Below are 57,671 nucleotides of genomic sequence, written 5' to 3' on the forward strand. Positions count from 1 at the left end.
AGAGACTCGAACACACCGCTTTTCATTTCTTATTACGGAGAAATGAAACAGTGTGTCGTTTCAATTTTCAGCTTGATCCAGATTTTTAAAGAGCAAAACTTCGCAGTGAACCTTTTCAGGTACACTCTGAAGTTTTCTTGTGTTTTTGCAGTAAAGATGGTGGAGCTATGCGGGATCGAACCGCAGACCTCCTGCGTGCAAGGCAGGCGCTCTCCCAGCTGAGCTATAGCCCCATCGTAGTTATCTCATTCACCTTAATTCCTGCTGAGACAAGGCGTGGAACGGCGAAGCATACTGAAGTATGCGAGTCGTTTCACAACGCGGTATCAGAAAGAATTTGGTAGGCCTGAGTGGACTTGAACCACCGACCTCACCCTTATCAGGGGTGCGCTCTAACCACCTGAGCTACAAGCCTGCAGAGATTTTCTTACTGCTAATTTTCATCAGACAATCTGTGTGAGCACTACAAAGAACGTTTCTTTAAGGTAAGGAGGTGATCCAACCGCAGGTTCCCCTACGGTTACCTTGTTACGACTTCACCCCAGTCATGAATCACAAAGTGGTAAGCGCCCTCCCGAAGGTTAAGCTACCTACTTCTTTTGCAACCCACTCCCATGGTGTGACGGGCGGTGTGTACAAGGCCCGGGAACGTATTCACCGTGGCATTCTGATCCACGATTACTAGCGATTCCGACTTCATGGAGTCGAGTTGCAGACTCCAATCCGGACTACGACATACTTTATGAGGTCCGCTTGCTCTCGCGAGGTCGCTTCTCTTTGTATATGCCATTGTAGCACGTGTGTAGCCCTACTCGTAAGGGCCATGATGACTTGACGTCATCCCCACCTTCCTCCAGTTTATCACTGGCAGTCTCCTTTGAGTTCCCGGCCGGACCGCTGGCAACAAAGGATAAGGGTTGCGCTCGTTGCGGGACTTAACCCAACATTTCACAACACGAGCTGACGACAGCCATGCAGCACCTGTCTCAGAGTTCCCGAAGGCACCAAAGCATCTCTGCTAAGTTCTCTGGATGTCAAGAGTAGGTAAGGTTCTTCGCGTTGCATCGAATTAAACCACATGCTCCACCGCTTGTGCGGGCCCCCGTCAATTCATTTGAGTTTTAACCTTGCGGCCGTACTCCCCAGGCGGTCGACTTAACGCGTTAGCTCCGGAAGCCACGCCTCAAGGGCACAACCTCCAAGTCGACATCGTTTACGGCGTGGACTACCAGGGTATCTAATCCTGTTTGCTCCCCACGCTTTCGCACCTGAGCGTCAGTCTTTGTCCAGGGGGCCGCCTTCGCCACCGGTATTCCTCCAGATCTCTACGCATTTCACCGCTACACCTGGAATTCTACCCCCCTCTACAAGACTCTAGCCTGCCAGTTTCGGATGCAGTTCCCAGGTTGAGCCCGGGGATTTCACATCCGACTTGACAGACCGCCTGCGTGCGCTTTACGCCCAGTAATTCCGATTAACGCTTGCACCCTCCGTATTACCGCGGCTGCTGGCACGGAGTTAGCCGGTGCTTCTTCTGCGAGTAACGTCAATCACTAAGGTTATTAACCTTAATGCCTTCCTCCTCGCTGAAAGTACTTTACAACCCGAAGGCCTTCTTCATACACGCGGCATGGCTGCATCAGGCTTGCGCCCATTGTGCAATATTCCCCACTGCTGCCTCCCGTAGGAGTCTGGACCGTGTCTCAGTTCCAGTGTGGCTGGTCATCCTCTCAGACCAGCTAGGGATCGTCGCCTAGGTGAGCCGTTACCCCACCTACTAGCTAATCCCATCTGGGCACATCCGATGGCAAGAGGCCCGAAGGTCCCCCTCTTTGGTCTTGCGACGTTATGCGGTATTAGCTACCGTTTCCAGTAGTTATCCCCCTCCATCGGGCAGTTTCCCAGACATTACTCACCCGTCCGCCACTCGTCACCCGAGAGCAAGCTCTCTGTGCTACCGTTCGACTTGCATGTGTTAGGCCTGCCGCCAGCGTTCAATCTGAGCCATGATCAAACTCTTCAATTTAAGTTTGATGCTCGTGAATTAAACTTCGTAATGAATTACGTATGTTCACTCAAGAGACTTGGTATTCATTTTTCGTCTTGCGACGTTAAGAATCCGTATCTTCGAGTGCCCACACAGATTGTCTGATAAATTGTTAAAGAGCAGTGCCGCTTCGCTTTTTCTCAGCGGCGCGGGGTGTGCATATTACGCCATCCCGCCACGAAGTCAAGCATTTAATTTCGCTTTCTTCGCCGGAGTTCTCAGTGGAACCCCGCTGACCCGGCGGCTTGTAATCCGTTGTTCCGTGTCAGTGGAGGCGCATTATAGGGAGTTATTTCAGGCTGACAAGGGGAAATTTAAAATAATCTTCCGAGTGCGTATTTTTTATTCTTTACGTTTATTTTAACGACGTTTTGTTGGTTAATTGGGCTATTTCCCGCGCGAATCTCGCAACCTGTTCCCAATCGGTATACACCACTTCTTTATTCGTATCCGTTTCACCGCCTGACATCTTCATTATCAGTTGGATCATAACGCGGTCATACCAGCGATAGCGGGGATACAGCAAAGCACCCGCAATGACTGCACTGTGATCTGGTCGCCACGGCGAACTCATCAGGAACTTACGCGCATAGCTGTTGGTTTGCGGCGTACGTTTTTCCGGTTTACGGGCAACGAGGTTTACGGAGTAGAACGCACTCGGCATCGAATTCAACCGTGTGGCATGCTTTTTCACAAACTCCTGAAAAGCAGCATGGTAATGACCATAGCGAATCGAGGCGCCAATCACCACGCTGTCATAATTTTGCCAGTCCGGCTCCGCGGTACGATGCAAATTAACAACATCTGCCCAAACGCCCAGCTCTTTGAGTTCAGAAGCCAGATATTCAGCGATTTCACGCGTTTGTCCGTCCCGGGAAGAAAAAAGAATCAGTGTTTTCACGTGTTACTCCATTATTCACGCCAGAAGGTAGGGGTAAAGAGCACCAGCAGAGTAAAGACCTCCAGACGACCAAACAGCATATTGGCAATCAGGATCCACTTCGCCACAGGGTTCATACTGGCAAAGTTGTCGGCAACAACCCCCAGTCCAGGCCCCAGGTTATTCAACGTTGCCACAACAGAGGCAAACGCGGAGAAGTCATCAACGCCGGTCGCAATAATCGCCAGCATACTGATAATAAAGACCAACGCATAGGCAGAGAAGAATCCCCATACGGCTTCAAGAATTCGCTCCGGCAACGCACGGTTACCCAGTTTGATACTGTAAACCGCATTCGGATGAACCAGTCGTTTCAATTCGCGGTTGCCTTGCTTAAACAGCAGCAGGATACGAATCACCTTCAAGCCCCCCCCCGTCGACCCGGCACAGCCGCCGATAAAAGCAGAACACAGCAACAGCACCGGCAGGAACAGCGGCCAGCGGGCAATACTGTCCGTGGTAAATCCGGCAGTCGTCGCCATCGATACCACCTGGAAAAAGGCCTGGTTGATGGTCGTGAGCGCTGAACCGTAGGTATTGTGTATCCACAGCACCAGCGTACAGACAGCCACCAGCGTCAACTGCACGCCGATGAACATGCGAAATTCCGGATCGCGCCAGTAAACCTTCAGACTACGCCCGCTTAATAAAGAGAAGTGCAGACCGTAGTTACAACCGGAGATCAGCAAGAAGATAGCAATAATCGTATTAATCGTGGGACTGTCGAAATACCCCACGCTGGCATCGTGTGTGGAAAAACCACCGATGGCAATCGTGGCAAAACTGTGCCCAATGGCGTCAAACGCGGGCATCCCGGCAAACCATAGCGCCAGCGCGCACGCCACCGTCAGCAATACATAGATAAGCCACAGGGTTTTCGCCGTTTCTGCAATACGCGGGCGCATCTTATTATCTTTCAACGGCCCCGGCATTTCTGCCCGATAGAGCTGCATCCCACCCACGCCAAGAATAGGCAGGATAGCCACCGCCAGCACGATGATCCCCATCCCGCCGAACCATTGCAGCATCTGGCGATAAAAGAGAATCGCGTGTGGCAATGAATCCAGCCCCACCAGCGTCGTTGCACCGGTGGTGGTCAATCCGGAAAAGGATTCAAAAAAAGCGTCGGTTATCGTCAGGTTTGGGCTTTCCGCAAAGATGAACGGTAGCGCACCCACGCTGCCCAGAACGGTCCAGAACAAAACGACAATCAGAAATCCTTCGCGCGATTTCAGCTCGCCCTTCTCTTTACGGTTTGGCCACCACAGCATGGAGCCGATCGCCAAAGCAACGAAGAAAGTTTGGGTGAATGCACGCCCTGCCCCGTCACGGTATATGAGCGCTACCAGTCCAGGGATAATCATTGTCCCCGAGAATAAGATGACCAGTAGTCCAACGATTCGGGTGATGGCGCGAAAATGCATCTCTGCCGCTTCCTTAGTTCTTTAAAATGAGGTGGGGATTATTCTTCAATCGCTAACAATTGCAATGAACCACGACTAAAATCCGCCAGTTTTGCCGAAAACTCATCCACTTTGGCAAAAGGAAGCGCCACCCTGAGTCGAACAAAAGCCTGGTAATCACTGGCAACAACTTTACCGTCAAACTGCCCCAGCAAGGCTTCAATGCCTGCCAGCTGACCGTACTCACACTGCAAAGTATATTCGGTTAATGGCGTCTTGCGCTGTGTCGTTAACTGGCGCAACGCCTGATTCACACCGCCGCCGTAAGCTTTTACCAACCCTCCAGTACCGAGAAGGATACCGCCGTAGTAGCGCACGACTACAGCGGTAATCTCACCGACACCGCTCCCCATCAGTTGTGCGAGCATCGGTTTACCTGCCGTACCCGCCGGTTCGCCATCGTCTGAAAATCCTAGCTGCTGCGAGTCATTGGGCGCACCCGCCACCCATGCCACGCAATGGTGGCGGGCGTCCGGGTGTTCCGCTTTGACTGACTCAACAAACGCTTTTGCCGCTTCTACGCCGTCCGTATGGGCGAGCAGCGTAATGAAGCGGCTTTTTTTGATCTCTTCGACGACGCTAACCGGCGCCGCAGGGATTAACCAACTGTCCATTACGCCAGTTTCAAATCCCGCGTCATGTTTTCGATATTGTTTTCGTGGACCACCACGTTGTCTTCAATACGAATACCGCCGAACGGTTTCAGGGCTTCAATTTTCTGCCAGTTGAAGTGTTTGCTGAACTGCCCTTCACGCCACGGCGCCAGCAGAGATTCAATGAAGTAAATGCCCGGTTCGATGGTCAGAACCATGCCCGGTTGCAATACGCGGGTGCAACGCAGGTAAGGATACTTCGACGGCGCGGCCAGATGGGTACCACTGTCATCCTGCATAAAGCCAGCGACATCATGTACCTGCAGGCCCAACTGGTGACCAATGCCGTGTGGCATAAACGGCCCAGTAAGATCGTTTTCTACCATCGCCTCTTCACTCATATCGGTGATGATTTGATGCTTACGCAGCAGCTTCGCGATGCGCTGGTGGAACTGAATGTGGTAATCCACGTAGCTGGCACCTGCTTTCATGGTGGCAATCAGCGCCAGCTCTTCGTCGTTAACGTCTTTCACCAGATGCGCATAGTCGTTGTCGTTTTTCGCCGACCAGGTACGCGTCAGGTCTGCCGCATAGCCGTTGTATTCCGCGCCAGCGTCGAGCAGGAAGCTGCGGATTTCAGACGGCGCCTGATGATCCAGCTTGGTGTAATGAAGAACCGAAGCATGCTCGTTAAGCGCCACGATGTTGCTGTATGGCACGTCGGTGTCGCGGTGACCGGTGGCAGTCAGGTAAGCGAGGTTGATGTCAAACTCGCTCATTCCGGAACGGAACGCTTCTTCTGCTGCACGGTGTCCATTTACCGCCATTTTCTGCGCTTCGCGCATACAGGCCAGTTCGTAGTCCGTTTTATAGGCACGGTAATAATGCAGGTAGTCGATCACCCCTTTCGGGTTGATGTTGCTGGCCGCAATGTCCAATTGCAGGGCACGTTCCGGAACCGGGCCAATGTAACCGATATTGCCGCGAGCAGCAGGCAGTTGGCTACCGATACCATCCGCTTTCGGCAGCGCGATGATCTCGATTTCTTCCGTCCAGAAAGAGGTAGGCAGCGGCTCAACGTTGTGCCAGTAATCGACCGGCAGGTAGAACCACAGTTTCGGCTTGTTTACGCCATCCACCAGCAACCAGCAGTTAGGAACCTGCGTGACAGGCACCCAGGCTTTGAATTGCGGATTGACCTTAAACGGGTACGGATGATCGTCGAGAAAGACGTTAACAAGTTCGCCTGAGTGAATAAGTAACGCATCCAGCTTGAAGCGCTCCAGCGCGTCGCGCGTCCGTTCTTGTAAGGTAACGATATGATTTTTATAGAGTGCGGCCAGTGATTCCATTTTCTACCCTTCTGTTTTTTTGACCTCAAGTCTCCGCATCTTAGCACATCGCTTTGTGAGTGCGTGATTTCTGCCGAGCGTGATCGAATCGTCATTTCTTTAATCATTCATTTGCATTTTATTAACATAAAACACACACTTCGATTCATCTGGTATGACCAGATCACCTTGCGGATTCAGGAGACTGACATGCTTTACAAAGGCGACACCCTGTACCTCGACTGGCTGGAAGATGGCATCGCCGAACTGGTGTTCGATGCCCCTGGTTCGGTCAATAAACTCGACACGGCCACCGTTGCCAGCCTGGGCCATGCGCTTGATGTGCTGGAAAAACAACCGAATTTAAAAGGGCTGCTGCTGCGCTCTAACAAAGCAGCCTTTATTGTTGGTGCCGATATCACCGAATTCCTTTCACTGTTCCTCGTGCCTGAAGAGCAACTGAGCCAGTGGCTGCATTTTGCCAACAGCGTCTTTAACCGCCTCGAAGATCTACCTGTTCCGACCCTCTCAGCGGTAAATGGCTATGCGTTGGGCGGTGGCTGCGAGTGTGTCCTGGCAACTGATTATCGTCTGGCAACACCGGACCTGCGCATTGGTCTGCCGGAAACCAAGCTGGGCATTATGCCGGGCTTTGGCGGCTCTGTGCGTATGCCACGTATGCTGGGTGCGGACAGCGCGCTGGAAATTATTGCGGCAGGTAAAGACGTTGGTGCTGAGCAGGCGCTAAAAATCGGTCTGGTCGATGGCGTAGTGAAGCAAGACAAACTGCTTGATGGCGCGATCGCGGTATTACGTCAGGCGATTAACGGCGACCTCGACTGGAAAGCCAAACGTCAGCCTAAGCTGGAGCCGTTGAAACTCAGCAAAATTGAAGCGGCTATGAGCTTTACCATCGCCAAAGGCATGGTGGCGCAGACGGCAGGTAAGCATTATCCCGCACCGATTACCGCGGTAAAAACCATTGAAGCAGCGGCTCGTTTTGGCCGTGAAGAAGCGCTGAATCTGGAAAATAAAAGCTTTGTGCCACTGGCGCACACCAGTGAAGCTCGCGCGCTGGTTGGGATCTTCCTTAACGATCAGTTCGTGAAAGCCAAAGCCAAAAAGCTCACCAAAAATATTGAAGCACCAAAGCAAGCGGCAGTGCTGGGTGCAGGCATTATGGGCGGCGGCATCGCTTACCAGTCAGCCTGGAAAGGCGTGCCGGTTGTCATGAAAGATATCAACGACAAATCATTAACGCTGGGCATGACCGAAGCGGCCAAACTGCTGAACAAACAGCTTGAGCGCGGCAAAATTGACGGTCTGAAAATGGCGGGTGTGATTTCCACTATTCATCCAACCCTCGACTATAGCGGTTTTGAGCGCGTGGACGTGGTGGTTGAAGCGGTCGTGGAAAACCCGAAAGTGAAAAAAGCGGTACTGGCGGAAACCGAAGATCAGGTACGCCCGGACACCGTACTGGCGTCGAATACCTCTACCATCCCAATCAACGAGCTGGCCAGCGCGCTCAAGCGCCCGGAAAACTTCTGTGGGATGCACTTCTTTAACCCAGTACACCGCATGCCACTGGTTGAGATCATTCGCGGCGAGAAAAGCTCGGATGAAACCATCGCCAAAGTTGTCGCATGGGCAAGCCAGATGGGCAAAACGCCAATTGTGGTCAACGACTGCCCCGGTTTCTTCGTGAACCGCGTGCTGTTCCCGTATTTTGCCGGTTTCAGCCAGTTGCTGCGCGATGGGGCGGATTTCCGCAAAGTCGATAAAGTCATGGAAAAACAGTTTGGCTGGCCGATGGGCCCGGCTTATCTGCTGGACGTGGTGGGAATTGATACCGCACATCACGCGCAGGCAGTGATGTCCGCAGGCTTCCCTCAGCGTATGCAGAAAGATTATCGCGACGCGATAGACGCCCTGTTTGATGCTAACCGTTTCGGACAGAAAAACGGTCTTGGATTCTGGCGTTATAAAGAAGACAACAAGGGCAAGCCGAAAAAAGAAGAGGATGCCACCGTTGATGATCTGCTGGCAGAAGTCAGCCAGCCGAAACGCGAATTCAGTGATGAAGAGATTATCGCTCGCATGATGATCCCGATGGTCAACGAAGTGGTACGGTGCCTGGAAGAAGGCATTATCGCCAGCCCGGCAGAAGCCGATATGGCACTGGTGTATGGCCTGGGCTTCCCTCCGTTCCACGGCGGCGCGTTCCGCTGGCTGGATACGCTCGGCAGCGCGAAGTATCTCGATATGGCCCAGCAGTATCAGCACCTCGGAGCGCTGTATGAAGTTCCGGCTGGTCTGCGTGATAAGGCGCGCCATAACGAACCGTATTATCCCCAGGTTGAGCCTGCCCGCCCGGTTGGCAGCCTGAAAACGGCTTAAGGAGTCACAATGGAACAGGTTGTAATTGTTGATGCGATCCGTACCCCGATGGGCCGTTCAAAAGGGGGGGCGTTTCGTAACGTGCGTGCAGAAGATCTCTCCGCACACTTAATGCGTAGCCTGCTGGCGCGTAATCCGGCGCTGGATCCAACCGCGCTGGATGACATTTACTGGGGCTGTGTGCAGCAAACGCTGGAGCAGGGTTTCAACATCGCCCGTAACGCCGCGCTGCTGGCGGAAATCCCGCACTCCGTTCCGGCGGTCACCGTGAACCGCCTGTGCGGTTCATCAATGCAGGCGCTGCACGACGCGGCACGTATGATCATGACCGGCGATGCTCAGGCGTGCCTGATTGGTGGCGTGGAGCATATGGGCCATGTACCAATGAGCCACGGCGTTGATTTCCATCCGGGCATGAGCCGCAACGTAGCAAAAGCGGCGGGGATGATGGGTCTGACCGCAGAAATGCTCTCCCGCATGCACGGCATCAGCCGTGAAATGCAGGATGCTTTCGCCGCACGTTCACATGCTCGCGCCTGGGCTGCAACACAGTCTGGCGCATTTAAAAACGAAATCATCCCGACCGGCGGTCATGATGCCGACGGCGTGCTGAAGCAGTTTAACTACGATGAGGTTATCCGCCCGGAGACAACCGTTGAAGCGCTCTCCACCCTGCGCCCAGCGTTCGATCCGGTTAGTGGAACGGTCACTGCCGGTACCTCCTCCGCGCTCTCCGACGGCGCAGCGGCGATGCTGGTCATGAGTGAAAGTCGCGCCCGTGAACTGGGTCTGACGCCGCGTGCCCGTATTCGTTCGATGGCGGTAGTCGGCTGCGACCCTTCCATCATGGGTTACGGTCCGGTTCCGGCCTCAAAGCTGGCGCTGAAAAAAGCGGGACTCTCCACCAGCGACATCGGCTTGTTTGAAATGAACGAAGCCTTTGCCGCTCAGATCCTGCCGTGCATTAAAGATCTGGGACTGATGGAGCAGATAGACGAAAAGATCAACCTCAACGGCGGCGCGATCGCTCTGGGCCACCCACTGGGATGCTCCGGGGCGCGTATCAGCACCACCCTGCTCAATCTGATGGAACGCAAAGACGTACAGTTTGGCCTGGCGACGATGTGTATCGGGTTAGGCCAGGGCATCGCAACGGTATTTGAGCGAGTTTAATCAAAGATAAATTCCCCTAAATAATTCGCGCTGCATCGCGGCGGCAACTGAGCGAATCCCCGGGAGCATAGATAACTATGTGACCGGGGTGAGCAAAGGCAGCCAACAAAGAGGCAGAGTGAATTATGACGGGGAAAGGTTTAGTTGCCGTTCTTCCCGCCTGTCAGGGGCGGGTTTTTTATTTCCCTGAACTACCACGCACCACTAACTGCACCGGCAACAGCAGATTCTCTTCCTGATTTTCTTCCAGCAATAAACGCAGCGCTTCACGCCCCAATTGTTGTTTATCAACCGCAATGGTGGTGAGTGGTGGATGTGACCAGGCCGCAGCATCAATATCATCAAACCCCACCAACGCAAGATCTTCCGGGATACGTATACCCTGCTGCGTACACACCCGTTGAACAACCAGCGCTGCCGCGTCGTTATAGGCAAAAATGGCGTCGGGCGGCTCTGGCAGACTGAGCAATTCATTAACCGCCTCCACCAAAGATTGCTCGGTATCCAGCAGTGGCGGCGCAATGGCTTCATACTCTGGCGGCATCAGCAAGCGGGCTTCATACAATGCCTGACGGTAGCCCTTCTCGCGCTGACGGATGCTGTAGTGCGCAAGCGAACTGGCAAGAAAAGCGATACGGCTGCGCCCTTGCGCAATCAGATGTTGCGTGGCCAGATAACCGCCCTGGGTATTGTCCGGGTTCACGCAAGGCAGGTCCGGCGCCCAGAGATCCACCAGCACCAACGGCAGTTTCATCTGTTGCAGCAAGCCAAGTAATTCAGGCTCAAAAAATCCCGCGCAGATCAGCGCATCAGGCTGGTGCAACATCACCTGCTCACTCACTGCATCGCCTGGACCAATGGAGAGAAAGCTCAGCGCAATACCATGGTCACGACAGTTATCTTCTATCCCCAGCAGCAGTTGAGAATAAAACGGCAATGCCCGGCTGATATTGTGCTGGCGGTGCAGCAAAAACAGGACGCGTTTGATCTTGTCTGCGCGCAGGCGAGAAAAATCATAACCCTGCTGCTGCGCCACAGAAATAATGCGCAGCCGGGTATCTTCACGTAGCCCTGGCTGCCCTTTCAGGGCGCGGGAAACCGCGCCAACCGAGACACCACAAGCTTCGGCAATGTCCCTGATACGTACAGGTTTCGTCATGTCACTCTCATTGATTTACGCTGGCCTTTTGTGCCCCCAGCCAGGCCGCGCCGCGTACGCCGCTGCTGTCACCGTGTCGGGCCTGAACGATCGGCGTACGGCACTGTTTACCAAATACGTACTGCGCCACTCGCGCCTGCAAGCCTGAGTACAGTAAAGTGATATTGGATACCCCACCGCCCAGCACGATAACATCGGGATCGAGCGTATTCACCACCCCCGCCAACGCGCGCGCCAGTTGATCGCAATAGCGTTCCCATAACAAACAGGCATCTGCATCACCCGATTCTACCCGCTGCATAATATGTGGCACATCTGCATGTTGTGCGGTGTGACTCATATACTGACGCTCCAGGCCGCTGCCGGAAATAAAGCTCTCAATACAGTTCACCTGTCCGCAATAGCATGTCACTTCAGCCCCATCCCGAGATTCGTGGTAGCGCGGCAATGCATTATGTCCCCACTCTCCTGCACAGGCGTTAGGTCCGGAGATCAAACGGTTATCGATGCATAGTCCACCGCCGCAACCGGTACCGAGGATCACACCAAATACCACGCTATGCCCGTGTCCGCTACCGTCCATCGCTTCCGACAGGGTAAAGCAGTTGGCATCATTAGTAACAGGCACGGGTATTCCTAACGCTAGCTCAAGGTCTTGAGCAAAAGCCTGCTGATTCAACACCAGGATGTTCGAATTCTTAATCAAACCTTCGCTATCCACCGCGCCAGGCACTCCAACACCAACCGATAAAGACTGATTAACGGCCAGTCTGGCCTTAGAAATCATCTCCGTCACGGCCTGGAAAAAATCACCGTAACTCTGCTTTGGTGTCGCACATCGCTCGCGGTAAACAATTTCACCCGCGTTATCAATCACCACCGCTTCAATTTTAGTCCCGCCGATATCCAGTCCGAGCCTCATGGTTTTCCCTCGTTGATGTCCAGCAATGTGATGCGATACAGCTTGCCCATTTTGTTTACTAAACAAAATGAGACCCGTCACAAAAAATCAGTTTTATGGTTAATAGATAGGAAAAACATGTTTACTAAAAATGTTCTGAAAAGAGGAGCAGTGAGACCGGGCTTGCACCCTGTTAGAAGAAGTAAGGTTGGTGATGGATGCGCCGGAAGGACTCCGGCGCACAGCGCTTAAATGAACGCGAACGCGTCGCCAAACAGGCGATCTTCACGTGCCTGACGCTCATTACAGAACAGGTCGCGCGCGATTTTTGCCATCTCAAAACGACCGGCAATGTAGATATCGTGTTCCGCCAGAGTACCGTAATCCTGCAATACTGCCGTTAACACGGTTCCCGTACGACCACGCCAGCCGTCTTCAGGCTGCTCTACCACCGGCTCAACACGCAGGTTCGGGTGATTCACCGACAATGCTTCCAGCTCTGAGAGATCGTAGAGATGCTTCTCTTCGCGCCCGCCCCAGTAAATAGTGATATCGCGGTTGGGATTGCGCGCCAGCGCGGTAAGCAGAATAGAACGCACGTAAGAGAACCCTGTACCTCCGGCAATCAGGATCAGCGGGCGCTCGTCTTCATCACGCAGCCAGGCTTCGCCATGCGGAATATCGACCTTGATTTCCCGGTCTTTCAGAATACGGTCCATCACGGCCATGGCGTAAAGATTTAGCTCAGAGGCGCCAACGTGCAGCTCAATGAATCCTTGCTCGTCCGGCGTTGATGCCATGGAGAACGGACGCTTATCCCTTTCGTCCATCACGACCATTAAATACTGGCCAGCACGAAAGGAAAACGCCGCGTCTGGCACTAAACGAACGCGATATACGGTGTCAGTTATAGCTTCTACCGAGGTCACTTTACAGCTTAAGGTTGTCATGCGCTCTCTCTGTCGGATCAATAGGCAAAACGATCGCGCCTCAGGCGCTTTTGCCGTCATTAAAGATGGCCAGTTCATCCCAAATTGCGTCAATACGCGCAATCACTTCAGGATCTTTTTTAATCGGACGTCCCCATTCGCGTTGGGTTTCGCCCGGCCATTTATTTGTGGCATCCAGCCCCATTTTTGAACCAAGGCCGGAAACCGGCGAGGCAAAGTCCAGGTAATCAATTGGCGTATTCTCTACCAGTACCGTATCCCGGGCGGGGTCCATACGGGTAGTAATAGCCCAAATTACATCATTCCAGTCGCGCGCGTTAACGTCATCATCGCAGACAATAACAAATTTGGTGTACATGAACTGACGCAAAAACGACCAAACACCCATCATGACGCGTTTGGCATGGCCTGCGTACTGTTTTTTCATCGTCACCACGGCCAGACGATATGAACAGCCTTCCGGAGGCAGGTAAAAATCGACGATTTCCGGGAACTGCTTTTGCAGAATAGGAACGAATACTTCGTTCAGCGCCACGCCGAGCACTGCTGGCTCATCAGGCGGACGTCCGGTATAGGTAGAGTGATAAATAGCATCTTCACGCTGGGTAATGTGGGTGACGGTAAAGACCGGGAAATTATCTACTTCGTTGTAGTAGCCGGTATGATCGCCATAGGGCCCTTCTGGAGCCAGCTCGCCCGGTTCGATGTACCCTTCCAGTACGATTTCTGCGCTGGCAGGCACTTCCAGGTCGTTGGAAATACATTTGACCACTTCGGTCTTGGTACCGCGCAACAGCCCGGCAAATGCGTACTCGGATAATGTATCAGGAACGGGTGTCACAGCCCCCAGAATGGTCGCAGGATCGGCCCCCAACGCCACTGAAACCGGGAAACGTTCACCAGGATGCGCCGCGCACCACTCCTGATAATCAAGCGCGCCGCCGCGATGGGACAACCAGCGCATAATAAGCTTGTTTTTACCAATCAGCTGCTGGCGATAGATGCCCAGATTCTGCCGCTCTTTATGCGGACCACGCGTGACGGTGAGTCCCCAGGTAATCAGCGGCGCGGCATCTTCCGGCCAGCAGGTCATAATCGGAATGCGGTTTAAATCAACGTCATCGCCGGAGTAGATTTTTTGCTGACAAGGCGCACCGCGCAACCGCTTAGTCGGCATGTTCAACACCTGCTTAAACTGCGGCAGCTTATCAAACAGATCGCGGAATCCTTTCGGTGGCTCTGGCTCTTTCAAAAACGCCAACAGTTTACCGACTTCTCGTAGCGCCGAGACATCTTCTTGTCCCATTCCCATCGCAACACGCTTTGGTGTGCCAAACAGGTTACACAGCACCGGCATTGAATAGCCTTTCGGATTCTCAAACAGTAACGCAGGCCCACCGGCACGCAGAGTGCGATCGGCAATTTCAGTAATTTCCAGGTGGGGATCCACCTCAAGCGAAATGCGTTTGAGTTCGCCCTGCTGTTCAAGCAGCGTCAGGAAGTCGCGTAAATCGTGATATTTCATGGCGTCCATTGTGGCCTCTTCGTAAGCGCTTCATTATACGGCGTTCATCATTGTGATGCTGTATTTTTGTTAAATTAGCGTGAACTCTGGCGATACATATAAGCCCTGGGAGTATATACCCATTGGGTTTCAGCCTGCGTTGAGGCGGGTATAATTAACTTAACGCATGGCTTTTGCTATGCTGGCGCTCAGAACAAGCGGATAAGAGTTATTATGCAATCCTGGTATTTACTGTACTGCAAACGTGGGCAACTTCAGCGAGCCCAGGAACACCTGGAAAGGCAGGCGGTGAACTGCCTGACGCCTATGATCACCCTGGAAAAAATAGTGCGCGGTAAACGTACCACAGTCAGTGAACCACTATTCCCTAATTACATGTTTGTCGAGTTCGACCCGGAAGTGATCCACACCACCACTATCAATGCCACGCGTGGTGTCAGCCATTTCGTCCGTTTTGGCGCGACGCCTGCGACAGTTCCTTCTCCCGTTATTCACCAGCTTTCTATCTACAAGCCTGAAGGAATTGTTGACCCGCAAACTCCTCAGCCAGGGGACAGCGTGATTATTACTGAAGGGGCGTTTGAGGGGCTAAAAGCGATCTTCACCGAACCGGATGGCGAAGCACGTTCCATGCTACTGCTTAACCTGTTGAATAAAGAGGTTAAGCAGAGCGTGAAAAATACCGGCTTTCGAAAAATTTAAGCCGTTTAGAAGGTCACTTCGAACAGTGTTCGGACGTTAGCATCAATGGTTGCTGACAGCCATTGAGGATTTTCCCCGCGCCAGTGGGCAATACGCTCAAGAATATGTGGCAGGTGCGCCGGTTCATTGCGCCGTGACGTCGGTTTAGGCGTTAAGTCGCGAGGGAGTAGGTAAGGCGCATCGGTTTCTATCAGCAGCCTTTCCACCGGAATAAACGGCAGCAGTTCCCGCAGTTCCATCCCCCGGCGCTCATCACAGACCCAGCCGGTGATACCGATATAGAGTCCCCGGTCCACGCAGTCCTGCATCTCCTGTCGCGTTCCGGTAAAACAGTGCAGCACCGCGCCTGGGAGGCTATCCAGCCACGGCTCCAGCAACGTCAGAAAACGCTCGTGGGCATCCCGACAATGCATGAAAATCGGCATCTGCAGTTCAGCAGCAATGCGCAGCTGCGCCTCAAAAGCACGTTCCTGCTCCTGCGGCGTGGAGAAATTGCGATTGAAATCCAGACCGCACTCGCCAATAGCGACCACCTCAGACTGGTTTGCCAGCGCGATAATCTCGTCTTCCGTTGAGGACTGCCATTGGCTGCTGTCATGCGGGTGCACGCCAGCCGTGGACCAGCAATGCGGATAATGCTGTGCCAACTTTAGCGCCTGCTGGCTTTCGTGCAGGTTTGTTCCGGTCAGAAGCATACCGTTTACGCCCGCAGCAAAGGCGCGCGCCACAACATCATCCCTGTCTTTTGCAAATTGTGAACTGGTTAAATTAACGCCAATGTCAAACATGCTACCTCCCATATGACAACCGCCCTGACGGGCGGTTGAATTTACTCTTCTGTTTTCTCGGTGGCTTCGGCTTCTTTTGCTTCTTCAGCCTCGTTGTCCTCATCTCTCGTACGTCGCTTGCCGACATAGAAACGAGAGAAGAAAACGCCCACTTCAAACAGGCAGTACATCGGTATCGCCAACAACGTTTGCGAGAAGACATCTGGCGGGGTCAGTAACATCCCGACGACAAATGCCCCAACCACAACGTAAGGACGCTTCTTGCGTAAATCGTCTGGCGTCGTAATGCCCATCCAGCATAGCAGCACAATGGCGACAGGGACCTCAAAAGAGACCCCGAAAGCCATAAACAGCGCCATGACGAAACTGAGATAGCTGGCAATGTCCGTTGATACCTGTACGCCTTGCGGAGCCGTGTTAGCCAGAAAACCAAACGCCAACGGGAAGACAACAAAATAGGCGAATGCCATGCCGATGTAGAACAGCAACGAACTGGAGACCAGCAGCGGCACAACCAGGCGACGTTCATGTTTGTACAAAGCAGGCGCAATGAATGCCCATACCTGGTAGAGGATCACTGGCGCTGACAGGATCAGCGACACCATGAAGGTCAACTTGATTGGCGTAAAGAACGGCGAAGCCACATCGGTGGCGATCATCGTTGCACCCTGCGGCATCTGTTTAATCAGAGGCGCTGCAACCATATGGTAAATGTCGTTGGCAAAATAAACCAACGCCAGAAAGATCACGATTACCGCAATAATGCAGTTCAGGAGTCGCTTACGCAGCTCAATAAGATGCGTGATGAGCGGTTGGGTATCTTCTACAGACATGTTTACGGTTTATCACTCGACGAGGGTGAGGATTCGACAACAGGTGCGGCAGCTTTCTTTTCTGCATCCATCAACGTAGCGGAAGTGTTTTCCGTCGGCTCTGGCGTTTTAGCACCCGTGGATTCCGGTTTTTGCTCCGGCGAACTGGCCTGATTTTCAGCGGCGGCAGGGGTGACCCCTTCTCGCTGCGCTTCACCTTCTTTCACCACCGGATTATGGATAGTGTGCGCTTCATCGCTCGCTTTCTCAGGATCGTGCACGCTGTAAGAACGCTTCATCGATTCCGCCGCTTCACGCAGCTCATCCATTGACGCTTTCAGCTCCGGGGTCAGATTTGTCAGGCTCGCTTTCTCTACTTTCTTCAGGCTGTCCTGAAACTCCTGAAGCTTAAGCTCCTGGGTCAGTTCATTCTGAACAGTAGTTGCCAGGGAACGTAAAGCACGCACCCAGCCAGCAACCGTTTTTACCGCTACGGGTAATCGTTGCGGCCCCAGGACGATGAGGCCGATCACGAACACCAATAACAGTTCGCTAAAACCGATATCAAACACGGATTATACCTGCTCTTTATCTTGGCTTTTGGCGTCTTCCTTTTTCACTTCGCCCTGCTTATCGGTGATGGATTTAGCTGTAAAATCAGCGTCCTGGCTGGTTTTATCTTGCTTAGGCTCATCATCACCCATCGCTTTTTTGAAGCCTTTAATCGATGCGCCAAGATCGGAACCGATGGAGCCGAGTTTCTTGGTGCCAAATAGCAGTACAACGATGACGGCAATGATCAACAACTGCCAAATACTGATACCACCCATACATGTTCCTCTGTCATAGATGATGAATTAATAAGGCCGTAGTATACGTTACACGGCCTGCCTTGGGCGATGAAAAATTCAGCGCATTTTGCGCCAGCCGATTAACCAGGCTAAGACACCGCCTGCCATCAACCAGCCCGGCATAAGCCCCCACTCAGGGCGGCTTACCAGCAGGAATGTTCCACTTAGCAACAATGTTGCGCCAATGCCCAATAAATAACGGGATTGTCCCTGGCGTACATGATTCGCGTGAAGCTCGCGGGCAATCTTATCAACACTGTGCTGTAAATATTTGCCCTGGCGCAAACTGTCATACACCAGTTCAGGTATTTCTGGCATTTTTTCGACCCAGAACGGTGCTTTTTCTTTAAATGCCCTAACGAGCGCCGGAATACCGACCTGATCTTTAATCCAGGATTCGAGGAATGGCTTAGCCGTTTTCCACAAATCTAACTGCGGGTAGAGCTGTCGTCCGACACCCTCAACGTACAGCAGCGTCTTCTGTAGCAATACCAGTTGAGGCTGGACTTCCATATTGAAGCGGCGCGCAGTGTTGAACAAATTCAACAGCACATGACCAAAGGAAATCTCCGCCAGCGGTTTTTCAAAAATCGGCTCGCACACGGTACGAATGGCAAATTCAAACTCTTCTACGTTGGTATCCGGTGGAACCCAACCAGAATCCACGTGCAGTTCAGCAACTTTGCGGTAATCGCGGTTAAAGAACGCAATGAAGTTTTCAGCCAGGTAACGCTTATCTTCTTTGTTTAAAGAGCCCACAATCCCACAATCAATACCAATGTATTTCGGGTTTTCAGGGTGCTCATAACTGACAAAAATGTTCCCAGGGTGCATATCCGCATGGAAAAAGCTGTCGCGGAATACCTGAGTAAAGAAGACCTGAACACCACGTTCAGCCAGCAACTTCATATTGGTGCCGTTCTTCTCAAGCGTGGTGACATCTGAAACCGGGATACCGTAAATGCGCTCCATCACCATCATGTTCTGACTGCAATAGTCGGAATACACTTCCGGGATGTACAGCATCGGGCTATCTTCAAAATTACGTCGTAGCTGAATGGCGTTCGCCGATTCGCGCAGCAGATTTAGCTCATCAATCAACGTTTTTTCATATTCACGGACGACTTCTGTTGGTCGCAGGCGACGCCCATCTGGCAGCAGACGAGGAACCCAACGAGCCAGGCGGTAGATCAGTTTTAAATCCGCTTTGATGACCGGCAGTATGTCCGGGCGAATAACTTTGATCACCACCTCTTTGCCATTCGATTTCAATCGCGCAGTGTGAACCTGAGCAACAGACGCAGATGCCAGCGGCGTGATTTCAAAATCATCAAACCATTCCTCGACGGGCAGCCCGCCCATGGCCTCTTCGATTTGTTTTTTCGCTCTAAGCCCATCAAACGGGGCAACACGATCCTGCAATAGCGCAAGCTGATCGGCGATGTGCGGAGGGAAAAGGTCACGACGGGTGGAGAGCATCTGCCCAAACTTGATCCACACCGGGCCGAGTTCCTGTAAAGCCAGTCTCAGCCTTTCTCCCAGCGGTTTGTCTTTATGTCGGTTGGGCATCCAGAACAACGAGTATCGCCACAACCTAAGCGGCAGCGTGATTCGCATTTTGGGGATGAGTTCATCAAGACCGTAGCTTAAAAAAGTGCGAATGATGAAATAAAGGCGCCGTACTTCACCTGGCGTCATTTGGCCTCCAGTTTTTCCAGCCGTTTGGCCAGAGATTCAACCGCGCGCTCAACGGCTGCCGTTTCTTCAGCAAACCATGCAACCTCTAGTGGGCCAGGAGCCATGCGCCACTCTTCGGTGATCGCTTCGGCGACATAGCGCTGCTGGCGCTGAAAGTTATGGCACAGGAACTTCGCTCCACCACGCAAGACTTTGCTGACCCCTTCCGCGACGATATCGCCGGTATAGGGTGCTAACAGTTCTGCAGGATCCAACTCGGCCAGATCGGCCAGCGCAACAAAGTTCTGTACTACCTGGATATCACCCTGGACTTCCAGTTCACCGCTGCGGATAAGCGTGGTGAGTTGCTGTCTGTCACGCAATTTCGGTAACACACTGGCATATGTGATTACGGTGCAATCGGCTTCGCCTTCCCACGCCCCCAGCACATCGACCTGGCGCTCACTAAACACCAGGACTAACGATGTTGAAAATCCTTTGAGATCAACACGTAGCACTTTGCCCTGTAAACGCGTTCTGGCTGACTTGAGCGCAGGAGAGCGGTACAGAAAGGTGTTGAGCAGATTTTCAACGCCTGCGGTCACTAAGGGTTTTAAAGGCATCCCCACTCTCCTGTCAGAACTTGTAACCACGATGCAGCGCAACGACACCTGCTGTCAGGTTGTAGTAATCAACGCTTTCGAACCCGGCATCTTGCATCATTGCTTTTAAGGTGTCCTGATCGGGATGCATGCGGATGGATTCCGCCAGATAGCGATAGCTGTCCGCATCGCTTGCTACCATTGAACCTATACGCGGCAGAACATGGAAAGAGTACGCGTCGTAGGCTTTGCTCAACGGTTCGATAATCGGCTTGGAGAATTCCAGCACCAGTAAACGTCCGCCCGGCTTCAATACGCGGTACATGGAGCGTAATGCTTTGTCTTTATCCGTAACGTTGCGCAGACCGAAAGAGATGGTGATGCAGTCAAACGTGTTGTCAGGGAAAGGTAGTGCTTCAGCATTCGCCTGAACGTACTCAACGTTACCCACCACACCAATATTGCGCAGCTTTTCGCGACCCATTTTGAGCATTGAGTCATTGATATCCGCCAGCACAACTTTGCCGGTTTCGCCTACCATGCGAGAGAATTTCGCCGTCAGATCGCCGGTACCGCCTGCTAAATCGAGAACGGTTTGCCCGCGACGCACGCCACTGCAGTCAATGGTGAAGCGCTTCCACAAACGATGAATGCCAAATGACATTAAGTCATTCATAACGTCATATTTAGAGGCCACAGAATGAAAAACGTGGGCCACCATGTCAGCTTTCTGCTCTTTAGCGACGGTCTGAAAGCCAAAGTGCGTCGTTTCTTGTGAATTATCCACCATCTCAGTGCCTGCTCATCCAAAAAATGTTCGAGAAGTGTAACAGATTGGGCCAATTTGCCCTACCCTTCTGCCGGGTTCAACTACCCCAAATGGACTAGTTTGATTGCTGATTTACCGCTTCACCATCGGGGTAAGACGCATCTTGTTGCGTCTCAGGGACCGAGCGCAAGCGGTATTCTTCATCCTGCGTAGTGGCTTGCTCAGCCAGCTCAGGATTAATCTCGCGCTTAATTTCTACACCTAAACTGCGAAACGCTTCTGCCTGCGACAGGACGTTTCCACGACCGGAAGAGAGTTTTTTCATCGCCTGTCGGTAATTATCCTGGGCTTTGTCCAGGCTTTGACCTATTGCCGACATATCATCCACAAACAACCGCATCTTGTCATAAAGTTTGCTGGCCCGATCGGCAATTTGTTGCGCATTACGACTCTGATGCTCGTAGCGCCACAGGTTGGCAATCGTGCGCAATGCCACCAACAGCGTGGTAGGGCTCACCAGCATAATGTTATTTCTAAGCGCTTCGGTAATCAGTTCGGGCTGTCTGTCTAACGCCAGCAAAAAAGCGGGCTCAACGGGGATAAACATCAGCACATAGTCAAGCGTACGCAGCCCCGGAAGCTGCTGATAGTCTTTGCGGCCCAGCAGACGAATGTGGTTGCGCACCGAGGCGATGTGCTCCTGCAACGCGCTCTCGCGGGTGAATTCATCTTCAGCGTTAAAATAGCGTTCATAGGCGACCAGCGTCATTTTCGCATCAATCACCACATCTTTGCCCTGCGGTAATCGGACAATAACATCCGGCTGCATCCGCGAACGGGCGTCGTTTTCGATGCTGACCTGGGTTTCGTATTCATAGCCTTCGCGCAGACCGGAAGCCTCAAGCACCCGCGTGAGTACGACCTCGCCCCAGTTACCCTGCGTTTTGTTATCGCCTTTTAATGCCCGCGTCAGGTTTACCGCTTCCTGTGCCATCTGCGCATTCAGTTGCTGGAGATTACGAATTTCGTGCGCCAGAGTATGACGTTCCTGTGCCTCTTTACCAAAGCTGTCCTGAACCTGGCGTCGAAATCCGTCCAATTGTTCGCGAAGCGGTGCCAGCAGGCTGTTCAGGCTTTGGCGATTTTGCTCATCTACGCGGCGATTGCTGTGCTCGAATATACGGTTCGCCAGATTTTCAAACTGCTCGCTCAGGCGCTGTTCGCTGTTGATCATCTGACGGATCTTATCTTCCGCATGCTGTTGCGTTGCTTCCAGCCGGGTAGTGACTTCACGGAGATCAGCTTCCAGAGAGGTGTTGATACTGTGCAGGCTGCGCAATTCGTTATTAAGCAGTTCGCACTCATCACGCCAGTGGGCTTCCTGTGAGAGTTGTTGCCGGGCGGCACTTAGCGCGATATCCAGTTCACGTCGTTCTTCGATGAGATCGGCACGGATCCTGTCGGCGTGTGCTTTTGTTGCCAGCCACCCAACCAGCAGCCCTGCGGCTAACGCCAGCACGGCACTCATCATAATTGAAATATCCACAACGCCCCCTTACAGCAACGACTTACCCGCACAAAATAGAATTGTGCTGTATAAACGTCCAGTTTAAAAGGAATTTCCTGCGAGGTACTACGCAAAATAAAAAGGCCGAACGCGTCGGCCTTTTTGAATAGACGGGAGAATTACAGTAAACGACGCGCAGCTTCCACCACGATTTTTACCGCATGGCTTTCTGTTTGTTTCATTGTTTCCGCATTAGGGATCTCTTGCTGAGTACGGTTCACGATAACACCCGCGACCATACCGGCACGCAGACCCTGGCTTGCGCACATGGTCAGCAGCGTGGCAGATTCCATTTCGTAGTTCATAACGCCCATAGACTGCCACTCTTCCATCGAGCCTTTGAAACGGCTCACGACGCGACCAGAGAAGGTGTCGTAACGTTCCTGGCCCGGGTAGAAGGTGTCAGAAGATGCGGTAACGCCCACGTGGGTAGTGGCGCCGATAGATTTCGCCGCTTCCACCAGCGCAGTGGTGCACTCGAAGTCCGCAACGGCCGGGAACTCCATTGGCGCGAAGTGCAGGCTTGCGCCGTCCAGACGGACAGACGCCGTGGTGACCAGGACATCGCCCACGTTGATATGCGGCTGGATAGCGCCAGTCGTACCGATGCGCAGGAAGGTACGAATGCCCAGCTGTGCCAGTTCTTCTACGGCAATAGAGGTTGACGGGCCGCCGATACCGGTAGAGCAAACGATCACGGCTTTACCATCCAGCTCAGCACGCCAGGTAGTGAACTCGCGATGAGATGCCAGCTTAACCGGCTTATCCATCAGCGCGGCGATCTTTTCCACCCGCTCCGGGTCGCCAGGGACGATAGCAAGCGTAGCCCCTTGTAAGTCGCTCTTAGTGAGGCCGAGATGAAAAACATCAGACTTAGACATAAAAACTCCTCTGTGAATCGGTTTTGTCAGAAGAAGCAAAAATACACTTTACCGAAGGCATGAACATATTTTCGTGACAGCCATCACTCTGATGTAAATCAATTGCATTCAATTACCATCAAACAGTGATGTATATCACATAAATGATGCGATGTAAGGAAGCCCTGCACAAAAGATAGCCCGTTTAAGGCAATGTGGTTCGTTGCATGTGTCTATAGTTAACAATGCGCTTTTTGGCTGAATATTTAAGGGTACGGAGAATACCATGACAACACGACAATCTGGCTTTGCACCTGCTGTATCTCCACCGACGTCTACCACGGTTCACACTCCGGATAACGAAATTATCGCCGGTGTAACGTCCATACCTTCACAAGGCGATGATATGCCAGCGTATCACGCACGACCAAAACAAACCGATGGCCTGCTTCCCGTGGTCATTGTCGTGCAGGAGATTTTTGGTATTCATGAGCACATTCGTGACGTTTGCCGCCGTCTGGCTCTGGAAGGGTATCTGGCTATCGCACCAGAACTCTATTTTCGCGAAGGCGATCCCAATGACTTTGCCGATATCCCCACGTTGCTCAGCGGCCTTGTCGCCAAAGTGCCTGACTCTCAGGTACTGGCCGATCTGGACCACGTCGCCAGTTGGGCCTCCCGCAACGGAGGAGATGCGCACCAACTGATGATCACCGGATTCTGCTGGGGTGGACGCATTACCTGGCTGTATGCCGCACATAATCCGCAATTAAAAGCGGCGGTAGCGTGGTACGGCAAACTGGTGGGTGATAAAACCCTCAACTCGCCGAAACATCCCGTTGATATCGCAACCGATCTTAACGCCCCCGTTTTGGGACTTTATGGCGCCCAGGATACCAGCATTCCGCAAGATACCGTTGAAACAATGCGTCAGGCGCTACGCGCCGCCAATGCGAAAGCGGAAATCGTGGTCTATCCCGATGCCGGACATGCGTTTAACGCCGATTATCGCCCGAGCTATCACGAAGAGTCCGCGAAAGACGGCTGGCAGAGAATGCTGGAGTGGTTCGCGCAATACGTGGGTAAAAAGATCTGAACAATATTGCCGCCTTTTTTAGGCGGCAATAAATACACAAATAATAATTTTAATGAAATCTAAAACAGATAAGATACAAATTAATTATGTATCTCCATTATCTCTGGCGTGTAAAATAAATTAAAAAATTAATGTAAAAGATCATCAAAAAACTCACACACCAAGAATGCCTTGTGATATAAAATATATTTCAATACACGTTTTGGATCTCATTTATGCCTATATACAAAGTCAGTTCAAAAATTAATTCCAATGTCCCTCCTGATTATATCCTTTATGACTTATTAATTTACCGAATGGATGGAAACCATAACAAGACCATATTGCTCGATGTAAAAAGACAAAAATTAAAGAGTAACTATGAAACACAAAAACATGATACTGAAGACACAAACGATCCAGTTTCAACCATATATATTATAGAGATAACGTTATATCGGACCAACATGCTACAAACAACATGTGTTTCTGTCACACCATTCAGGAAAATGTACACGTTAGAAGAGCTAAGTACCGGCAGAGCTTTTTCACAGGTGAAAAGAGAAAATCCTTGTTATTATGTTTCGAATGGTAGGACTCAACTGGAAAGTGAAGGGAAAAATATAAAAACGGTAACTATATCGAATCATGGAAGAGCATTTATTGCAAATGAATATCCAGAAGATAGCGCTAATGACCCTTTTTCAAAAAAGAAGCTTGAGGAGGACGCCTTCCTTCGGTTTCATCATATGAATTTCCCCAACCAAAGCAGGAGTAGTTTATGCGGTCCTGCAGTTTTTTTTTACTGCCTGCAAATAGATAGGCCAGATATTTATATACAGGCAGCAAACGACTTATGGCTCTATGGTCGAACAAAAATTGGCTCCCTGCAAATTACACCCAGTGAGAACTGCCGTAATCCCTCAGGAAAATTTTACGATGAATCATCTCAACCAGCCGTCCCTCTTATTTCTGGACTCGACTGGTTAACCCTCGCAAGTCTTAGAGACTCTGAAAATACAGTGCTCAGTTATGATAGTATAAATTACGAAATATCAGGTATTTCGATGTGGGATACCGTAGCCGGATGGTTTGAAAAGGCGGGCTATGTGAAAATATTTGATAACGTTGGGATTACCAGAGGGAATATCCAAGATATAAGAAAGCTAAACGCCTACTTCAAACAAGGATATAAAGTTATCACGTTAATCGCTGATGGGCTTTTGACATCCAGTGAATCGAGTCTAACTGTTCCATCACACTGGATTGTATGGGATGGAGAGGTAACGGAAGATGCTAACAGGAAAGTAAGTTTGCGCCTATTTTCCTGGGGAGAGGTGGGTGAGCAAATAAAGAGAGAAAAGAACATTAATTTCTTCATCAATAGATTTTTTGGAGGGATGGTTTTCAAACCATTGATTTAACCATGTTGAAAAAGTTAACTTTTATTTTACCTATTTTAGTTTCATCTTGTAGTCAATATGCTGAGTACACCCCCAGCGGAGATACCCTTAAAGATGCGATTACCGGCACACCATATTCAGCAAAAATATATATCTTTGGAGGGAGAGTGATAAAGCCGTCATTCAGTATGCGTCTCTTCCCAGAAAATACTGGACTTTCTCTCAAGCCTTGCGATCCTCTTTCCGTTGCGCAGAATAATTGCATACTTGTAGAAGGGATTCCGAAAAAACCGGGTTCTGTCACCATTAAAATCTCAGGGGGCCTGTACGGAAGCATGATTGTAAGCTCAGCCGGATTCCATAAAGAGTACACGATGAATGTTATTAGCCCATAAATAAAAAGCGATCACATTTATGCGATCGCCTTATTTTTTACGCCTGACGCAGATTCTGCGCCGCTTTAACCATGTTTGCCAGCGCAGCACGGGTTTCCGGCCAGCCGCGCGTTTTCAGGCCGCAGTCCGGGTTCACCCACAGACGCTCAGCCGGAATACGCTGCTCGGCTTTCTTCAGCAGAGCTTCAATCCACTCCACGCTCGGGACGTTCGGCGAGTGAATGTCGTAGACGCCCGGCCCGATTTCGTTCGGATAGTCGAACTCTTCGAACGACTCCAGCAGCTCCATATCAGAACGTGAAGTCTCAATAGTGATCACGTCCGCGTCCAGCGCCGCAATGGAGTCCATGATGTCGTTGAACTCGCAGTAACACATGTGGGTGTGGATCTGGGTTTCATCCTTCGCCACTGCCGCGTTAATGCGAAAGGCTTCCACGCCCCACTCCAGATACGCCGCCCAGTCGCTGCGACGCAGCGGTAAACCTTCACGCAGTGCCGGCTCATCAATCTGGATAATGCCGATCCCCGCTGCTTCCAGATCCGCAACTTCATCACGCAACGCCAGCGCAATCTGCTTCGCGATGGTTTCACGCGTCACGTCTTCACGCGGGAATGACCAGCAAAGAATGGTCACCGGACCGGTCAGCATACCTTTTACCGGTTTGTCGGTCAGTGACTGGGCATACTTCGCCCACTCCACGGTGATCGCTTCCGGGCGGCTGACGTCGCCAATGACTACCGGTGGCTTCACGCAACGGGAGCCATAGCTCTGCACCCAACCGTTCTGGGTAAAGACGAAACCGTCCAAGTGTTCGCCAAAATATTCCACCATGTCGTTACGTTCGGCTTCACCGTGTACCAGCACGTCGAGCCCCAGACGCTCCTGTTCAGCGATCGCCTGTTTGATATGTTCCGCAATACCGGTGCGGTAGTTACCGGCATCCAGGTTGCCCTTTTTGAAGTCCAGACGCAGACCGCGAATTTCGGTGGTTTGCGGGAATGAGCCGATAGTCGTGGTCGGCCATGCCGGCAGATTAAAGCGGGCACGTTGCGCCTCGGCGCGAACCGGGTAAGCGTTGGCGCGCTGGCTGTCCTGGGCGGTGATTGCCGCCAGACGTTTTTCCACTGCGGCGTTGTGGACACGAGTAGAGTGACGACGAGCCTGAATCGGTGCGCTCCATTCGACAATTGCCGCCGTATCACCGCTGTTCAACGCATCACGCAGCAGCGCCAGCTCGCCGCATTTTTGCAGGGCGAAGGAAAACCAGCTCTTCACCTCTGCATCAAGGCGGGTTTCCACGCTGAGATCGATGGGGCTGTGCAGCAGGGAGCAGGAAGAAGCCACCCACAGGTCACGTTTCCCGACGATATCTTTAATTTGCGCGTATTTTTCGCTGAGATCGGCGCGCCAGACGTTGCGCCCGTTCACCAGGCCCGCTGACAGCAGCCAGTCGGCAGGCAGACGTTTGTGCAGCTCGGCGACATCATCTTTACCGTGCACGAAGTCGACGTGCAGTCCCTGCACCGGCAGCGCGGTAATGGTATCCAGGTTTGGCGTTACGCCTTCGAAGTAGGTGGTCAGTAGCAGCTTCACCTGGCCCCGCAAGGCACCATAAGCTGGTTTGAAGGCGTCCAGCCACGCTTGCGGTAATTCCAGCACCAGAGCAGGTTCGTCAATCTGCACCCACTCAATACCCCGTTTTGCCAGCTCCGCCAGCACCTGCTGGTAAACCGGCAGAATGTCGTTCAACAGACTCAGGCGGTCAAACTGTTCGCCCTTCACTTTCCCCAGCCACAGGTAAGTTACCGGCCCCAGCAGCACAGGTTTCACCTTATGCCCGAGCGCCAGCGCTTCGTCTACTTCATCCAGCAGTTGCGTCCAGGTCAGTTTGAACTGCTGACCTTTGGTGAACTCTGGCACCATGTAGTGATAGTTGGTATTAAACCATTTGGTCATTTCTGCCGCCGCCGCTGGCTCACCGGTCGGTGCGCGGCCACGGCCAATACGGAATAAGGTATCGATATCGACCGAGCCGTCTTTATTCTGATGACGAGCCGGAACGTTGCCGAGCAGCAGGCTGGTAGTCAGCACGTGATCGTACCAGGCAAAATCACCTACCGGCAGCAGGTCAACACCCGCCTGCTTCTGCTGCTCCCAATGGCGGGCACGCAGCTCGCGGCCAACGCCCAGCAATTCTTCACGGGAGGAATTTCCCGCCCAGTAGCTTTCTTGCGCTTTCTTCAACTCGCGACGCAGGCCAACGCGAGGGAAACCGAGGGTGTGATTCAATATTGTCATTTTTCTTCCTCTAATTATATGTAAATCCTATGGATTTTGAATTTAGGGAAGGCGGAAAGTTTACTCATCCCCAGGAGCTTACTGAAGTAAGTGACTGGGGTGGGGAAACGAAGCCAACGCACCATAAATTTAAAAGACGAAGGATTTTAGCCGTCCAGATGTTTACACATCCATAATTGGCGGTTACTGTATATTCCTCAAGCGCAATTTGTTCATGCCGAAGTGAAGGACTTTCATGATCGAGATTAAACACCTGAAAACGCTCCAGGCGTTGCGGAATAGCGGTTCGCTGGCAGCCGCCGCGGCGACGTTGCATCAGACCCAATCCGCTCTTTCTCACCAGTTCAGCGATCTGGAGCAGCGCCTTGGCTTTCGACTTTTTATCCGTAAAAGCCAGCCTCTGCGCTTTACGCCGCAGGGAGAAATCCTGCTGCAGTTAGCTAATCAGGTGTTGCCGCAAATTGGTCGTGCGCTGCAGGCTTGCAACGAACCGCAGCAAACCCGGCTGCGAATCGCAATTGAATGTCACAGTTGTATTCAATGGCTGACGCCCGCGCTGGAGAATTTTCGTGCCAACTGGCCGCAGGTGGAGATGGACTTTAAATCCGGCGTGACGTTCGATCCGCAACCAGCGCTGCAGCAGGATGAGCTGGATCTGGTGTTAACCTCCGACATCCTGCCGCGCAGCGGATTGCACTACTCACCGATGTTTGATTTTGAAGTCCGCCTGGTACTGGCGCCTGACCATCCGTTGGCCAGCAAAACGCAAATCACGCCGGAAGATTTGGCCAGCGAGACGCTGCTCATTTACCCGGTGCAACGGAGTCGACTGGATGTCTGGCGACATTTCTTACAGCCTGCGGGCGTGAGTCCGTCGCTGAAGAGCGTGGATAACACCCTGCTGCTGATTCAGATGGTTGCAGCCAGAATGGGTATCGCGGCGTTACCGCACTGGGTGGTGGAGAGTTTTGAACGCCAGGGTTTAGTAGTGACTAAAACCCTGGGTGATGGATTGTGGAGTCGACTGTACGCCGCCGTGCGTGATGGCGAGCAGCGACAGCCGGTCACAGAAGCGTTTATTCGCTCAGCGCGGAATCACGCCTGCGATCATCTGCCGTTTGTGCGGAGTGCGGAACGACCCACTTTCGATGTACCCACAGTGAGGCCACTATCACAGCCGCGCCAATGATGAAGCTTGGCCAGTGAGGCTGTTGATGCCAGATAGCCAGGTTGACCAACAGCCCGGCCGGCACATGCATATTGTTCATGATACCCAGTGTGCCCGCATCCACTTGGGTCGCACCGTAGTTCCACATAAAGTAACCAACGCCGGACGCTGCCACGCCAAGAAAGACCAGAATTCCCCACTGTAGCGTGGTTGCAGGCATTTTTTGCGCATTGCCCAGCATGAACCAGGCCACGACAGCCACCATAAAGGCCCCCATATAAAACCAGGCAAAAGCGTTATGCTGTGGCATTGGGCGGGTTTCCATCAGACGCTTGTAGCCCACCATACCGATGGCAAAACTAATGTTGGAAAGCTGCACCAGCAGCAGGCCAGTCCAGAAGTGGCTGGTTACCTGATCGTAACGAATAATCCCCGCGCCAATCACCGCCAGTAACGCACTGAAAGCGTAGCTCCAACGCAAACGGCGCCCGCTCATCAGGTCATAAATCAGCGTGATGTAGAGCGGCGTCAGCACGGTGAAAAGCAACAGCTCTGAAACCGTCAGATACAGGTAGGCGTGAAAACTCAGCATATACATAATGCCAAGCTGCATGGCCCCCACCAGCATATATAGCGCGATCGTTTTTACGCTGTGCCCACGGGTTCGTAAAAACGGCAGGAACACCAGCGCCGCGAGTCCAACGCGCACCAGCACCGCAAAATAGCTATCGACATGACCAGCAAGGTACTCGCCAAACAGGCTGAAGGAAAAGGCCCACAAAATAGTGGTAATGATGAGTAGCGCCACAATGGATGTCTCTTAGAACAGGGAACATCCATTGTAGCGGAGAGTTTAGTTGACAACTGGTCAACTAAAGAACAATTACTTTAAAAAGAGATCGCGCAGGTAGTGCGGCACGGCATCGTCGGCGTTGAGTCCGATGACTTCCAGCTCCGGATGCAGATCCTTCAGGCGCTGGTGGGCATTGCCCATGATGCAGCCTTTGCCCGCCATGGAGAGCATTTCCGCATCGTTCATCCCATCGCCAAAAGCGATGCAGTCTTTCAGGCTGTAGCCCATCGCTTTCGCTACCGCTTCCAGCGCATGACCTTTCGACACGCCGCCCGCCATGACTTCCAGACAGGTAAGCGTAGAGAAGCTGACGTTGACGCGATCGCCCCAGCGGGCGTTAATCGCCTGCTCCAGCGGTAGCAGTCTTTCGTGAGAGTCGGTGGTGAAGAACACTTTGCTGACGCCTTCCGGCTCCAGTAGCGCAGGTTCAAACAGGGAATAGTTAAACACTGCTTCTTTGAAAAAGCGCATTTCGTCCGGACGATGGCGATTCATAAACCATTCATCATCGCGATAAACGTTGGTCACGATGTCCGGATTTGCATTCACTACGCCAAACAGGTCGCTGGCAATGTCGCGATCCAGGTTATGGGAAAAAACCAGATTCCCGTCAGAATCATGCACCCGCGCGCCGTTGGACGTGATCATGTAGGTTTTAATGCCGAGGTTATCGCGAATTTGCCCCACATCAACATGATGACGGCCAGTCGCAAACACGAAGTTAACGCCGCGAGCGGTCAATAACTTCAGCGTCTCTTTGGCATAGGGGGACAGAGTATGGTCGGGGGAAAGCAGCGTACCGTCTAAATCAGACGCAACAACCTGATACATAAGAAAATTAAACCTCTAGGCAAAGCGGGTTCCGCTAGATGAGTTATGTTAGTCGAAAAATTCGACAATAGCGTTAAGCGCGACTGAGCGCATGGCGTCCTTTTCAAAAAGGATCTCATGGTACGCGCCTTTTATGACAAGCGGCTGACCTCCTTCTACAGGATGGCCCGCTGCGGCGCGGAGTTCACAAAAACGATCGTGCATGCGGTTATCCACTACACGTTCTTCTTCAGCCTGAATCAGCAGCGTCGGCGTCGCATCATCCCCAGCGCCAGCCAAAACCTGTTCACCAGCCAGAATCCCTTCGCGTACCCAGTGATAGGTGGGACCACCAACGCGCAACCGCGGCTCATCAGCATAGAAGCGTAGATTGCGCCGATAGCGCTGTCGACAATGGGTTAACGCATTCATACCGAACGGCAGCGCCCGCCAGCGCCCGGTTCCCATCGCATAGCCTTCGCGGATCCGCGGATGCCCTTCAGCCCAGTCCAGAATGTGGCGCACCATCCAGTCGGGAAAGCGCATCACAATACCAAACATCGGTGCACAAAGCGCGATGGCATCACACTGATTCGGGTGGCGCTGCAGGAATAACGTGGCAATCGCCCCGCCCATTGAATGCGCCAGGATATAGCGTTTTCTCCACGGGCCGGGTAGCACCTCCTGCTGCCAGAAGGCGGTTAAATCGTCGACATAGTCATTAAAGTTATCGACATGACCGCGATGTGGATCCGAAAGCATTCGCCCGGAACGCCCCTGACCACGGTGATCGATAATGAGCACGTCAAAACCAGAATGAAACAGGTCATACGCCAGTTCAGCGTATTTCACATAGCTTTCAATGCGTCCAGGACAGACGACGATGACGCGATCGTTTTTTTCTGCATGAAAACGCACAAAATGTACGGGGATATCATCCACGCCCGTAAATTCCGCTTCTTCCCGCTGACGCCAGAAATCTGTCAGTGGCCCCATGGAAAAAGCAGCAAACGCGTTTTCTCTTGTTTCCCAGTCTTTTTGCTGCTGAAACATCGGGTATCCAGCCTCGCTGACCAAGTAAAATCGTTTTTTTCGCCGTCGTTGATACAACCTAACGGCAGTAGCGTATTGTGGCATAAAAATAGACAATCCGGGAGTTTCTCATGACCTTTGAATGGTGGTTCGCCTACCTGCTGACCTCTATTATTTTGAGCTTGTCTCCAGGCTCTGGCGCAATCAACACTATGACCACCGCCATCAGCCATGGTTTTCGCGGTGCCAGCGCGTCGATTGCAGGTTTACAGACCGGGCTGGGCATTCATATCGTTTTGGTTGGCGTGGGGCTGGGAGCGCTATTTTCACGTTCGGTGATCGCATTTGAGGTGCTGAAGTGGGCGGGAGCGGCCTATCTGATTTGGCTGGGTATTCAACAATGGCGGGCTGCGGGCGCTATCGATCTGAACACCATGGCGAATACACAATCACGCAGGCGCCTGTTCAAACGCGCGGTCTTTGTGAATCTGACCAACCCCAAGAGCATTGTTTTTCTTGCCGCCCTGTTCCCGCAGTTTATCCTGCCGCAGGAACCGCAACTGATGCAGTACGTGGTGCTTGGCGTTACGACCATCGTGGTCGATATCATTGTGATGATCGGTTACGCGACGCTGGCTACGCGCATTGCAGGATGGATTAAAGGGCCAAAGCAAATGAAGGCGCTGAACAAAGTGTTCGGTTCGCTGTTTATGCTGATAGGCGCCCTGCTGGCATCGGCAAGGCATGCCTGATAACAGGGCCGGACGCGCTAACGCTTATCCGGTCTGGAACAAACTTAGCGCGAAATAATCAGGTGGATGCCGAAACCCGCGAACAGCGCCCCGGCAAAACCGTCAATCCACTTCGCCAGGCGCTGATAGCCACGACGCATCTTCGGCAGCGCAAACAGGCTGGCGACCACGGTAAACCACGCCAGCGTTTCCACGATAATCAGAGCAAAAATCCCCCAACGCGCGCCCGTTCCCACGTTATCGCCAACGAACAATGAGAAGACGGAGCCAAAATAGATAATGGCTTTAGGGTTCGCCAGGTTGGTCAGCAGACCTTTCAAAAAGCTGCGTCCGCTCTGCGCCAGCTCCACCTGCGGAGTGGGAGCTGCAACATCCTGTTTTTTAAACGCGCCGCGCAGCATCTGGTAGCCCATCCAGCACAGATACAGACCCCCACCGACCATAATAATGGTGTGCAGCCAGGCCATTTTTTCGATAATCAGATGCAGGCCGAGCAGTGCCACGCCAGCCCAGACCATGACGCCACAGGTAATACCCAGCACGCCCATCATCGCTTCTTTGCGCGAACGGCTAACCGCAGTTTGAGAAACAAAAAAGAAATCGGGACCGGGGCTCATCAGCGCAACGATATGCACCAACGCAACGGTGAAAAATAGCGTTAACATAAAAATGACTCGCGGGGGAATAGTTCAGTGAGTCACCATCCTGGCACTTTTTTGCCCGGCTGACTACTCTTCGTCGTCACCATCAACATGTGCGCGAATAAGCGCCATAAACTCTTTGCCAAAACGCTCAAGTTTACGCATTCCCACGCCGTTGACGCTCAGCATTTCACTCGGTGAAACCGGCATTTGTTCGGCCATTTCAATCAACGTAGCGTCGTTGAACACCACGTACGGCGGGATGTTCTCTTCATCGGCAATGGCTTTACGCAGCTTACGCAATTTGGCGAACAGTTTGCGGTCATAGTTGCCGCCGAAGGATTTCTGCATCGCGCGCGGTTTCAGCGCCACAATACGCGGCACGGCAAGCTGTAGTGGAACGTCACCGCGTAGCACCGGACGCGCGGCTTCGGTTAACTGTAACGCGGAGTGATGAGCAATATTCTGCGTCACCAGGCCCAGGTGAATAAGCTGGCGAATAACGCTCACCCAGTGTTCGTGGCTTTGCTCGCGACCAATGCCATAGACCGGCAGTTTGTCATGGGCCAGTTCGCGAATACGCTGGTTATTCGCTCCGCGCAGCACTTCCACGACGTACCCCATGCCGAAGCGTTGGTTAACACGGTAAATCGTCGACAGCGCTTTACGCGCATCCATGAGTCCGTCGTACTGTTTTGGCGGGTCAAGACAGATATCGCAGTTACCACACGGCTCCTGACGCCCTTCGCCAAAATAGTTCAGTAGCACCAGGCGACGACAGGTTTGCGCCTCGGCAAATGCCCCCATCGCATTGAGCTTATGCCGTTCGATATCCAGCAGTTGCCCAGCGGGTTTCTCTTCGAGGCAACGGCGTAGCCATGCCATATCAGCCGGATCGTAAAACAGCATCGCTTCCGCCGGTAGACCATCACGCCCGGCGCGGCCGGTTTCCTGGTAATAGGATTCGATATTGCGCGGAATGTCGAAATGCACCACGAAGCGTACGTTAGGTTTGTTGATCCCCATACCGAACGCCACGGTCGCCACCACGATTTGCAGGTCGTCGCGCTGGAATTTCTCCTGCACCTCGGCGCGTACGGCATTTTCCAACCCGGCATGATAAGCCCCGGCGCTGATGCCACGGCTTTGCAGACGCGCGGCAGTGTCCTCGACTTTAGCGCGACTGTTACAGTAGATAATGCCAGACTTACCGCGCTGCTCTTGCACGTAGCGCATCAGCTGATCGAGCGGCTTAAACTTCTCCATCAACATGTAGCGAATGTTCGGGCGGTCAAAGCTGCTGATCTGAATTAACGGGTCGTTGAGTCCCAGCAGACGCACAATGTCCAGCCGGGTTGTCTCATCCGCGGTCGCGGTCAGCGCCACAAACGGCAGGGTTGGAAAACGTTGGCGCAACTGTCCCAGCGCCGCGTATTCGGGGCGGAAATCATGCCCCCACTGCGAAATACAGTGCGCTTCATCAACCGCCAGCAGCACCGGATTCCAGTGCGCCAGATGCTCAAGGAAGTTATCCAGCATCAGGCGTTCGGGCGCAATGTACAGTAAGCGAATCTGTCCTGTACGACAGCCTGCCATCACCTCAAGCTGCTGCTCACGACTTTGAGTAGAGTTAAGGCACGCCGCCGCCACGCCGTTGGCCAGCAGTTGATCGACCTGATCCTTCATCAAGGAAATCAGCGGAGAAACAACAACGGTGAGTCCGTTTAGCAATAATGCGGGAATTTGATAGCACAGGGATTTACCGCCGCCGGTCGGCATAACGACCAGGCAGTCGCGACCAGAGAGCACGGTATCAATGATTTCTTCCTGACCAGGGCGAAACTGTTGGTAGCCAAAGGTTTCTTGCAAAACCTGTTTAGCGCCCATTTCCAGATTCAACACTTCCGCCTGCGCCACATTAACCCCATTAGCCTGAAATAAAAACAGGCGCTATTTTCAGCGCCTGAGAGAGAAACTGCAATGATTAAAATACTCTCAATACTTATCAGAAGATATCGTTGAGCATCACGCCCACACCAACACGGGTCTGATTGAAGTTATAGTCAATCAGCGATTCGCCGTAACCGCTGTAAACCTGGGTGTAAAGACGCACATGCTTCGTAATGGGGTAACTGACACCCAACTCAGCGCCGCCGTAACCGGTATTCCAGTTGTACTGACCTTTCGCACTTAAGACGGCGTCACCGAGGTGATAACCCAGTTTGAGCTGATAGTAGCCCATATATTTTGTGATATCCGGGTTATCATCAGTGCTGCCGATGACGTACCACGGCTTAACTTCCACCAGCCAGTTACCGTTTTCAGCCATCAGGCGAGTATAAAGACGGTTCCAGCTACGTGAAGTGGGATCGGAGCGGCCGTTGGAATCATGGTTATAGCCCATTTCGACATCACGAAGCGTCCAACCGGCAAAGCGGTAGTCGGTGGCGAAACCGAGGAACAATTGCGGTTCGTAGTTGGTTTCGCGAAACGGTGAAGACTCTTCACTGTTAGAAAGCTGCCACCAGGATTTCTGGGTATAGGAGCCGCCGAGTACCGAATTTGGGCCTAATATCCCGCGCCACAGCGGAAACGCCAGGCTTAGCTGAAACTTAACCTCATCTTTGCGCGCATTTTCGGACCAGCTATAGCTGCTGATCGCCTCTTTGTTCATGTCGCTGGTATTGGTGTAGATAAGATAGTTAGTGTCATAAGGATAAAGCGTGAAAGGGTTGTCATGTTCCTGCAGCATGTTGGCGATAATACTGCCACGAACCGCCGGTGCATCATGAATCTCTTTCACTGTCGCTTCCTGCGCATACGCGGTCAACGGCAGCATGACTGCTGGTAGTAACCATCCCAAAATCGCCCGCATCGGTACTGTTCTCCTGAACCAAAATATTGATGAATTGTATAATTATCTGGCAAGTATTCTACATACTTAGCGAGTTCCTCGTTAGTTATCCCGTCCTAAAGTAGAAAACAACAAATAATAAGCATAATATCAACATTCCATTAACTATTAAGATGTAGGGATCATATGTCTGCCGTACTTACTGCTGAGGAAGCGCTGAAGTTAGTGGGTGAAATGTTTGTCTATCATATGCCGTTTAACCGGGCGCTGGGACTGGAGCTTGAACGCTATGAGAAAGAATTTGCTCAATTAGCCTTTAATAACCAACCGATGATGGTCGGCAACTGGGCGCAAAGCATTTTGCATGGCGGCGTGATCGCCTCGGCGCTGGACGTCGCCGCCGGACTGGTGTGCGTTGGCAGTACGCTAACCCGCCATGAGACGATCAGTGAGGACGAACTGCGTCAGCGGATGTCACGCATGGGAACCATCGATTTGCGCGTTGATTACCTGCGTCCAGGGAGAGGGAATCGCTTTACCGCCACCAGCAGCCTGCTGCGGGCGGGTAATAAAGTCGCCGTGGCACGCGTGGAACTGCATAACGAAGAACAGCTTTATATTGCCAGCGCAACCGCCACTTATATGGTGGGGTAAGCAGCCAAAAAAAGGTAAACTGCTGTTACATTTCTGCAATGAGTTTTCCCGATGGATGCTAAACAAACGCGGCAGGGCGTGTTACTCGCTCTTGCTGCTTATTTTATTTGGGGTATCGCACCTGCCTACTTCAAGCTGATTTACTATGTCCCGGCGGATGAGATCCTGACGCACCGTGTCATCTGGTCATTTTTCTTCATGGTGGTGCTGATGAGCATCAGCCGCCAATGGTCGGGTGTCAAAACGCTGCTCCAAACGCCAAAGAAGATCTTCCTGCTGGCGCTCTCGGCGGTGCTCATCGGCGGAAACTGGCTGCTGTTCATTTGGGCGGTCAATAATCACCATATGCTGGAAGCCAGCCTCGGCTATTTTATTAACCCGCTGGTGAATATTGTGCTGGGAATGCTTTTCCTCGGCGAACGCTTTCGTCGCATGCAGTGGCTGGCGGTACTGTTAGCCGCATGCGGCGTGCTGGTACAGCTGTGGACCTTCGGATCGCTGCCAATCATCGCGCTGGGACTGGCGTTCAGCTTTGCGTTCTATGGCCTGGTGCGCAAGAAGATTGCGGTCGAAGCACAAACCGGCATGCTGATCGAAACCCTGTGGCTTTTACCCGTTGCAGCCATCTATCTGTTTGGCATTGCCGACAGCCCAACCAGCCATATGGGGCAAAACCCGATGTCGCTCAATTTGCTGCTGATTGCTGCGGGTGTCGTGACCACCATTCCGCTGCTGTGCTTTACCGGCGCGGCAACCCGCCTGCGTCTGTCGACGCTGGGTTTTTTCCAGTACATTGGCCCTACGCTGATGTTCCTGCTGGCGGTAACGTTCTACGGTGAAGTACCGGGTGCGGACAAGATGGTCACTTTCGCGTTTATCTGGGTCGCGCTGGCGATTTTCGTGATGGATGCGATTTATACGCAACGACGGGTTCGTCGGAGCTAGGGGATTGCCGGATGGCGCTTCGCTTATCCGGCCTACAAAAGCACATCACCGTAGGCCGGATAAGTCACCGCCATTACAGCCAGTTCTTGCGCTTAAAGTACAGATACGGCGCCAGACCGGCGAGCATCATAAAGACAATCGCCCCAGGATAACCAAAGCTCCAGTGCAGTTCCGGCATGAACTCAAAGTTCATCCCATAGCTGGACGCCACCAGCGTCGGCGGCAGGAACACCACAGAAACCACCGAGAAGATCTTGATGATGCGGTTCTGCTCGATGTTGATAAAACCCATCGCCGCCTGCATCAGGAAGTTAACCTTCTGGAACAGCGATTCATTGTGCGGCAGCAGAGATTCGATATCGCGCAGGATCTCACGCGCCTGCTCCAGCTGACTGCCCGGCAACCGCGCTTTACGCACCAGGAAGTTCAGTGCGCGTTGGGTATCCATCAGACACAAGCGTACCTTCCAGCCGATATCTTCCAGTTCCGCCAGCGTCGACAGCGCTTCGTCATATTCATCGCCCTGACGCCCTTCCATGATCACACGGCTGAGTTTTTCCAGGTCGCTGTAGATGTTTTCGATCTCATCCGCCAGCTGTTCAATTTTGGTTTCGAACAGGTCGAGCAACAGCTCGTAGGCATTGCCATCCACCATAGCCTGGTTACGCGCACGCATGCGGTACAGGCGAAAGGCCGGCAATTCGCGCTCACGCAGGGTAAACAGACGGCCTTCGCGAATAGTAAATGCGACGGTTGAGTTACCCGCGTGATCGTCGGCATCTTCATAAAAGAAGAAGGAGTGAATGTGCAGACCGTCTTCGTCTTCAAAAAAACGCGCGGATGCTTCGATGTCTTCCAGTTCAGGGCGCGTAGCCAGATTCTGGCCCAAGTCCTTTTGCACACGGTTTCGTTCTTCGTCATCCGGCTCGACTAAATCGACCCAAACCGAACTGGCCAGGTGCTCGATCTCGTCTGCCTCAAGGCGAGTTAAACGATTGTTTTCCAGTTGAAATGCGCTCAGCATGACCGGGACTCCCAATGCAAAAAATTATCGGACAGTTCGGAGGGCACACAGAAACAAATTGGGTTTCAGACCATTAAACAGCCTGACTCAGCGCGACGGGAAAAACAGAAGGTCGCTGACAACCGCGAAGGCTATCAGCAAAAAGGGATAGCCTTAGGAGTTGATCCTGGATGACAGGATAATGAGCCAGTATCTACTGGGTGTGTCCAAGGCGAATGTCCTCTTAGCGTAATCGTGCGCGCATGTTACGCCAGCAAAATTTTGACGTCAACACGCAACGAAACGCTAGCCTGGATAAATTACCTGCTCATCAGTAAGGCTAGCAGATCGTTACAAAATAATGATATTTTTCTGAAAGTTATACCGTTTCCAGTCGGGCATAGGCCGCCACCAGCCATTTGATCCCCTGCCCCTGGAACGCGACCTGCAAACGACTGTGCTCGCCGCTGCCTTCCAGATTGACAATGGTGCCCTCGCCAAACTTGGCATGGCGTACGCGCTGGCCAAGCTTATAGCCGGTATCGTTTTCCGCCATTGGCGTGCCCATTCGCTGATGGCTTACCGGGCGGCTGACCGTGGCGCGCAGACGTACCTCTTCAACACACGCTTCCGGCAGTTCACCAATAAAGCGCGACGGGCGATGGTAAACCTCTTTGCCGTACAGACGACGCGTTTCGGCGTAGGTCAGCGTCAGCTTTTGCATCGCGCGGGTCACGCCGACGTAGGCCAGGCGGCGTTCCTCTTCGAGACGTCCGCCTTCGTCCAGCGACATCTGGCTGGGGAACATGCCTTCTTCCATGCCGACGATAAACACCTGCGGGAACTCCAGACCTTTCGCCGAGTGCAGGGTCATCAGCTGAACCGCATCCTGCCAGGTATCCGCCTGCCCTTCGCCCGCCTCCAGCGCGGCGTGAGACAGGAACGCCTGCAACGGCATTAAGTCTTCATCTTCCTCGTTGTAGCTAAACTGGCGCGTTGCCGTCACCAGTTCGTCTAAGTTTTCGATACGCGTCTGGCCCTTCTCGCCTTTTTCCTGCTCGTACATCATGCGCAGGCCGGAGTCTTTAATCACCCGGTCAGTTTGCACGTGCAGCGGCATATCGGCGGTCTCCTGGGCCAGTGCGTCAATCAGCTCCATAAAACGCTGTAAGGCGCTGGCAGCGCGCCCCGCGAGGGCTTTTTCCTGCAACAGCTCACGACAAGCCTGCCACAACGTTAGCTGGCGGTCACGGGAGGTCTGACGCACCACATCTAAAGTACGATCGCCAATCCCGCGGGTCGGTGTATTCACCACGCGCTCAAATGCGGCGTCGTCATTGCGATTAGCGATCAGGCGCAGGTAAGAGAGCGCATCTTTGATTTCCTGGCGTTCGAAGAAGCGCATCCCGCCATAAATCCGATACGGCATGCTGGCCTGTAACAACGCCTCTTCCAGTACGCGCGACTGGGCGTTGCTGCGGTACAGAATAGCGCATTGTTCAAGCGCGCCGCCGTTGTCCTGCCAGGTCTTGATGCGGTTAACCACAAAACGCGCTTCATCAAGTTCGTTGAACGCGCAGTAAAGCGAGATCGGTTCACCGTCGACACCGTCGGTCCACAGCTTTTTACCCAGACGCCCGTTGTTGTTCTCAATCAGGGCGTTAGCTGCGCTGAGGATATTGTTGGTCGAGCGGTAATTCTGCTCCAGACGAATGGTTTCTGCGCCCGGGAAATCGGTTAGGAAGCGCTGGATGTTTTCCACCTGCGCCCCGCGCCAGCCGTAGATCGACTGGTCGTCATCACCCACGATCATCACTTTACCGGTATCGCCCGCCAGCAGGCGGATCCAGGCGTATTGAATGTTGTTGGTATCCTGAAATTCGTCCACCAGGATATTGGTAAAGCGTTCGCGATAGTGCTGCAGGATATGCGGCTTGTTGAGCCACAGTTCATGGGCGCGCAGTAGCAGCTCGGCGAAATCCACCAGCCCGGCGCGATCACACGCTTCCTGGTAAGCCTGATACACTTTCTGCCAGGTTTGCTCAACCGGGTTGCCATAGCTCTGCAGATGGTGCGGGCGCAGCCCTTCGTCTTTCTGACTATTGATAAACCACATCGCCTGACGCGGCGGCCACTGCTTCTCATCCAGGTTCATCGCCTTGATCAGGCGCTTGAGCAGACGCAGTTGGTCTTCGCTGTCGAGGATCTGGAAATCCTGCGGCAGGTTGGCATCCATATGGTGCGCGCGCAGCAGACGGTGCGCCAGACCGTGGAACGTCCCCACCCACATACCGCCCTGGCTGGTTCCCATGATCTGACCAATACGGTGGCGCATTTCCGCTGCCGCTTTGTTGGTAAAGGTTACCGCCATAATCGAATACGGCGAGTTGTTCTCTACCGTCAGTAACCAGGCGATACGGTGCACCAGCACGCGCGTTTTACCACTCCCCGCACCTGCCAGAACCAACATGTTGCTGCGTGGCGCGGCCACAGCCTGGCGCTGTTCGTCATTGAGGCTATCGAGCAGGTAAGAAACGTCCATTGGCACCGCCGGAATCAACAGGGCCCAGCCGGACCCCTGGGAATTTATACAGAGTTGTTGGTGATTATATCAGCGAGGTCAGAGATGCCAACTGTGAAATTTCGATATGCGGCAGCAAACGGCTGTCAGCGGTGTGCATCAGGTCGGCATTTTCCGGTTTGATCCAGCAGGCCTGCATACCACAACGGATAGCGCCCGCGACGTCTGTCGTCAGGTCATCACCCACATGCAGGATCTCGCCCACAGGCATTTTCAGTTTTTCCGCCGCCAGCGTGTACATGTCGCTGAACGGTTTTGATCGTCCGTCGGGACCGGCGCGCAGCACAAACTCAAAGTAATCACCCAGGCCAAACAGTTCCGGCTGCGCGTTACCGTTGGTGATCGCCACCAGCGGCCATTTGCGAGCCAGCGCTTTCAGCGTGTCATGCGTCGTCTGTGGGACTTCAATGCGGCTACGCCATTTGGCAAAATTCATCATCGCCGCATTCGCCCCCATTCTGGCTTCTGCCGCTGACAAACCCGCCTCCAGCATAGCGCGTTCTACGGCCCGGTGACGCCATTGGGTAACATCGTGATAGATTTCCGGCTCGGCGTCACGAACGGCCTGACGCAAGCGCTGTAGGTCGCTATTTTGCAGCGAATTCAACGCCGGATGGTAATTCTGTACAAACGCGAGCGCTTCCTGCTCGGTGCGTGTGATAACGGGACGGTTATCGTAAAGGGTGTCATCAAGGTCAAAGGTGAGCGCAGAAATGCGCCCCAAAGGCCGGTAAAAACGCATTATTTCCCCCGTTTGGCGCGCGGATGCGCCGCATCGTACACTGAAGCCAGGTGTTGAAAATCAAGATGGGTATAGATTTGAGTTGTGGAGAGATTGGCATGACCCAATAACTCCTGCACTCCGCGCAGATCGCCGCTCGACTCCAGCATATGCGTCGCAAAGGAGTGGCGTAATTTGTGGGGATGTACGTGGCTGTTCAGCCCCTGCTTGATACCCCATTCAGCAAAGCGTTTCTGCACGTTACGCGCCGAGATGCGTTTGCCCAGTTTTGACAGAAATAGCGCATCGTCATCGCAGCCAAAGAGTCCGCGTAGATCCAGCCAGTGCTCAATCCACGCCACCGCATTGCGGCCAATCGGCAGGCGACGCTCTTTACTGCCCTTACCCATCACCCACACTTCGCCGGTGTCGAGATCGAGATGTTTAATATCCAGCCCAACCAGTTCAGATAAACGCAGACCCGCGCCGTACATCACTTCCAGCATCGCTCTATCACGCACGGCAAGGGGGTCGTTGAGATCGATATCCAGCAGACGATTAACGTCGTCGACATCGATATTTTTAGGCAGATGACGCGGTGCTTTCGGCGCGGAAACGCTTTTTGCCGGATTGGCTTTCAGTTCGCCCTGATTAACCAGCCAGTCGAAGAAACTGCGTAACGCGGAGAGACGCAGTGCCAGACTCGCCGGCCCCAGTCCTTTACGACGGCTGCGAACAGCAAAACTGCGGACCATGAGCGCATCACATTGTTGCCAGCTTTGCAGACCGGTCTCTCCGGCTAACGCAATGATGGCATCAAGCTGACGCTGATAATTAAGCAAGGTGATCGGGCTAAGCTGACGCTCAACGCCCAGATAGCGCAAAAAGCGCGCCACATCCTGAGAAAGGGGTGAATCGGTCATACGCGTTCAATCCAGCGCTCTAGCAGCTCCGGCAACATCAGCGAGATTTCCTGCAGCAATTGCGTGCCTTGCCCCTGCTGGTAATGATTAACATCACGACTGCTAAACAGCATCACGCCAAGGGATCCATCCTGCCCGAGCATCGACATCGCGACTGAGCCTATGGCTTTCGCCTCCGGCATCATGACCAGCAATTCAGGACCATTGAGCGGCCCAAGATAGTGCTGCGACTGGCCCAAACGCTGGATACGCAACGGTTCAAAAGCCTGACGGCTTAATGCCAGATGGGTGAATTTTGAGGGCGCGCCTAGTCGCCAGCGATCCGGGAACAGACGAACCGTCGCTCCGGCCAGCCCTAACTCACGCGCCCAGCGATGCAAGCGCATCAGCATATCGTCAAGGCTGCTGGCCGCCACCAGACGTCCTTGCAGATTTAACAGACGATAGAACAGGCTTTCATTGGCGTTGGCCTGTTCCATCAACAGCGCCATGTTCTCTTCCAGCACGTTAATATGATTACGCGCCCGCGCCATATGCCATTCCACTAAAGAGACCGTGCCCCGCACTGGGTGCGGAACTCGCATCGCTTCAACAGCCTGGGCATTACGGATAAAAAACTCAGGATTACGTTGCAGATAATCGACGACCGCCCGATCGTCGAGCTCCATGAGCGTTTCCTGTAGTTCTTCCCCTGGTTGCTTCATAAGTGAATAAATCCGTCGTAGACATGTGCCGCCGGGCCAGTCATATACAGCGGATGACCCGGACCTTTCCAGGCGATATCAAGTCGACCGCCCGGTAATTCCACCCTCACTTCTTCTGCCAGCAGCCCCTGCTGGATACCGACTGCAACGGCGGCGCATGCACCGCTGCCGCAGGCCTGCGTTTCACCCGCGCCGCGCTCATAGACGCGCAGTCGGATATGCTCACGTTTTACCACCTGCATAAATCCGATGTTGGCGCGTTCAGGGAAGCGTTCATGGCTTTCCAGAACCGGTCCCAGTGTTTCTACCGTGGCCGTATCAACATCATCAACCTGAATCACGCAGTGCGGGTTCCCCATTGAAACCACGCCGCACAATACTGTCTGTTCGGCCGCGCGCATAATATAGGTCTTCTCTGCTTTGTTAGCGCGAAAAGGAACCTGCGAGGGTTCAAAATTGGGTTCGCCCATATTCACCCGCACCAGCTCGTCGTCGGTTACGGTTAATACCATACGACCATTCGCTGTACTGACGCGAATATCGCGCTTATTGGTCAGCCCTTTCAGGCGAACAAAACGGGCAAAACAGCGGGCGCCATTGCCGCACTGTGACACTTCACTGCCGTCGGCATTAAAAATACGGTAGTGGAAATCCAGCTCCGGATCATACGGAGGTTCAACCACCAGCAGTTGATCAAATCCAACGCCGAGATGTCTGTCGGCCAGGCGGCGGATCAGCTCTGGTGAGAAAAAGACATTCTGCGTTACCGCGTCGACGACCATAAAATCGTTGCCAAGGCCATGCATTTTAGAGAATTGCATCATTCACTCCGTTCACGCGGGTACAGAAATGTAAAATCTATTCCTGCCGTTAGTAATTCACCTGAGAAGGCCCATCACTAATCCCACGATCGTTTTTCTCAGGCGTGGTGGATTGCGATTGCGGCTGAACGCTCTTGGTCGGAGGCGGCGCGGTTTTATCAGCTGGTGGGAAATAGAGCGGGCCTTTTAGCCCACAGCCCGTCAGGCTGAACAGAGTAAAAATGACAGCGAGTGGCTTTAACACGTTTTTCATTATTGATGGCCTGTAAAGTTCATGCTTTCTGTTTTCTATCATCGCAGGAGAAGGCGTAAAAGCAAGCGTTTAGCATACCTTTATGGAGTCTGAAAAACAGCGGATCGTCATGATTGTAACGTATTCAGGTCAGGGAATATGGTTTGCTGAGGGCTTTCTAAGTGGAGTTACTCGCCTGGATGGCTTTATGCAAAATCGCAACATATTTTGTCTTTTGTCTCTTTCTCTTTTACTTTCACCTGCATGGGGATGTCGGCTGGACGAACCAGAACACAATATTTACCAAAGGCACGAAAACGGCGTGATATACCTGCGTCCCTACGAAGAAACTAATCTTTCGCTCCCTGGAGTGAATTACAAGCGCCTGCGTCGGTTACCCGATTTGTTAATTGACCCAACAATGCAGGAAGACGGGGAAAAAGAACCTCCACTAACGGATCTGACGACTGACTACCTCTATGAGGGCGCGCAGGCCTGGTTTCCCCATTATTCGTACCACAGTGATGGTCGCTATGTCCTCTATGCTGGCAAGGTTGTGCAAAACCCGCCAGGTACTCCACCTCTCGACGTGGCCTCATTCCGGGTCTGGGGTGACCTTGCTGCTGATAAAAACAGCCTCTATTACAAAGGCGAGCGCACGGATGATAACCACGGTGAAAATCATGCCGATATCAAAACGCTGCGTAAAATAACATTCGACGGCGCATGGCAACCTGACTGGCTGGGGTTGATTTTACGCGACGATCGCTACCTGTATGTCAACGGACATCGCCTCGTCGATCCCGACAGTTTTACCGTACTGGCGCAAAAACCCTGGTATCGGCATGGAAACTTTTCCTCCGCATTTAACCCCTGCGTCGCCGTATCTTTCGGACCCTGGGATACGCTAAGCCGTACCCGCACAAAAATTATGATCAACGGTGAACAGTTGAATGCCAACCCGGATACCTTCACCGTCGTGCGCTGGATACCCGACGCATTGCTGACCTGGCGCGACAAAAACGGTCAGTTCCGTCACGTCCTCAATCAGGATAACCTGGACAGGCTTGCGCACCCGGAAAAACACTGCGCGGCGTTTAGTCTGCTGGAAACGCAGGTTTTGTGGCGTAAAGGCCCGGATTGCCAGCAGGAAGAAATTCCCCATCTTGATCCGGAACAGTTCCATCCGCTCAGCAGCACTGTGGCGCAATATCAGGACAAGCTGTATGCCATCAGAAAAACGGAGTTCGGCGAAAACAGGCTTGATGTAATAACGCTGGACAACCCTAATCTGATTATTGATAAGCGATTTAACGCTGGCAGACATCATGGCTACCTGCTCAACAAGTCATATGTTGATGGTGAAGAGCAGGATGGGCTACAGGTATTCGAGTCCGCAGGCCCGTTGATTTTACTGGATTATCACGCTCCTGATGAGCGAGAAGCGCATCTTGGCGACAGCCCGCATGACAAAAAGTGGTACGCCCGCGACGATCGCTATGTCTACGCCTTTGATGGCCAACAACTCTGGCGTTACCCTACGCCCAACCCCAAAGCCGTACGCGTAAAATGGCAAAAACAACAATCCGGATATGGCTACTGGGCCGAGTTTAACGGCGGGGATCTGGATGGCGATTTGTTACAAAATGGCGTATTTATCCCGACAGGGATACCACGAGTTCCCGGCGAGGAAACCGCGCAAATACCGCCGGAAACGAATGATGATTCCTTTGATATCGGCAAAACAGTGGTTCGCTGGCGCAAAGCGCTCTCACCCGACGCCCAGTGGAGCAACTGGCAAACTATTCCCAACATTGATCCCGGCCAATTCAAGCGAGTTAACGCTCGCATCGCGCAATATAAAAATCAGCTGTATATTGTGAAGCTATCGCCTTTCGGCGAAGACCAGATGGAAATACTGGAACTGGATACCGTTGCCCCTTTCCTGAACCAGAAAATTAACGCAGGAAAAGAGCACGGCTATTTTATGCGTGGTCACCAACAACATCAGGACATTCAGGTCTTTGGCCTCAACGGGTCGCTAAAAATCACTGAGCGTTTCGCTTACGATAATGCTTATGTTTATACATGGATTGGCGACCAGCTTTATCGCACCGCCTCTCCATGTCCGGGAGAAACGCGCAACCTGGATCAGAATATGTTCACCAGCAATGAAGACATCATCATCATCACAAAGGCCAGTGAATGCAAAAAATAATGCCGTAACGCTGTTTTGAGGTTAGCGCTTCCCTTTATACTGCCGCTATCACAAAAAAACGAGAAACGACAATGAACGACAGTGAATTTCATCGCCTTGCTGACACCCTGTGGATGACCATTGAAGAACGTCTGGATGACTGGGATGGCGACAGCGATATTGATTGTGAGATCAACGGCGGCGTTCTGACCATCAGTTTCGAAAACGGCAGCAAAATTATCATTAACCGTCAGGAGCCGCTGCACCAGGTATGGCTGGCGACCAAACAGGGCGGCTACCACTTTGACCTGAAAGGCGACGAGTGGATCTGCGACCGAAGCGGCGAAACGTTCTGGGATCTGCTGGAACAGGCGGCAACGCAGCAGGCGGGTGAAGAGGTGAGCTTCCGCTAAGTGTGATTGCCGGATGCGCTTCGCTTATCCGGCCTGAGTATCTCGCGCATTTGGAGGCCGGATAAGGTGTTTACACCGCCATCCGGCACTATGCTTAAGAGAAATACTGCTGCAACTGCGGCGCGTCGTTGTCCTGATTGACGGGCGGAACAGCGCTAATCGGCTGGGTGCGGAACGGAATCACCTGCGCGCGCCCGTCGGTTTTCACAATCTGATAGAACTGCGGCAGGTTAAAGTTGATGAAGCTGGAGCCGTAGGTAAAACGATCGTGCGACGATGAGTAGAAACGGCTGACGTCGCGTACCAGTTCCTCTTTACTACCTTCGCAGTGGTGATACACCTCAGCCCGATTGCTTTCGTCCAGAATGTAGATATTAAAGCCCTGCTCATCACCCGTTTCTTCGAAAAAGAACTGAATAATCCCTTCACTGGCAAAACCGTCTACCACCGACGGCAGTTTCACATGGTTGGTCTCAACCTGGACGGAAAGCCCGTGCAGTTTGTTATGTGAAATCGCGCCATAGAATTCAATCGCATTTTCCAGCTTCTGTACCGAAACGTTCAGGCGCTCGAAGAACAGCCCCCACGTCTGGCCGGAAACACGCAGCGCTTTGAAACGTCCGGTTTCCTGACGGGTGCTGGAGAGGCGTAATTCGATGCACTCAGACACCAGTTGCTGAACGCGGGTGCGAATTAAACCGCGCAGATGCTGGCTATAGCAGAAAACCTCGACGCTATCTGGCGGCGCGGCATCCTGGTGCATTTTGCCCAGAATCGTTTTTAACGCTTCAATCATCGCCTGCTCGCCGTTGAAGTGCAGCGTACGCACCTCATTCCACGAGTTGCGGTACAGCAGGTCTACGCTACCCACCAGGCATTTTTGCTCTTCACCAAAACTGAAGACGTCCAGCTTACGGAAATCAAAATGCACCACCTGATTGCGAAACGCTGCCGTCGGGTCATATTCGAGGTTAACGATAATCGCCAGATGGCGAATTTCGCATGGGCTATAGAGCGCTTTCGGCGTTGGCGCAGGCAGTCGCAGTGGGAAGTGGTGCGACACGTCGGCGACCATTTCCTGCAGCTTCGGCAAATCAACAATGCCGTTGCCCTTAATAAACAAATGCGTACGCGAGGTCAGCAGGCCATTGAACCAGGCCCACGCCACCAGCTTGTTGAGATAGCGGTTATATTCCAGCGGCTGATGGCTGATGATCGAGTCCATGTTAGGCGCGCGGTTGTAGAGATACCAACCCGAACGGTTGGCACGACCCGGCGGTACATGGATAAAGGTCAGATTCGGTTCCGAGAGATCCGGAGATATCTGCGGGTTCACCAGCGTGACCTTACCCGGCAACGCTTCAAACGCAGCATACAGCTTACGGGTCAGCACACCGATATCCTGCGGACTGGCGCTGACGCTGAGGTTATTGCGCCGCGCAAAGCGGATCAGGTTACGATAGCTCTGCATCATCGCATCGAGCAGTTCGTTATGCGCTTCACGTACCTGGTCAATCTTCCAGTTAGCGCGGTTATCCAGCATGGTCAGACGAGTGTCATCCCAGCCCCACTCTTTCACTAACTGACTTAATACTTCACGACGCCAGCCCACGCAGGCGCGCTCACGGCTCAGTTTCTCGCACACTTTTAAGTAGAAACATCGACGTACTAAATCCAGGCGCGTCGGATCTTCGATCGCCGTGAGGTACTCAGTAACGCGCTCCAGCATCATGCAGTAAGGGTCGAGACCAAAAGAGACGATCTCGCCATCATGCAAGCGCTGTTTAATGTCTTTCGCCAACAGGCGTGGGTTGGGATATTCCCAGGAATAGGCTTCCAGCAACAGCGTTTTCAGCACCGCTTTGTACGGGGAGTCGATACTCTTGTACAACTGCCAGAGGCTGGCGCCAAAGTACTCTTCGGCGGAAAGCGAACTGAGTCCGCCGAGATCCAGCCATTCGTTTGGCGTTAACACCCCCTGTGCGTAGAGCGTCATGACGTAATCGTCGTAGTGCTCTTCTTCGTCGCCCGGCACCATATTCCACAGAATACGTTTACCCGCGAGGCGCACAGCGGTGCGATAGAATTCATCCAGCAACAGGATATGCTGCGTCGAGCCACAGTCTTCACCACCCAGACTGCCGCTTTCATTGTGACGGAAACGGTTTTCGTCAATCAGGAAGAAACTGACTTCCACGCCCAACGAGGCCGCCCAGCTTTCCAGCAGGCTACATTTACGCTGCAGCAGCTGGCGCTCTTCGCTATCCAGCCAGGATTGATGGCAGACCCAGATATCAAGGTCAGACGAACAACTTTGCCCTACCGAAGAGGTACTGCCCATCGAGTAAACGCCGGTGATCGGCAGTTCGCCCTTCGGCGGGTCCTGCGGCGACATACCGCGGTACAGTTCCAGTTCGTTCAGGTAGTGGCGTTGGGTTTCATCAGGCGTGTAAAGGCATATGCCTTTGGGAACGTTACCATCAAGGTAACCCGGCATCAGCGGATGATGGTAGTGCAATAATGTCGGCAGCAGACTGTATACCTGCTGGAAAGCAGGTCCCATGGCAGCAAGCGCGCGATCCACACGCAGTTGATTTATGGCATCCAGTCTCTGTTTCAGAGTCTCAATATAGAGGTACAAGACGTATCGCCTGATGTTGCATCCGTCATGGCGTCGATAGCGGCGGCGCAAACGCTCACCACCCTCGTCATCAGTCCGGATAAACCGTATGTCAAAAATAACCGTTACCTTTTTCCCCTGCACTTTTATTAGTTACAGATGAAAAAATGGTCTAAAACGTGATCAATTTAACACCTTGCTCATTGACCGTAAAGAAAGATGCGCTACATACCAGTGTAGCACCGTTCGTTACGTGTAAATTCCTTCATACGGTCGGGAGGTTTTTCTCGTCATTATTCACTGACAGTGATGATGCAGCGCCTTTCCTCTCACTTACGTTTGAGCGTAACGCTGACATCCCTTTGATAAGGATGTTAGGATGGTCAATGATTGATAATGACGGTAACAAGCATGTTAGACAATGTTTTGAGAATTGCCACACGCCAAAGCCCCCTTGCGCTCTGGCAGGCACATTATGTCAAAGACGCCTTAATGGCAAACCACCCAGGTCTGATCGTGGAACTGGTTCCTATGGTAACCCGTGGCGATGTGATCCTTGATACCCCGCTGGCGAAAGTCGGAGGGAAAGGGTTGTTTGTTAAAGAGCTGGAAGTCGCGCTGCTGGAAAAACGCGCCGATATCGCCGTGCATTCCATGAAGGATGTGCCGGTTGAATTCCCTGACGGTCTTGGACTGGTCACCATTTGCGAGCGAGAGGATCCGCGTGATGCTTTCGTCTCAAATAAGTACAACACGCTGGATGAACTCCCCGCAGGCAGCATCGTTGGGACATCCAGTTTGCGTCGCCAGTGCCAGTTGGCGAAGCGTCGCCCGGATCTCGTCATCCGTTCGCTGCGCGGCAACGTAGGCACGCGCCTCAGCAAACTGGATAACGGCGATTATGACGCCATTATTCTGGCGGTCGCTGGATTAAAACGTTTAGGTCTTGAGTCGCGAGTCCGTACCGCTCTGCCGCCGGAAGTCTCCCTACCCGCTGTCGGACAAGGCGCAGTAGGCATAGAATGTCGACTGGATGATATGCGCACTCAGGCGCTGTTAGCGCCGCTCAACCATGAAGAGACGGCGCTACGCGTCAAAGCAGAACGCGCCATGAACACCCGCCTGGAAGGGGGATGTCAGGTACCTATTGGTAGCTATGCCGAAATCATCGACGGTGAGATTTGGCTACGTGCGCTGGTCGGCGCGCCAGACGGTTCACAGATGGTATGCGGAGAACGTCGCGGCGCCACACAGGATGCCGAACAGATGGGCATCTCTCTGGCAGAAGAACTGCTGGAGAACGGTGCGCGCGCCATTCTGGCTGAAGTTTATAACGGAGAAGCACCCGCATGAGTATTCTGGTCACCCGCCCGTCTCCCGCAGGGGAAGAGTTAGTGAGCCGTCTGCGCACACTGGGGCAGGTGGCCTGGAGTTTTCCGCTCATCGAGTTTTCACCTGGCCGGGAACTGGCAACGCTTGCTTCCCGACTGTCGGCGCTGACGGAGAACGATCTGGTCTTCGTCCTCTCGCAGCACGCCGTTACCTTTGCAGATGCCGAGCTTCAGCAGCAAGAGAAAAGCTGGCCATCCCTTCCGCGATATTTTGCCATTGGCCGTACAACGGCGCTGGCGCTGCATACTGTTAGCGGCTTCAATATTCACTACCCTCTGGATCGGGAAATTAGCGAAGTCTTGCTACAATTACCTGAATTACAAAATATTGCGGGAAAACGCGCGCTTATATTACGCGGCAACGGTGGCCGCGAGCTGATAGGTGAAACCCTGACGGCACGCGGAGCCGATGTCGATTTTTGTGAATGTTATCAACGCAGTGCAAAATATTACGATGGTGCAGAAGAAGCGATGCGCTGGCAATCCCGTGGCGTAACCACGGTGGTCGTCACTAGCGGAGAGATGCTACAACAGCTCTGGACGCTTATTCCACAGTGGTATCGTGAGCACTGGTTACTACGCTGTCGGCTGCTGGTCGTCAGTGAGCGTCTGGCGCACCTCGCCCGGGAACTGGGCTGGCAAGATATTAAGGTCGCTGATAACGCCGACAACGATGCGCTACTACGCGCATTACAATAACTCTCATAATGGGATGCCATAATGACGGAACAAGAAAAATCCTCCGCCGTGGTTGAAGAGACCAGGGAGGCCGTGGAAACCACGTCACAGCCAGTTAATACTGAAAAAAAGAGTAAGAACAGCACGGCGCTGATTCTGAGCGCTGTGGCGATTGCTATTGCGCTGGCAGCAGGCGTTGGGCTGTACGGCTGGGGGAAACAACAGGCAACAACACAAACGGCAACCAGCGATGCGCTGGCGAACCAGCTGACGGCACTGCAAAAAGCGCAGGAAAGCCAGAAAGCTGAGCTGGAAGGTATTATTAAACAGCAGGCAACGCAGCTGGATGAAGCCACTCGCCAGCAGGCCGCGCTGGTCAAACAGCTTGATGAAGTCCAGCAAAAAGTCGCCACCATCTCCGGCAGCGATGCTGGAACATGGCTGCTGGCGCAGGCTGATTTCCTGGTGAAACTGGCTGGTCGCAAATTATGGAGCGATCAGGACGTCACTACCGCCGCGGCGCTGCTGAAAAGCGCCGATGCCAGTCTGGCAGATATGAACGACCCGAGCTTAATTACCGCGCGACGTGCGATTACTGACGATATCGCGAGCCTCTCCGCGGTGACTCAGGTCGACTATGACGGCATTATCCTGAAAGTGAATCAACTCTCTAATCAGATCGATAACCTGCGTTTGGCCGACAACGACACCGACGATTCACCGATGGACTCGGACAGCAGCGAGCTTTCCAGCTCTATTAGCGAATGGCGCGTCAATCTGCAAAAAAGCTGGCAGAACTTTATGGACAGCTTTATCACCGTGCGCCGTCGTGATGAAACTGCCGTACCGCTGCTGGCACCGAACCAGGACGTTTACTTACGTGAAAATATCCGTTCCCGCCTGTTAGTAGCTGCACAGGCCGTGCCGCGTCATCAGGAAGAGACATACCGCCAGGCGCTGGAAAATGTCTCCACATGGGTGCGTGCTTACTACGACACCGACGATGCAGCGACCAAAGCGTTCCTTGAAGAAGTAGACCAACTGAGCCAGCAAAGCATCAGTATGGATGTCCCGGAAACGCTGCAGAGTCAGGCTATTCTCGACAAGTTAATGCAGACCCGCGTACGTAATTTACTGGCGCAACCTGCCACAGCACCGGTAGCAGCAGCGCCAGCGCCTTCGACAGACGCTCCGGCAACCGCGCCGCAAGGAGAATAATGATGCTAAAAGTATTGTTGCTCTTTGTGCTGTTGATCGCCGGGATCGTCGTCGGTCCGATGATAGCCGGTCATCAGGGCTACGTGTTGATCCAGACGGATAACTACAATATCGAAACCAGTGTGACGGGCCTGGTGATCATCCTGATCGTCGCCATGGTCGTCCTGTTTGCGATTGAATGGCTGTTGCGCCGAATTTTCCGCACCGGCGCACATACCCGTGGGTGGTTTGTGGGTCGTAAACGTCGTCGCGCCCGTAAGCAGACCGAACAGGCGCTGCTCAAACTGGCAGAAGGTGACTATCAGCAGGTTGAGAAGCTGATGTCGAAAAATGCCGATCATGCAGAACAGCCAGTAGTGAATTACCTGCTGGCGGCAGAAGCGGCTCAGCAGCGCGGTGACGAAGCTCGCGCCAACCAACACCTTGAGCGTGCTGCCGAACTGGCGGGAAATGATACGATCCCGGTAGAAATCGCTCGCGTTCGCCTGCAACTGGCGCGTAATGAAAATCACGCCGCACGCCACAGCATAGACAAACTGCTGGAAGTAACGCCACGTCATCCGGAAGTGCTGCGTCTGGCTGAGCAGGCCTACATTCGCACCGGCGCATGGAGTTCCTTGCTGGATATCATCCCATCCATGGCAAAAGCGCATGTGGGTGATGACGAGCACCGCGCCATGCTGGAACAACAGGCATGGGTTGGCTTGATGGATCAGGTCCGCGCCGATCAGGGCAGCGAGGGGCTGCGTGCATGGTGGAAAAACCAGAACCGTAAAACCCGTCATCAGGTTGCTTTGCAGGTAGCAATGGCTGAACATCTGATTGAGTGTGACGATCACGATACAGCGCAGCAGGTCATCATTGATGGTTTGAAACGTCAGTACGATGACCGCCTGGTGCTACCGATCCCGCGTCTGAAAACCAATAATCCGGAACAGATAGAGAAAGTGTTGCGCCAGCAGATTAAAGCCGTGGGCGATCGCCCGTTGCTGTGGAGTACGCTGGGTCAGTCGTTAATGAAGCATGGGGAATGGCAGGAAGCCACGCTCGCCTTCCGTGCCGCTCTCAAACAGCGCCCGGATGCCTATGACTACGCCTGGCTTGCTGACGCGCTGGACAGACTGCATCAACCGGAAGAAGCCGCCACCATGCGTCGTGATGGCCTGATGTTGACGTTGCAGAACAACAATCCCCCGCAGTAACTCCTGAATGCCCGGTGGCGCTTTCGCTTACCGGGCCTACATATTTTTCATCTCGTATACACAAAATCATTCGAGAAGCAGCTCGAAGGATTTTGTGTATGCATAAAAAAACGCCCGCTCGGTAAGGAGCAGGCGTTAAACAGGTCTGTATGACAACATAAATGGGTGCTTCACTCAACGTTATGTCCATGGTGTTTGATGAGGCTACGCGACATCTGTCTGTGGACGATAAGCACCGTAAACGGCTCTGCATCATTCCTGAGTTTATGAGGCCAGAGGGCGAACATAAGAGATGGAATGAGCATCTACCCGCATATTATTGCACAAGGCATGCCACGATTGCACTGCAAAAACCAGGTATTCGGACTTTTTAAGACATCAGGTAATTCGCGGGAATAAAGGCTGAGAAGGGAAAATCAGAAAACAAAAAACCCCGCCGAAGCGGGGTTCAAAATTGGTCGGCGAGAGAGGATTCGAACCTCCGACCCACTGGTCCCAAACCAGTTGCGCTACCAAGCTGCGCTACTCGCCGTTTTACTGCTTTTTGAATTTTTAGTTCAATTCTTTAAGTCGTGGTGCGAGGGGGGGGACTCGAACCCCCACATCCTAAGGACACTAACACCTGAAGCTAGCGCGTCTACCAATTCCGCCACCTTCGCATTTCACAACTTTAAATTAATGGGGTGGCTAATGGGATTCGAACCCACGACAACTGGAATCACAATCCAGGGCTCTACCAACTGAGCTATAGCCACCACTGCAAATCTTTTACGCGGTATTAAAACCACCGCAGCTCTGGCACCCTACTAAATGGTGCGCCCGACAGGATTCGAACCTGAGACCTCTGCCTCCGGAGGGCAGCGCTCTATCCAGCTGAGCTACGGGCGCTTAGCGCCGTTGCGGGGCTGGATATTACGGAGGTCTCGGTCTTCTGTCTAGTGCTTTTTTAAAATAAATTATCGTTTGGTCATGGTTTGTGCGTTTTGTCGCTTATTCCCGCAATTTATGGGCTGTGCCATAACGATTCAGACCAAAAACCTTATAAATGAACGTCACGGCCAACAAGAAACCCATGCCAACAAAAAGCGACATTCGGGTATCTTCATTAAAGTACATGCCAATTAATACGCAAATCAGGAACGCCATCGTCAAATAATTCGCCCACGGGAACAGAATGGAGCGGAATGGATGACTGGCAATCGCCGCTTTATGCGCCTGACGGAAACGCAGCTGACTTATCAGGATCACAAACCACGGCACCATCCCCGGCAACACGCTGGCGCTATAGACATAAACAAACACGCGCTGCGGATTGGGAATGATGTAGTTCAGGCACGAACCAATCAGCAGGATCGCGATAGAAATGGCCACGCCGGCAACCGGTACGCCATGGCGAGAAACTTTCCCAACAGCGGCGGGGAGCTGGCGATTCTTGGCCAGCGCATAGAGCATACGCCCACAGCTGTACATGCCACTGTTACAACCCGACAGCGCCGCCGTCAGGACCACAAAGTTAATAATCCCCGCCGCGGCGGTAATACCAATCTTGGCAAAGGTGAGAACAAACGGACTGCCGTTGCTGCCAATCTCGTTCCACGGGAAAATAGTGACGATAACAAAAATTGCGCCAACGTAGAAAATCAGGATACGCCACAGCACTTTACCTACCGCGCTACGCAGCGTGACCTGTGGGTTCTTCGCTTCACCTGCAGTAATGCCAATCAGCTCCACGCCCTGGTAAGAAGCCACGACAATACACAATGCCGTCAGGAAGCCCTTCCAACCACCGGCAAAGAAACCGCCGTGTTCGGTCAGGTTGCCAAAGCCGATCGCCTGACCGCCATTACCAAAACCGAAGAAAATCACCCCTAACCCAATGACGATCATCACAATGATGGTGGTCACTTTGATCATGGCAAACCAGAACTCAATTTCACCATACAAGCGAACTGCGGCGAGGTTCGCCAATGCAACCAGTCCGACCGCGATCAGTGCGGGTATCCATTGCGCCATTTCCGGGAACCAGAACTGGACGTACACCCCGATGGCGGTAATCTCTGAGATCCCCACCGCCATCCACATAAACCAGTATGACCAGGCGGTGAGATAGCCAAAGAAGGGGCTCATATAACGGTGAGCGTAAACAGCGAATGAACCGGCAACCGGCTCGAGGAATAACATCTCCCCCATAGAACGCATAATGAAAAATACGAACAGCCCGGCGACGATATACGCCAGCAGAACCGAAGGTCCCGCCCATTTCAGGGTACTGGCGGCCCCCATAAACAGCCCGACGCCAATAGTGCCCCCGAGGGCAATTAATTCGATGTGACGAGCCTCCAGCCCACGCTGTAGCTCAGGTTTGTTCTCGGCCATAAATCCTCTTGTTGTGTTTGCATACTGTCCGGTATTACCGGTTCTCGTTATGGGTACATCTTGTTATGTCATAACAGGCCATACGACACCGACCGCTTAGCGATTGGCGTCAAAACTCCACGGCACTGGAATGATTGTTGCGAATGGTTTCCTAAAATCGCTTAAATGGCAATTAAAGCATTCAAAAAATGAATACATTGTGCGAGAAAGCAGCGATTATGTTGTAAATAAGTAGCGTAATTAGCAGATCACGCTACTTATCAGAGGAGAGAGGGCGTCAGAGGTTGCCGGTATAGTGCCAGCGGAGATAGCGTAATAAGCGAAGTTGTCGAGTAATACGGCTCGGTTGCGACAATAAGCGATACAGCCACTCCAGCCCCAGATTTTGCCAGATTTTAGGCGCACGCTTAACGTGACCGGTAAAGACGTCGTAGGTGCCACCCACGCCCATATACAGCGCGTCAGGGTGAGTCTTGCGGCAATCACGCATAAAGATCTCTTGTTTCGGCGAACCCATCGCCACCGTCACAATTTGCGCGCCGCTGGCGTGAATACGCTCAAATAACGCCTGACGCTGCTCTGGGGTAAAATAACCATCCT

The 57,671-nt window shown here is 52.9% G+C and carries 51 protein-coding genes, 6 tRNA genes, 1 rRNA gene and 1 other annotated feature (2 of these 59 only partly in view); of the genes, 16 read left to right on the top strand and 42 right to left on the bottom strand.

The annotated features are described in order from the left end of the window. Positions 1 to 33 (bottom strand) — a sequence feature (23S ribosomal RNA rRNA prediction is too short) (it extends 836 nt beyond the left edge of the window). Positions 34 to 157: 124 nt separating this feature from the next. The 7 genes from SK34_RS22655 to pepQ all read right to left on the bottom strand — a co-directional run bounded on the left by SK34_RS22655 (position 158) and on the right by pepQ (position 6,395). Further along, positions 158 to 233, bottom strand: a tRNA-Ala gene (locus tag SK34_RS22655). Between the two features lie 105 nt (positions 234 to 338). Next, a tRNA-Ile gene (locus SK34_RS22660) sits at positions 339 to 415 on the bottom strand. Positions 416 to 486: 71 nt separating this feature from the next. Beyond that, positions 487 to 2,026: ribosomal RNA gene (locus tag SK34_RS22665) — 16S ribosomal RNA — on the bottom strand. Between the two features lie 376 nt (positions 2,027 to 2,402). Then, positions 2,403 to 2,948 carry a menaquinone-dependent protoporphyrinogen IX dehydrogenase gene (hemG, locus tag SK34_RS22670; RefSeq protein WP_003017846.1) on the bottom strand — a complete coding sequence of 182 codons (546 nt, stop codon included), beginning with the start codon at positions 2,946 to 2,948 and terminating at the stop codon, positions 2,403 to 2,405. Positions 2,949 to 2,959: 11 nt separating this feature from the next. Continuing rightward, on the bottom strand, positions 2,960 to 4,411 hold the full coding sequence (trkH, locus tag SK34_RS22675) for a Trk system potassium transporter TrkH (protein ID WP_003017848.1): 1,452 nt from the start codon (positions 4,409 to 4,411) through the stop codon (positions 2,960 to 2,962). 38 nt (positions 4,412 to 4,449) lie between these two features. After that, positions 4,450 to 5,064 carry an IMPACT family protein gene (locus SK34_RS22680; RefSeq protein WP_003017851.1) on the bottom strand — a complete coding sequence of 205 codons (615 nt, stop codon included), beginning with the start codon at positions 5,062 to 5,064 and terminating at the stop codon, positions 4,450 to 4,452. After that, positions 5,064 to 6,395 carry a Xaa-Pro dipeptidase gene (gene pepQ / locus SK34_RS22685; RefSeq protein ID WP_003841250.1) on the bottom strand — a complete coding sequence of 444 codons (1,332 nt, stop codon included), beginning with the start codon at positions 6,393 to 6,395 and terminating at the stop codon, positions 5,064 to 5,066. The genes SK34_RS22680 and pepQ overlap by 1 nt, the downstream gene beginning before the upstream one ends. Positions 6,396 to 6,584: 189 nt before the next feature. On the opposite strand from pepQ, the gene fadB reads away from it, so the two are divergent. Together fadB and fadA are read left to right on the top strand one after the other, a co-directional pair. Next, positions 6,585 to 8,774 (top strand): fatty acid oxidation complex subunit alpha FadB, encoded by a 2,190-nt coding sequence (gene fadB, locus SK34_RS22690; protein ID WP_003017855.1) that lies wholly within the window; start codon positions 6,585 to 6,587, stop codon positions 8,772 to 8,774. A gap of 9 nt (positions 8,775 to 8,783) precedes the next feature. Further along, positions 8,784 to 9,947, top strand: a complete 1,164-nt coding sequence (gene fadA / locus SK34_RS22695) for an acetyl-CoA C-acyltransferase FadA (protein ID WP_003017858.1) — start codon at positions 8,784 to 8,786, stop codon at positions 9,945 to 9,947. Positions 9,948 to 10,125: 178 nt separating this feature from the next. Here fadA and SK34_RS22700 read toward each other — a convergent pair whose 3' ends face one another. The 4 genes from SK34_RS22700 to ubiD all read right to left on the bottom strand — a co-directional run bounded on the left by SK34_RS22700 (position 10,126) and on the right by ubiD (position 14,491). Continuing rightward, positions 10,126 to 11,106, bottom strand: coding sequence for a LacI family DNA-binding transcriptional regulator (locus tag SK34_RS22700; protein WP_003841244.1), 981 nt, complete (start codon positions 11,104 to 11,106; stop codon positions 10,126 to 10,128). A 7-nt stretch (positions 11,107 to 11,113) separates the two neighbouring features. Further along, complete coding sequence (locus SK34_RS22705) at positions 11,114 to 12,028, bottom strand: ROK family protein (RefSeq protein WP_003841242.1); 915 nt, start codon at positions 12,026 to 12,028, stop codon at positions 11,114 to 11,116. A 227-nt stretch (positions 12,029 to 12,255) separates the two neighbouring features. Then, positions 12,256 to 12,957: an NAD(P)H-flavin reductase gene (fre, locus tag SK34_RS22710; RefSeq protein ID WP_003017873.1), complete on the bottom strand. Its 702-nt coding sequence runs from the start codon at positions 12,955 to 12,957 to the stop codon at positions 12,256 to 12,258. A gap of 40 nt (positions 12,958 to 12,997) precedes the next feature. After that, positions 12,998 to 14,491 (bottom strand): 4-hydroxy-3-polyprenylbenzoate decarboxylase, encoded by a 1,494-nt coding sequence (gene ubiD / locus SK34_RS22715; RefSeq protein WP_003841240.1) that lies wholly within the window; start codon positions 14,489 to 14,491, stop codon positions 12,998 to 13,000. A gap of 204 nt (positions 14,492 to 14,695) precedes the next feature. Between ubiD and rfaH the strand changes: the two genes are divergently transcribed. After that, complete coding sequence (gene rfaH, locus SK34_RS22720; RefSeq protein WP_003017881.1) at positions 14,696 to 15,184, top strand: transcription/translation regulatory transformer protein RfaH; 489 nt, start codon at positions 14,696 to 14,698, stop codon at positions 15,182 to 15,184. A gap of 5 nt (positions 15,185 to 15,189) precedes the next feature. Here the strand turns inward: rfaH and tatD are convergent, their stop codons facing one another. The 9 genes from tatD to udp form a co-directional block, all read right to left on the bottom strand. After that, positions 15,190 to 15,972, bottom strand: a complete 783-nt coding sequence (tatD, locus tag SK34_RS22725) for a 3'-5' ssDNA/RNA exonuclease TatD (RefSeq protein WP_003017882.1) — start codon at positions 15,970 to 15,972, stop codon at positions 15,190 to 15,192. Between the two features lie 41 nt (positions 15,973 to 16,013). Then, complete coding sequence (gene tatC / locus SK34_RS22730) at positions 16,014 to 16,805, bottom strand: Sec-independent protein translocase subunit TatC (RefSeq protein ID WP_003017884.1); 792 nt, start codon at positions 16,803 to 16,805, stop codon at positions 16,014 to 16,016. Between the two features lie 2 nt (positions 16,806 to 16,807). Beyond that, positions 16,808 to 17,356: a Sec-independent protein translocase protein TatB gene (gene tatB, locus SK34_RS22735; protein ID WP_003841235.1), complete on the bottom strand. Its 549-nt coding sequence runs from the start codon at positions 17,354 to 17,356 to the stop codon at positions 16,808 to 16,810. A 3-nt stretch (positions 17,357 to 17,359) separates the two neighbouring features. Continuing rightward, complete coding sequence (gene tatA / locus SK34_RS22740; RefSeq protein WP_003017888.1) at positions 17,360 to 17,614, bottom strand: Sec-independent protein translocase subunit TatA; 255 nt, start codon at positions 17,612 to 17,614, stop codon at positions 17,360 to 17,362. A gap of 78 nt (positions 17,615 to 17,692) precedes the next feature. Continuing rightward, on the bottom strand, positions 17,693 to 19,333 hold the full coding sequence (gene ubiB / locus SK34_RS22745; protein WP_003841233.1) for a ubiquinone biosynthesis regulatory protein kinase UbiB: 1,641 nt from the start codon (positions 19,331 to 19,333) through the stop codon (positions 17,693 to 17,695). Next, entirely contained in the window at positions 19,330 to 19,935 is a 606-nt protein-coding gene (gene ubiJ, locus SK34_RS22750) for a ubiquinone biosynthesis protein UbiJ (RefSeq protein WP_003017894.1), read from the bottom strand. The genes ubiB and ubiJ overlap by 4 nt, the downstream gene beginning before the upstream one ends. Positions 19,936 to 19,948: 13 nt before the next feature. Further along, positions 19,949 to 20,704 (bottom strand): bifunctional demethylmenaquinone methyltransferase/2-methoxy-6-polyprenyl-1,4-benzoquinol methylase UbiE, encoded by a 756-nt coding sequence (ubiE, locus tag SK34_RS22755; protein ID WP_003017897.1) that lies wholly within the window; start codon positions 20,702 to 20,704, stop codon positions 19,949 to 19,951. A gap of 94 nt (positions 20,705 to 20,798) precedes the next feature. After that, positions 20,799 to 22,229 carry a DNA recombination protein RmuC gene (rmuC, locus tag SK34_RS22760; protein ID WP_003017901.1) on the bottom strand — a complete coding sequence of 477 codons (1,431 nt, stop codon included), beginning with the start codon at positions 22,227 to 22,229 and terminating at the stop codon, positions 20,799 to 20,801. 140 nt (positions 22,230 to 22,369) lie between these two features. Further along, positions 22,370 to 23,131, bottom strand: a complete 762-nt coding sequence (gene udp / locus SK34_RS22765; RefSeq protein ID WP_003017903.1) for a uridine phosphorylase — start codon at positions 23,129 to 23,131, stop codon at positions 22,370 to 22,372. A 265-nt stretch (positions 23,132 to 23,396) separates the two neighbouring features. Here udp and SK34_RS22770 point away from each other — a divergent pair, with 265 nt between their 5' ends. The 3 genes from SK34_RS22770 to SK34_RS24770 all read left to right on the top strand — a co-directional run bounded on the left by SK34_RS22770 (position 23,397) and on the right by SK34_RS24770 (position 25,983). Beyond that, positions 23,397 to 24,206, top strand: coding sequence for a dienelactone hydrolase family protein (locus tag SK34_RS22770; protein WP_044714747.1), 810 nt, complete (start codon positions 23,397 to 23,399; stop codon positions 24,204 to 24,206). A 215-nt stretch (positions 24,207 to 24,421) separates the two neighbouring features. Further along, the gene (locus SK34_RS22775; RefSeq protein WP_048234244.1) at positions 24,422 to 25,609 is read left to right on the top strand and encodes a hypothetical protein; all 1,188 of its coding nucleotides are present in this window, start codon (positions 24,422 to 24,424) and stop codon (positions 25,607 to 25,609) included. 2 nt (positions 25,610 to 25,611) lie between these two features. Further along, a complete protein-coding gene (locus tag SK34_RS24770; RefSeq protein WP_044714748.1) occupies positions 25,612 to 25,983 on the top strand; it encodes a hypothetical protein in 372 nt (123 codons plus the stop codon). Between the two features lie 37 nt (positions 25,984 to 26,020). Here SK34_RS24770 and metE read toward each other — a convergent pair whose 3' ends face one another. Next, positions 26,021 to 28,282, bottom strand: a complete 2,262-nt coding sequence (gene metE / locus SK34_RS22780; protein WP_048234245.1) for a 5-methyltetrahydropteroyltriglutamate--homocysteine S-methyltransferase — start codon at positions 28,280 to 28,282, stop codon at positions 26,021 to 26,023. A 235-nt stretch (positions 28,283 to 28,517) separates the two neighbouring features. On the opposite strand from metE, the gene metR reads away from it, so the two are divergent. Beyond that, complete coding sequence (gene metR, locus SK34_RS22785) at positions 28,518 to 29,471, top strand: HTH-type transcriptional regulator MetR (RefSeq protein ID WP_003841224.1); 954 nt, start codon at positions 28,518 to 28,520, stop codon at positions 29,469 to 29,471. Here metR and SK34_RS22790 read toward each other — a convergent pair. From SK34_RS22790 to pldB, 3 genes are all read right to left on the bottom strand, one after another. Further along, positions 29,359 to 30,258 carry a carboxylate/amino acid/amine transporter gene (locus SK34_RS22790; protein WP_003841223.1) on the bottom strand — a complete coding sequence of 300 codons (900 nt, stop codon included), beginning with the start codon at positions 30,256 to 30,258 and terminating at the stop codon, positions 29,359 to 29,361. The two genes, metR and SK34_RS22790, sit on opposite strands and share 113 nt — an antisense overlap. Before the next feature lie 75 nt (positions 30,259 to 30,333). After that, positions 30,334 to 31,134, bottom strand: a complete 801-nt coding sequence (gene yigL, locus SK34_RS22795; protein ID WP_003017910.1) for a sugar/pyridoxal phosphate phosphatase YigL — start codon at positions 31,132 to 31,134, stop codon at positions 30,334 to 30,336. A 48-nt stretch (positions 31,135 to 31,182) separates the two neighbouring features. Further along, positions 31,183 to 32,166, bottom strand: a complete 984-nt coding sequence (gene pldB, locus SK34_RS22800; RefSeq protein ID WP_048234247.1) for a lysophospholipase L2 — start codon at positions 32,164 to 32,166, stop codon at positions 31,183 to 31,185. Positions 32,167 to 32,276: 110 nt separating this feature from the next. On the opposite strand from pldB, the gene rhtB reads away from it, so the two are divergent. Then, the gene (gene rhtB / locus SK34_RS22805; RefSeq protein ID WP_048234249.1) at positions 32,277 to 32,897 is read left to right on the top strand and encodes a homoserine/homoserine lactone efflux protein; all 621 of its coding nucleotides are present in this window, start codon (positions 32,277 to 32,279) and stop codon (positions 32,895 to 32,897) included. A gap of 44 nt (positions 32,898 to 32,941) precedes the next feature. On the opposite strand, the gene rhtC is transcribed toward rhtB, so the two are convergent. From rhtC to pldA, 3 genes are all read right to left on the bottom strand, one after another. Then, a complete protein-coding gene (rhtC, locus tag SK34_RS22810) occupies positions 32,942 to 33,562 on the bottom strand; it encodes a threonine export protein RhtC (RefSeq protein WP_003828942.1) in 621 nt (206 codons plus the stop codon). 63 nt (positions 33,563 to 33,625) lie between these two features. Beyond that, entirely contained in the window at positions 33,626 to 35,455 is a 1,830-nt protein-coding gene (recQ, locus tag SK34_RS22815) for an ATP-dependent DNA helicase RecQ (protein ID WP_003017915.1), read from the bottom strand. 88 nt (positions 35,456 to 35,543) lie between these two features. After that, positions 35,544 to 36,413, bottom strand: a complete 870-nt coding sequence (pldA, locus tag SK34_RS22820) for a phospholipase A (RefSeq protein WP_003017916.1) — start codon at positions 36,411 to 36,413, stop codon at positions 35,544 to 35,546. A 165-nt stretch (positions 36,414 to 36,578) separates the two neighbouring features. Between pldA and yigI the strand changes: the two genes are divergently transcribed. Next, positions 36,579 to 37,046 carry an acyl-CoA thioesterase YigI gene (gene yigI / locus SK34_RS22825; RefSeq protein ID WP_003017917.1) on the top strand — a complete coding sequence of 156 codons (468 nt, stop codon included), beginning with the start codon at positions 36,579 to 36,581 and terminating at the stop codon, positions 37,044 to 37,046. 51 nt (positions 37,047 to 37,097) lie between these two features. After that, on the top strand, positions 37,098 to 37,991 hold the full coding sequence (gene rarD, locus SK34_RS22830) for an EamA family transporter RarD (RefSeq protein ID WP_003841213.1): 894 nt from the start codon (positions 37,098 to 37,100) through the stop codon (positions 37,989 to 37,991). Between the two features lie 73 nt (positions 37,992 to 38,064). Here rarD and corA read toward each other — a convergent pair whose 3' ends face one another. The 8 genes from corA to lptM form a co-directional block, all read right to left on the bottom strand. Next, positions 38,065 to 39,015 carry a magnesium/cobalt transporter CorA gene (gene corA / locus SK34_RS22835; protein WP_003017920.1) on the bottom strand — a complete coding sequence of 317 codons (951 nt, stop codon included), beginning with the start codon at positions 39,013 to 39,015 and terminating at the stop codon, positions 38,065 to 38,067. 153 nt (positions 39,016 to 39,168) lie between these two features. Next, on the bottom strand, positions 39,169 to 39,225 hold the full coding sequence (gene ysgD, locus SK34_RS25060) for a YsgD/CorL family protein (RefSeq protein ID WP_212723238.1): 57 nt from the start codon (positions 39,223 to 39,225) through the stop codon (positions 39,169 to 39,171). 148 nt (positions 39,226 to 39,373) lie between these two features. After that, positions 39,374 to 41,536 (bottom strand): DNA helicase II, encoded by a 2,163-nt coding sequence (uvrD, locus tag SK34_RS22840; RefSeq protein WP_003017922.1) that lies wholly within the window; start codon positions 41,534 to 41,536, stop codon positions 39,374 to 39,376. A gap of 64 nt (positions 41,537 to 41,600) precedes the next feature. Beyond that, positions 41,601 to 42,317, bottom strand: a complete 717-nt coding sequence (gene yigB / locus SK34_RS22845; protein ID WP_003017925.1) for a 5-amino-6-(5-phospho-D-ribitylamino)uracil phosphatase YigB — start codon at positions 42,315 to 42,317, stop codon at positions 41,601 to 41,603. Beyond that, a complete protein-coding gene (gene xerC, locus SK34_RS22850; protein ID WP_003841210.1) occupies positions 42,317 to 43,219 on the bottom strand; it encodes a tyrosine recombinase XerC in 903 nt (300 codons plus the stop codon). Before xerC ends, yigB begins: the two co-directional genes overlap by 1 nt. Next, positions 43,216 to 43,923, bottom strand: a complete 708-nt coding sequence (locus SK34_RS22855) for a DUF484 domain-containing protein (RefSeq protein WP_048234251.1) — start codon at positions 43,921 to 43,923, stop codon at positions 43,216 to 43,218. Before SK34_RS22855 ends, xerC begins: the two co-directional genes overlap by 4 nt. Further along, entirely contained in the window at positions 43,920 to 44,744 is an 825-nt protein-coding gene (dapF, locus tag SK34_RS22860; protein ID WP_003017933.1) for a diaminopimelate epimerase, read from the bottom strand. The genes SK34_RS22855 and dapF overlap by 4 nt, the downstream gene beginning before the upstream one ends. Positions 44,745 to 44,793: 49 nt before the next feature. Beyond that, a complete protein-coding gene (gene lptM, locus SK34_RS22865; RefSeq protein WP_003017937.1) occupies positions 44,794 to 44,997 on the bottom strand; it encodes an LPS translocon maturation chaperone LptM in 204 nt (67 codons plus the stop codon). 187 nt (positions 44,998 to 45,184) lie between these two features. Between lptM and SK34_RS22870 the strand changes: the two genes are divergently transcribed. Next, a complete protein-coding gene (locus SK34_RS22870; protein WP_048234292.1) occupies positions 45,185 to 47,194 on the top strand; it encodes a hypothetical protein in 2,010 nt (669 codons plus the stop codon). A 71-nt stretch (positions 47,195 to 47,265) separates the two neighbouring features. Next, positions 47,266 to 47,586: an iron donor protein CyaY gene (gene cyaY / locus SK34_RS22875; protein ID WP_003828967.1), complete on the top strand. Its 321-nt coding sequence runs from the start codon at positions 47,266 to 47,268 to the stop codon at positions 47,584 to 47,586. 94 nt (positions 47,587 to 47,680) lie between these two features. On the opposite strand, the gene cyaA is transcribed toward cyaY, so the two are convergent. Further along, positions 47,681 to 50,227 (bottom strand): class I adenylate cyclase, encoded by a 2,547-nt coding sequence (gene cyaA, locus SK34_RS22880; protein ID WP_003017946.1) that lies wholly within the window; start codon positions 50,225 to 50,227, stop codon positions 47,681 to 47,683. A 390-nt stretch (positions 50,228 to 50,617) separates the two neighbouring features. On the opposite strand from cyaA, the gene hemC reads away from it, so the two are divergent. Genes hemC through hemY form a run of 4 tightly spaced genes read left to right on the top strand, consistent with a single transcriptional unit; the run spans position 50,618 to position 54,695 of the window. Continuing rightward, positions 50,618 to 51,559, top strand: coding sequence for a hydroxymethylbilane synthase (hemC, locus tag SK34_RS22885; protein WP_003841203.1), 942 nt, complete (start codon positions 50,618 to 50,620; stop codon positions 51,557 to 51,559). Next, positions 51,556 to 52,296 carry a uroporphyrinogen-III synthase gene (hemD, locus tag SK34_RS22890; protein WP_044714757.1) on the top strand — a complete coding sequence of 247 codons (741 nt, stop codon included), beginning with the start codon at positions 51,556 to 51,558 and terminating at the stop codon, positions 52,294 to 52,296. The genes hemC and hemD overlap by 4 nt, the downstream gene beginning before the upstream one ends. 21 nt (positions 52,297 to 52,317) lie before the next feature. Then, a complete protein-coding gene (gene hemX / locus SK34_RS22895; protein ID WP_003017955.1) occupies positions 52,318 to 53,493 on the top strand; it encodes a uroporphyrinogen-III C-methyltransferase in 1,176 nt (391 codons plus the stop codon). A gap of 2 nt (positions 53,494 to 53,495) precedes the next feature. Beyond that, positions 53,496 to 54,695: a protoheme IX biogenesis protein HemY gene (hemY, locus tag SK34_RS22900; protein ID WP_003017958.1), complete on the top strand. Its 1,200-nt coding sequence runs from the start codon at positions 53,496 to 53,498 to the stop codon at positions 54,693 to 54,695. 455 nt (positions 54,696 to 55,150) lie between these two features. On the opposite strand, the gene SK34_RS22910 is transcribed toward hemY, so the two are convergent. The 6 genes from SK34_RS22910 to wecG form a co-directional block, all read right to left on the bottom strand. Then, positions 55,151 to 55,227, bottom strand: a tRNA-Pro gene (locus SK34_RS22910). Between the two features lie 41 nt (positions 55,228 to 55,268). Then, a tRNA-Leu gene (locus tag SK34_RS22915) sits at positions 55,269 to 55,354 on the bottom strand. A 20-nt stretch (positions 55,355 to 55,374) separates the two neighbouring features. Next, a tRNA-His gene (locus tag SK34_RS22920) sits at positions 55,375 to 55,450 on the bottom strand. Between the two features lie 56 nt (positions 55,451 to 55,506). Beyond that, positions 55,507 to 55,583 (bottom strand) — tRNA-Arg (locus SK34_RS22925). Between the two features lie 102 nt (positions 55,584 to 55,685). Continuing rightward, complete coding sequence (thrP, locus tag SK34_RS22930) at positions 55,686 to 57,071, bottom strand: bifunctional threonine/serine APC transporter ThrP (protein ID WP_048234252.1); 1,386 nt, start codon at positions 57,069 to 57,071, stop codon at positions 55,686 to 55,688. A 277-nt stretch (positions 57,072 to 57,348) separates the two neighbouring features. After that, on the bottom strand, positions 57,349 to 57,671 hold the 3' end of the coding sequence (gene wecG / locus SK34_RS22935) for a lipopolysaccharide N-acetylmannosaminouronosyltransferase (RefSeq protein WP_003017964.1). The gene runs 418 nt beyond the window's last position; 323 of the gene's 741 nt are visible here — the last part of the coding sequence; its start codon lies off the right edge, out of view — the gene reads right to left on this strand; its stop codon occupies positions 57,349 to 57,351.

The sequence above is a fragment of the Citrobacter sp. MGH104 genome (assembly GCF_001034485.1).
In the GTDB taxonomy this organism is placed as follows: domain Bacteria; phylum Pseudomonadota; class Gammaproteobacteria; order Enterobacterales; family Enterobacteriaceae; genus Citrobacter; species Citrobacter freundii.

Coding starts and splice junctions, on each gene's coding strand:
- pepQ (WP_003841250.1), bottom strand. CDS start 6,395: ATGGAATCACTGGCCGCACTCTATAAAAATCATATCGTTACCTTACAA.
- uvrD (WP_003017922.1), bottom strand. CDS start 41,536: ATGGACGTTTCTTACCTGCTCGATAGCCTCAATGACGAACAGCGCCAG.
- yigI (WP_003017917.1), top strand. CDS start 36,579: ATGTCTGCCGTACTTACTGCTGAGGAAGCGCTGAAGTTAGTGGGTGAA.
- trkH (WP_003017848.1), bottom strand. CDS start 4,411: ATGCATTTTCGCGCCATCACCCGAATCGTTGGACTACTGGTCATCTTA.
- SK34_RS22855 (WP_048234251.1), bottom strand. CDS start 43,923: ATGAAGCAACCAGGGGAAGAACTACAGGAAACGCTCATGGAGCTCGAC.
- fadB (WP_003017855.1), top strand. CDS start 6,585: ATGCTTTACAAAGGCGACACCCTGTACCTCGACTGGCTGGAAGATGGC.
- ubiE (WP_003017897.1), bottom strand. CDS start 20,704: ATGGTGGATAATTCACAAGAAACGACGCACTTTGGCTTTCAGACCGTC.
- pldA (WP_003017916.1), bottom strand. CDS start 36,413: ATGCGGGCGATTTTGGGATGGTTACTACCAGCAGTCATGCTGCCGTTG.
- dapF (WP_003017933.1), bottom strand. CDS start 44,744: ATGCAATTCTCTAAAATGCATGGCCTTGGCAACGATTTTATGGTCGTC.
- hemD (WP_044714757.1), top strand. CDS start 51,556: ATGAGTATTCTGGTCACCCGCCCGTCTCCCGCAGGGGAAGAGTTAGTG.
- rhtB (WP_048234249.1), top strand. CDS start 32,277: ATGACCTTTGAATGGTGGTTCGCCTACCTGCTGACCTCTATTATTTTG.
- SK34_RS22870 (WP_048234292.1), top strand. CDS start 45,185: ATGCAAAATCGCAACATATTTTGTCTTTTGTCTCTTTCTCTTTTACTT.
- ubiD (WP_003841240.1), bottom strand. CDS start 14,491: ATGGACGCCATGAAATATCACGATTTACGCGACTTCCTGACGCTGCTT.
- hemX (WP_003017955.1), top strand. CDS start 52,318: ATGACGGAACAAGAAAAATCCTCCGCCGTGGTTGAAGAGACCAGGGAG.
- thrP (WP_048234252.1), bottom strand. CDS start 57,071: ATGGCCGAGAACAAACCTGAGCTACAGCGTGGGCTGGAGGCTCGTCAC.
- tatA (WP_003017888.1), bottom strand. CDS start 17,614: ATGGGTGGTATCAGTATTTGGCAGTTGTTGATCATTGCCGTCATCGTT.
- yigB (WP_003017925.1), bottom strand. CDS start 42,317: ATGCGTTTTTACCGGCCTTTGGGGCGCATTTCTGCGCTCACCTTTGAC.
- tatD (WP_003017882.1), bottom strand. CDS start 15,972: ATGTTTGACATTGGCGTTAATTTAACCAGTTCACAATTTGCAAAAGAC.
- SK34_RS22775 (WP_048234244.1), top strand. CDS start 24,422: ATGCCTATATACAAAGTCAGTTCAAAAATTAATTCCAATGTCCCTCCT.
- pldB (WP_048234247.1), bottom strand. CDS start 32,166: ATGTTTCAGCAGCAAAAAGACTGGGAAACAAGAGAAAACGCGTTTGCT.
- SK34_RS22770 (WP_044714747.1), top strand. CDS start 23,397: ATGACAACACGACAATCTGGCTTTGCACCTGCTGTATCTCCACCGACG.
- yigL (WP_003017910.1), bottom strand. CDS start 31,134: ATGTATCAGGTTGTTGCGTCTGATTTAGACGGTACGCTGCTTTCCCCC.
- tatC (WP_003017884.1), bottom strand. CDS start 16,805: ATGTCTGTAGAAGATACCCAACCGCTCATCACGCATCTTATTGAGCTG.
- SK34_RS22680 (WP_003017851.1), bottom strand. CDS start 5,064: ATGGACAGTTGGTTAATCCCTGCGGCGCCGGTTAGCGTCGTCGAAGAG.
- rarD (WP_003841213.1), top strand. CDS start 37,098: ATGGATGCTAAACAAACGCGGCAGGGCGTGTTACTCGCTCTTGCTGCT.
- rfaH (WP_003017881.1), top strand. CDS start 14,696: ATGCAATCCTGGTATTTACTGTACTGCAAACGTGGGCAACTTCAGCGA.
- hemY (WP_003017958.1), top strand. CDS start 53,496: ATGCTAAAAGTATTGTTGCTCTTTGTGCTGTTGATCGCCGGGATCGTC.
- SK34_RS22705 (WP_003841242.1), bottom strand. CDS start 12,028: ATGAGGCTCGGACTGGATATCGGCGGGACTAAAATTGAAGCGGTGGTG.
- metR (WP_003841224.1), top strand. CDS start 28,518: ATGATCGAGATTAAACACCTGAAAACGCTCCAGGCGTTGCGGAATAGC.
- udp (WP_003017903.1), bottom strand. CDS start 23,131: ATGTCTAAGTCTGATGTTTTTCATCTCGGCCTCACTAAGAGCGACTTA.
- SK34_RS22700 (WP_003841244.1), bottom strand. CDS start 11,106: ATGACGAAACCTGTACGTATCAGGGACATTGCCGAAGCTTGTGGTGTC.
- lptM (WP_003017937.1), bottom strand. CDS start 44,997: ATGAAAAACGTGTTAAAGCCACTCGCTGTCATTTTTACTCTGTTCAGC.
- metE (WP_048234245.1), bottom strand. CDS start 28,282: ATGACAATATTGAATCACACCCTCGGTTTCCCTCGCGTTGGCCTGCGT.
- xerC (WP_003841210.1), bottom strand. CDS start 43,219: ATGACCGATTCACCCCTTTCTCAGGATGTGGCGCGCTTTTTGCGCTAT.
- SK34_RS24770 (WP_044714748.1), top strand. CDS start 25,612: ATGTTGAAAAAGTTAACTTTTATTTTACCTATTTTAGTTTCATCTTGT.
- corA (WP_003017920.1), bottom strand. CDS start 39,015: ATGCTGAGCGCATTTCAACTGGAAAACAATCGTTTAACTCGCCTTGAG.
- ubiB (WP_003841233.1), bottom strand. CDS start 19,333: ATGACGCCAGGTGAAGTACGGCGCCTTTATTTCATCATTCGCACTTTT.
- rhtC (WP_003828942.1), bottom strand. CDS start 33,562: ATGTTAACGCTATTTTTCACCGTTGCGTTGGTGCATATCGTTGCGCTG.
- ubiJ (WP_003017894.1), bottom strand. CDS start 19,935: ATGCCTTTAAAACCCTTAGTGACCGCAGGCGTTGAAAATCTGCTCAAC.
- fadA (WP_003017858.1), top strand. CDS start 8,784: ATGGAACAGGTTGTAATTGTTGATGCGATCCGTACCCCGATGGGCCGT.
- hemC (WP_003841203.1), top strand. CDS start 50,618: ATGTTAGACAATGTTTTGAGAATTGCCACACGCCAAAGCCCCCTTGCG.
- fre (WP_003017873.1), bottom strand. CDS start 12,957: ATGACAACCTTAAGCTGTAAAGTGACCTCGGTAGAAGCTATAACTGAC.
- cyaY (WP_003828967.1), top strand. CDS start 47,266: ATGAACGACAGTGAATTTCATCGCCTTGCTGACACCCTGTGGATGACC.